Below are 55,918 nucleotides of genomic sequence, written 5' to 3' on the forward strand. Positions count from 1 at the left end.
AGGGAAAGGGCACCATGGAGACGTGAATGACCTCGGTGCTGAAGGCGACCGCCGAGTTGGTCTCGTTGGAGAAAAAACGAACGTTGATCTTGTCTTGCGGGCGTGCCGGTCGAGGGCCGCCGTTGGTCACCGGGGTGGTCACCAGAAGGCTGGTGCCTGCCAGATAGCCGACCAGGCGGGAGCGTTCACGGATATCTTCGGTATGGTGAAACTGCAGCTGGAGCGGCAGTCCAGGCATCAGTTTAAGGTCGTCCAGTGTCATTGTGATTCTTATCAAGACATAACCCATGCACCCTATCAGCGACGACAGGTGCAGACAAGCCTTGTGTTGGCTTGACCAGGCTGTGGTATGTTGGAGGCCGTTAAAGGGCTGCAGGTGGTGGTCCGTGAGTAGGTCAGAGGAGTCCTGTTGGCGATCATGGCGAAGCACAATGCTGGAGAAAAAAAGCGATCCGAACGCAGTGGAGAGGAGGCGCTGGCGATTGCCCGCGCTACCCAGAAACCGGGTCAGAGCAAGGAGCAGACGCGCTTGATTGCGCAGGGGATCCAGAAGGGGATCGAGCAGTACAAGCGGCAGCAGAAGGCCAAGGCAAGGGAGTTGGATAAGCGACTCAAGCAGGTGCGCCGCCGTGCTGATGTCGAACCGGTGGTGCCCGAGGCCAGGGTGCTGGCTGAGACACCGGTCCCCCGTAGCGCTCGCCTGCCCTGGGTGCTGCTGCTCCTGAGCTGGTGCGCCATGGGCGCGGCCCTCGGGTTGGGGCTGGTTTGAGACGATAATGGCGGGAGAGGGTATGGGTAAACGTCTTTTGATCACCGGCGCCGGACGTGGTATCGGCGCCGCCACCGCCCGCCTGGCCGCCACCCGGGGGTACAGGGTGATGGTCAATTACCACCGCGATCCGCGCTCCGCCGAGCAGTTGGTGCAGGCGATCCGGGCGGGCGGCGGCGAGGCGGTGGCCTGGCAGGCCGATGTCGCCGATGAGCGGTCGGTGGGTGCGATGTTCGCCGAGTTGGATCGTCATTGGGGTGGGCTGGACGCGCTGGTCAATAATGCCGGTATGCTGGAACAGCAATGCCGGCTTGGGCAGATCGACGGTGCCCGCCTGCAGCGGGTGTTTGCGACCAATGTGTTCGGTAGTTTCTTTTGTGCTCGCCAGGCGGTGCAGCGCATGTCCACCGCCCTGGGCGGTGATGGCGGAGCCATTGTTAACCTCTCCTCCATCGCCGCCAGCCTGGGAGCACCGGGGGAGTACCTGGATTACGCCGCCGCCAAGGGTGCGATCGACAGTTTCACCCGAGGCCTGGCCAAAGAGGTGGCGGCGGAGGGGATCCGGGTCAACGCCGTCCGTCCCGGGGTGATCGATACCGGGATTCATGCCAGTGGGGGTGAGCCGGGGCGGGTGGCACGGGTCGCCCCTTCGGTGCCCCTGCAGCGTGGCGGCACGGCCGAGGAGGTGGCGCAGGCCGTGCTCTGGCTGCTCAGTGATGAGGCCTCTTACTGCACCGGCGCGCTGCTGGATGTATCGGGTGGACGCTAAGCATTAAAGGAGAGTTATTGTATGTCCAGACTGTTTTCGATCTTCTATGACCGCATCATGCGCGAAACGGAGAAGGCTTGCCTGCGGGAGTGGCGGCAGGCGTTACTGGCGGATTGCCGCGGGCGCGTGCTGGAGATCGGCGCAGGAACCGGTGCCAGCCTGGAGTTTTATCCGCCACACCTCGATGAACTGCTGGTGTGTGAGCCGGATCCCGGTATGCGCGCTTTGCTGACGCAGCGGGTGGATAACGCGACCCTTCCTTTCACGGCATCGGTAGCGGATTTTGCCGGCGAGCGCCTGGAGGTGGGGGACGAGTCGATGGACGCAGTCGTCTCCAGCCTGGTGCTCTGTTCGGTGCAGCACCAGCGCGGTACCTTGCACGAGATCTACCGGGTGCTCAAACCGGGGGGGCAACTGTTTTTCCTGGAGCACGTTGCCGCAGAGGCGGGTAGCTCCCGGCACCGCTGGCAGCGCTGGATCGAGCCGGTCTGGAAACGGCTGGCGGGCAACTGTCACCTCACCCGTTGCACGGAGCAGGCGATGATCGAGGCCGGTTTTGAGATCGCCCAGGTGGAGCGTCAAAGCCTGCGCAAGGTGCCGGCGGTGGTACGTCCCTCCATCCGTGGAGTTGCCCGCAAACCCGCCTAGGGTGTCAGTCCGTAGGTGCGGATCAGTTGCTCTCGCCGCGCAGGATCAAAGTTGATGCGGCTGGCCTGTCCGCCGGCCCAGCGAACAAGGCGAGGATTCATCACCCGGAACCAGAGCGGGGGAAAATAGGCCAGTAGGAACATGCCGAAGTAGCCATTGGGCAGCTCGGGCAGGTTGCTGAAATGGCGCAGGGACTGGAAACGGCGGGCCGGGTAGGCGTGGTGGTCCGAATGGCGTTGCAGGTGGAACAGGGCCCAGTTGGAGAACAGGTGGTTGCTGTTCCAGGAGTGGTGCGGCTGGCAGCGCTCGTAACGACCGTTTTCCTGCTTCTGGCGCAGCAGCCCATAGTGCTCTACATAGTTGGCGGAGGTGAGCTGGAAGGCGCCCCACAGGGCGGTAATCGCCAGGAAGGGGATCATGATGGGGCCAAACAGCAGGATCAGGGTGGCGTACAGTGCCAGGGTGATCGCCAGCGGCTGCAGTATTTCGTTGCGGTAAGACCAGCGCGAGTAACCGCGTTTGGCCAGCCGTTCGCTCTCCAGTGCCCAGGCGCGGAACCAGCCCCCCGGCAGTTCGCGCAGGGCAAAGCGCCAGATGCTCTCACCCATGCGGGAGGATGCGGAGTCTTCGGGGGTGGCTACATTGCGATGGTGACCGAGGTTGTGCTCCAGGGTGAAGTGGCCGTAGCCCCCCAGAGAGAGCACCACTTTGGCCAGGTTTTTCTCGAGCCGGCTCGGCTTGTGGCCGATCTCATGGCCCAGATTGAGGCCGTAGCCGCACACGCCGCCGGTAGTGAGCGCCACGGCGATCAGCCCGTGCAGGGGGAGCTCATGGGTGCCCACGAACCAGGCCGCGGCGATAAAAAAGATCCACAGCAGCGGTACCAGGGCGTAGGTGATATAGCGGTAGTAGGGGTCCTTCTCCAGCAGCGGAACTACCTGCTCGGGTGGGTTGCTGGTGTCCTCTCCCAGCAGGGCGTCGAGCAGGGGGATGACCATGTAGTTGAAGGCAACCGGTATCCAGAGCACCCAGCTTTGACCACTGGCGAGGTAGAGTGCCGGGCCCAGCAGGGTAAGGCTGGGGACCAGCAGGGAGACAAACCAGCTGTATCGCTTGTGGTCCTGGTAGCGGGTGCCGTCTGCGGCGGTGAAGGTGGTGGCGAACATCAGGGGGTTACCTCCTCGTGGTCTGTCACCCAGTGTAGCAAGCCCGGTGGAGTTGCGTAGCGCAGCCGATTCGGCCGCGCAGGTAGACGCCGAACGGGCTACGCTGTAGGGCAGATCGTCAGAGGGTAACGCAGGAGTGGGTCTATGGGGGGGTGGCAGAAGGTGCACCTGTGGGTCGGTGCCATGGGGGTGCTGTTGTTTCTCGTTAGTGGTGCCTATATGAACAGCAATTTCCCCGACCTCTATGGGGGCAACATGATGGTGCGCATGATGTACCGGGCCAACCATGTCTACCTGCTGTTGGGCAGCCTGGTGAACCTGGGGCTGGCGATGGTAACCCTGGCTCCCCTTCTGGGTGCCTGGCGGTGGGTGCGCGGCGGGGCGTCGCTGCTGCTGGTGGTGGGAAACCTGTTGCTGTTGTTTGCCTTCTGGTGGGAGCCTGCGGCCCAGCGCATTGATCGACCGCTCACCTTCTGGGGGCTGATCCTGCTGATGGCCGGCACCGGCGCTTTGCTGCTGGCCTGGTTTAAGCGGGACGCCGAAACAGGCTGAGGCTACTGACCGGGCAGCAGGTGAGGAGGGATCAGCAGCCCCTGTTCGCGGTAGAAGCGGGCAGCCCCCGGATGCAGCGGCATGGGCAGTCCCTCGACCGCCTTGTCCAGTGCCATGTCGCGGGTGGCCGGATGGATACCGTGCAGGAAGCTCAGGTTCTCGTAGAGGGTGCGGGTAATCTCATAGACCGCCTGTTCGTCCACATCCGCCCGCACTGCCAGGAAGTTGGGCTGGGCGATGGTCTGCACCGGGCGCACCTGCCCGGGGTAGGTGTTAATCGGGATAACGTATCGGCTCCAGAGCTGGTACTGCTGGTTAACCCGCGCCAACTGCTGGTCGGTAAAATCCAGCAACCGTACCCGGTTACCGAGCCGGGTAAACACCTCATTCACGGCCGCTACGGGCACCCCCGCCGGCACGTTCATACCGTCGATCTCGCCGTTGATCAGCGCCTTGGCACTGGTACCGTAGCCCATCGAGAGCAGCTGTAGCCGGTCACTGTCGATGCCGTTGCTGCGCAGAATATGGTGGCCAGACCCTTCGGTTCCGGACTGCGCCTTGCCGAGGGAGAAGGGGCGCTGGTAGAGGTTATGGATATCCTCGATGCTGCCGCTGTGGGCCGCATCGGCGCGGATGATAAAGTGCTCGACGTTTTGCCACAGCATGCTCACCGAGCGCAGGTGGCTCTGGCGTTGCCCCAGGCCGCCATCGCCGTTCCAGGCCCAGGCGCCGTAGAGGCCCTGCAAGATAGCAAACTGGGCCTGGTTGCTGGCCAGTTGTTCGATATTTTCCGCCGACCCGGCGCTGCTCACCGCCCAGAGGCTGATCCCCTTTTGCGGTTGCAGGCGAATCTTGGTCAGGGTGGCAATAGCGACCCCCACCGGGTAGTAGGTACCGCCGGTGGAGGCCGTGGCCAGCTGGTAGGTGCGTTCCGGCTCGCCAGCGAGGCTGGCGAGGCTTCCCAGCAGTAGCGGTGCCAGCAGGGAGAGTCGGAGGAACCGCCGGCACGGGTGGATAAAGCGGCTGGCCGGACTCACGCTGACTCCTCGTTGCTGGGGAGGTAATCGGTGCGGTTAAGGGCGTATTTCTGCATCTTTTGGTTAAGGGTGCGGCGCGGCAGGTCCAGCTCACGCATCACCTCGGTAATATTGCCCTGGTGTTTGCGCAGGCTCTGTTGGATCAGGCTGCACTCGTACTGGTTCACCTTCTGCGCCAGGGATTGCTGGTAAGAGGCGGGCTGGGGCGGGTCGAAGGTGGAGGGCTTTTGCGCCAGCAGCTCATGGAGGCTGCGTTTTCCGAGCGCAAAGCGGGTGGCAATATTACGAAGTTCCCTCACGTTGCCAGGCCAGTGATGGCTCATCAGCAGCACCTGGTCATTCTCATCGAGTGTACGCTGCGGCAGGTTGTTGTCGCTGGCGGCGAGTTCACAAAAGTGGTTGAACAGCAGCGGAATATCCTCGCCCCGCTCCCGCAGCGGTGGGATATGGATCTCCGAGATATTCAGCCGGTAGTAGAGGTCCTGGCGGAAATCCTCCTGCTCCTGCAGGTTGACCTTACTCGCCGAGAGAATACGGTTATTGAGTTCTATGGTCTGGTTGGAGCCCAGCCGCTCAATGCGCTGCTCCTGAATGGCGCGCAGCACTTTGGTCTGCAGGTTGGACGGCATGCTCTCGATCTCATCGAAAAAGAGGGTGCCGCCGTTGGCGAACTCGAACTTGCCGATGCGTCGCCTGGCCGCGCCGCTGAAAGCCCCCGCCTCGTGGCCAAAGAGCTCCGACTCGAACAGGGGCTCAGGGATGGCGGCGCAGTTGAGGGCGACGAAGGGTGCGTTGGGGTGCTGGCCGTACTCGTGGATGCTCTGGGCCACCAGCTCCTTGCCGCTGCCGGTTTCGCCGTAGATCACGACGTGGGTGTTGAGGGCGGACACCTCGAGGATCTCCTGGTGCAGTTGGCGCATGGCCGGGCTCACCCCGAGCAGCTTGGCGCCAATACCACTTTGTTCGCGCAGGCGCTCACGCAGCTGCCGGTTCTGGGAGCGCAGGCGCAGCTGATCGAGGGCGCGCTCCAGGGTTTTCACCAGCCGCTGGGGATCAAAGGGTTTTTCGATAAAGTCGTAGGCCCCCGCCTGCACCGAGCGTACCGCCATATCCACATCGCCGTGGGCGGTAATCAGCACAATCGGTAGCTCCGGGCAGAGCGCAAGGGCGCGCTCCATCAGCTCCAGCCCGTCCATGTGGGGCATCTTGATGTCGCTCACCAGCACCCCCTCGAAGGGGGATTGCAGTCGTTGCAGGGCGAGCCGTGGGTCGGTGAAACACTCGGTCTCGAAGCCGGCCAGCTGCAGCCATTGTTCATTGGCGCGCAGCACCAGCTCTTCGTCATCAACCAGTATGATGGGTTTCGATGGATGCATCTTGTGTCCTGGCGTCATAAAGGGGCAGTTGGATACTGAAGGTAGCGCCGCCGTTGTCGTTGTTGCGGGCGTCGATCGAGCCGTCGAGGTCGCGGATGAAACCCGCCACGATCGAGAGCCCGAGCCCCAGCCCTTCACCGATTGACTTGGTGGTGAAAAAGGGCTCGAACAGGCGGTTGAGATGGCGGGCTTCAATGCCGCCTCCGTTGTCGTTAATGTGGATGGTCGCCTGCTGCCGCTGGCGGACAAATTCGCACAGTAGCTCAGGTTGGTCGCAGTGGGCCATCGACTCGAGGGCGTTCTTGATCAGGTTGGTCAGCACCAGTTGGATACGCCCCGAGTCAGCAGCGACCAGCAGGGGTTCCTCGGGGGCGCGTATGCTGAGTTTAACTCCACGCTGCTCGAAGCTCTGGCGAAACATCGGCAGTACCTGTTGCAGGGCGTTGACCAGGTTGACCGGGTTGCGCTCGGTTGGACGATTGTAGGCGTAGGTTTTGAGCTGCGTGGCGATGGTGCTGGTGCGCTCAGTCAGCTCCCGCAGCAGGCGCAGGTTGTCCTCCAGTCGGGCGCTGTCTCCCTGTTTGAGCAGCAGCTCGCTGGAGGCAAGGTAGGTACGCATTGCCGTCAGGGGCTGGTTGAACTCGTGGGCAATGGAGGTGGACATCTCCCCCAGGGCCGCCAGCTTGCTGGCCTGGATCAGCTCCTGCTGGGCCTCCTGCAGTTCGCGGGTGCGCTCCTCAACCCGCTGCTCGAGCAGCGCCTTGGCCCCCTGCAGCTGCTCCTCGGCCGCCTTACGGCGGCTGATGTCCACCAGGGTCACCAGGTAACTGGCGTCGGGCTGCAGGTCGATGGCGCTGATGGAGATGGCCAGGGGAACGCGGCTGCCATCCTCGCGGCTCACCCAGGTTTCGGTGGAGTGCAATGGCTGCTCGCGGACGGTAGCTGTGGGTGCCGTTTCTGGCCCTACCGCTACTGCCTGTTCCCAGCGTGGCTCAGGGATCAGCTGGTTAAAGTGGAGGGTTTGGCGAGAGCTCTCCCCCAGCCCGAGGATACGATGGCTCTGGGGGTTGAGGAAGCGGATCTCTCCCTCTGCGCTCAGCAGCATCAGGCCAACGTTGGTGTTGTTGATGATCGCCTGCTGGCGTTTACCGCTCTGCTCCAGCAGGTTACGGGCCTGGGCTCGGGAAGCGCGCTTGAGGCGGCGCTCGCGCACCAACGCGGCCACCAGCGCCAACAGCAGGATGCCGATGAGAGCGCTGGAGGCCACCCGGTTGGCAAAGCCGTAGACGGGCGTCAGGCTGGCCAGGTAGTGGATGGTCCAGTTGAGCTGGGGCAGGTGGAAGCTCTGGCGCAGGAACTCGGCCGAGCTGTCAGCGAGCTCCAGCTGGAAGCGGTCACTGCCGCCATCGAGCCGGCTTACCTTGGCGTGGAAGGGGCGCAGTTGTCGATCCCCATAGATGCGCTGGTTACGCAGCAACTGCAGGGTGGAGTCAAACAGGGGGTAGAGATAGCGGTAACGCCACTGGGGGCGCGAGGCCAGCACCACCACGCCATAGCCGTCACTGATCATCAGCTCGCTGTCGTTCTCCCCCCACTGCTCCTGCAGGGGGGTGAGATCAATACGCACCACGGCGGCACCGATCAGCTGCTCCCCGCTGCGAATTGGGTAGGCGAAGTAGTAGTCTGCCTGCTCCCCCTCGGTCGCAGCGGCATAGAAACTGCTGGCCTGGCCCTCCAGGGACTGCTGGAAATAGGGGCGATCACGATAGCTTTGCCCCACCAGACTGTCGCTGCTGCTCCAGTTGGAGCTGGCGACCACCTGCCCCTGGGCATCGAGCACGAAGATGGTGCTGGAGCCGGCCTGGCGGCTGTAGAGTTCGAGGGAGCGGTTGGCGCGGTTGCTGCGGGCGGAGGAGGGGGCGTGCAGCAGCTGCTGGACCTGTTCATTGTTGGCGGCCTCGAGCGCGATATAGCGGAACTGGCCGAGGGCGTTGTCGATGCTCTGGGCGTGCAGGGAAAGCTGCTTGGCGGTGCGCACTACCTCCCCCTGTAGCGCCCACTGCCAGCTCAGCTGCCAGGCGCTGGCAATCGCTGCGATGGCGAGTAGCAGCGGCAGCAGGAACAGTATCCAGCGGGTTCGGGGAAGGGGCAACGGGGGCTCCACGCAGAAGTGGTCAATGATTCTTGTGCCACTATAGAGGAGCCGGCGGGCGGGTAAAACCCGCAGAGGCCCAATTGCGTATTGAGGGCGGTCGGGGGAGCTGATAGGGTGCACGATAGTGCTAAATAAAATACGGAATGCACCCGGAATAACAGACGCAGGCGAGCCTATGACCTCTCTTTTCCGCCCTGTGGCAGCGACGGCGGCGCTGCTGGGCGCCGCACTCCTTCTCCCCGTCACGGGCATGGGCGCCGAATCCCCCATCATCCTCAGTACTCAGTGCCCGCCGGGATTCGAGCTTGACGGCGATAACCGTTGTCTGTTGAGAACCCTCTACCAGCAGTATGACTCCCCCCGTGGGGCCGGGGTGGGGGGCCTCAAGGTGGCGCTACCCGCCGTGCGCGATGGTTTCACACCCCAGCAGATCGACCTCGGGCGCTACCTCTTTTTTGATCCCATCCTCTCCGCCGATGCCAGCCTCTCCTGCGCCAGCTGCCACCACCCCGACAAGGGCTTTGCCGACGGCCGGGCCCGCTCCATCGGGGTCACGGGTGAGGCAGTGGGGCGCTCGGCGCCGGGGCTGTGGAATGTCGGCTTTATGAAACGACTGTTCTGGGATGCGCGTGCGTCGAGCCTGGAGGAGCAGGCCGAGGGGCCTCTCTACAGCCCCCAGGAGATGGGCAGCACCCCCGACGGGGTGTTGCGGAGACTGACTCAGGAGGGCGACTACCCGCGCCTGTTCAGCGAGGCCTTTGGTGGTGATGAGGGGGTCACGCTGGATCGTCTCTACCGGGCACTGGCGGCGTTTCAGTCTTCGCTGGTGTCGCTGAACAGCCGCTATGACCGCTACGCCCATGGCTACAAGGAGGCGCTGAACGCCCGCGAAATCGAGGGCATGAACGTGTTTCGCTCCTTCGTGGCCCGTTGCGCCGAGTGCCACACTCCGCCGCTATTCAGCAATCAGGAGATCGCCGTGATCGGCACCCCCGAACCCGAGGGGTTGTCCTTCGATGAGGGGGCGGCGGTGCCCACCGGTGACCCGAGCCTGGCCGGTGGCTTTAAGGTGCCCAGCCTGCGCAACATTGAGCTGACCGCCCCCTACATGCATTCGGGTCGCTTCGAGACCCTGTTTGAGGCCGCCGAGTTCTACACCAAGGGGCGAGGCCACGCGGTGCCCGAGGGGCGCGAACTCTACCTGCACTGGCACATCTGGGAGCCAGAGCTGAGCGACCGTGAGCTGGAGCGGCTGGTGGATTTTATGAAAGCCCTCACCGACGAGCGCTTTAAACCTGACGCACCGGATCGTCTGCCCTCGGGGTTGGCGCCGGTGCACAATAAAAATGAGCTTGCCCTGCAAGCGGGAGAGACCCCATGAAACGATCGACACGCTGGACCATCGCCGGTGTAGCGCTGGCTATTTTTGCCGCCGGCCACTTGGCCGGAAGAATGGCGCAGACGGCACCACCGATGGTGGTTCAGGTGGAGCGCTCTGCGGCTGCCACTACCGAGCTTAAGACGGTCGGTCAGCAGGTTGAGCGGCTACTGGCAGCTCGTCCCCAGGGCCAGGTGGTCGAGGTCCGCGAGGGGGCATCGATTCAGGAGGCGATCAACGCTGCCCAGCCCGGAGACCGGCTGATCATCTACCCCGGCACCTACCATGAGACGGTCTATATCGATAAGGACAGCATCACCCTCAGCGGGGTGATCGAGTCGGGACAGTGGCCCACCCTGGACGGTGAGGGGACCCGTAATGACGCCATTCTCTATTCCGGCAACGGCATCCTCATCGAAAACCTGAAGATAACCCGCTACAAGGGCAACGGCATCATGGGGCAGGCCGGCAACAACTTCGTGATCCGCAACAACTGGGTGATCGATACCGGCGTCTACGGCATCTTCCCCCAGTACGGGCGCAACGGTTTTATTGACCAGAACATCCTCACGGGTATCAAGGATGCGGCTATCTACGTGGGCATGTGTGACAACATCCATGTCTCCAGCAACGAGGTGTACGGCAACGTTGCCGGCATCGAGATCGAAAATAGCCGCCATGCGGTGGTGGAGGGCAACTACGCCCACGACAACACCGGCGGCATTCTTGCCTTTATCACCCCGGGGTTGCCGATCAAAACCACCAATGATGTGATCATTCGCGACAATTTCATCGTTAACAACAACATCCCTAACTTCGCCGAGCCGGGTTCCATCGTCGCCAATGTGCCCGCTGGCACCGGTATTATCATCATGGCGGCGGACGACGTTATGATTGAGGGGAACCTGATCACCGGCAACAAAAACGCCGGCATCATCATCAGCGATATGACCTTCGCCGAGAATCTGCCGAGCGATCCCGAGTCCGACCCCAATCCGGAGCGCATCCGTATCTACGACAACCTGATGCTGGATAACGGTGCCGAACCGATCGCCGAGGTGGTGGCCTTTGCGGCGACCCAGCTGGTGTTCGACAGCCGCGGCCCGGATATCCTCGATACCAAAGCCGATCCTGAGAGCTGCATTCACGATCGCCAGCGCTATCGCACGGCGGGGCTGTCGGATTACGGGGTGTGTGCGCCGGGGGGGACGGCGGAGGTGGTCTCCTACCTGCTGGATGAGCCGGTCGAGCCGCGCTCCATCACCATGGAGGACAAGGGCAAGCTGGCCTACTATGCCATCTGCGCTGGGTGCCACGCCTACGATATCCGCCTGATCGGCCCCAAGGTGACGGAGATACAGCGTTCCTACCAGAACAACCCTCAGGGTATAGTGGATTTCATCACCAGGCCGGTTAAACGTCGCCCCGATTATCCGGAGATGCCGCCCCAGGATTATCTCGATATGGAGGTGCGCCAGGCCGTAGCGCGTTACATGTTGCAGGTGAGCAAGTAAGTGTTGAGTCGGTAGTGGGCGGGTGGTGAGGCGGTAACCAGAGATCGCCCTCAGGGTGCTCCCCTGCCCCGGCGGACGGGGCAGGGGGGCACGTCAGAACACGCAGTGCTTGGTGTAGTCGGCTGCCTCGTTGGCGCTCCAGTCCCCCTTGGGCTTCTCCTTGAGCTCTTTACACCAGGCTTCGGACCCCACTTCCGGCGAGCAGGCGCTGATGAAAAAGACGCTGGAGAGCGTCAGTAGCAGTATCCCGATGGTTCGGTTCATAATGTACCTCTGTTTTTTTAGGAAGAGACCGGAGGTGTCGGCTCCGCACGGGCGTCAGCACACCTCCCCTTGTCGTCGGTGCTATCATAGCCGATCGGGTTTCGAGAACGCCATAACAGCAGGAAACGGACATGGTCAGCGGCAAACACAGAGGCGTCGAATCGCCAGCCCCGCTGGAGACGGTGGGCAGCAAGGAGAGGCTGTGCCCGGTGCTGGGGGGCGTCACCAGTGCGGCGACCGAGGATGCCTGGCTGGAGGTGATCGAGAAGATGGAGCAGGTCTACTCCCAGCTGATCAGCCATCAAGTGGAGCTGGAGCAGAAGAACGCCGAGCTCGAAAGCGCCTACCAGTTTATCAGCAGTGTGCAAACCGCGATGACCGACCTGCTGATTGTCTGCGACGAGCAGCTGCGTGTTTGCCAGGTTAACCGTGCGTTGATCTCTCTCACAGGGCTCAGCGAGGAGTCTCTGCTGGGGCGTGAGGTGGTCGAGTTGTTCTGCGATGAGTCCCGTAACGCCTTGCGCGATCTGCTGTCCAGGGCGCCGGTGGCACCGGTCTACGACTGCGAGCTCAATATCAAGGGGCGTTATGGTCGGGTGCCGTTGTCGATCAACTGCGCCCGTCGCACCGACAACCGGGAGCGGCTCGATGGTATGGTGCTGATCGGCCGCCACGTGGGCGAGCTCAGGCGCGCCTACGACGAGCTGAACCGCAGTCACGCCGAGCTCATGCTGGCCCAGCAGCAGCTGGTGAATTCCGAGAAGATGGCCTCCCTGGGGCGGCTGGTCGCCGGCGTAGCCCACGAGCTCAACAATCCCATCAGTTTTGTCTACGGCAACACCCACGCTCTGGCGGGTTACGGCAAGCGACTGCAGCAGTTTTTTGCCGCCCTCAGGGAGAATCCCCAGCCCGAGGAGATGGCACGTCTACGGGAGAGCCTCAGGATCGACCGCCTGGTGGCGGACCTGCCTAACCTGCTCGACGGCTCCATGGAGGGGGTGGAGCGGGTGCGAGATATTGTATCGGACCTGCGCCAGTTCTCTGCGGGCCAGGGGCAGGAGACAGCCCCCTTTGACCTGGTGCACGTGGTCGAGACCGCGATTCGCTGGGTGACCAGTGAGCGTGAGGGGGTGGCCAGGGTTAGCCTGGAGGCGCCACCCAGCCTGACCCTGGAGGGGCATGCGGGTCATATCCAGCAGTTGTTGATGAACCTGCTGCAAAACGCCCTGGATGCGGTGGAGTCCGTCGAGCAACCGAGTATTGAGGTGCTGCTGGAGCTGGAAGGGGAGCAGGCACTGTGCCGGGTGCGGGATAACGGCTCCGGCATCGCGGAGACGGACCTGCCCCACCTGTTTGAGCCGTTCTTTACCACCAAGGAGATCGGCAAGGGGACCGGACTGGGGCTGGCCCTGAGTTATAACTTTGCAGTGGAGCACGGCGGTGATCTGCAGGCGGAGAACCACCCCCAGGGGGGAGCAATCTTCACCCTGAAGCTGCCCCTGCCGGAGGCGAAGCGATGAAAACCTTTACCCTCTTGTGGTTGCAGGCCTGCGGTTGCGGTGGCTGCACCATGTCCCTGTTGTGTGCGGAGTCACCGCCCCTGTTTGATCAGCTGCGCTGGCAGGGGATTGAGCTGCTGTGGCACCCGGCCCTGAGCGAGGCCAGTGGTGCCTCGGTGCGCGACCTGCTGCAGCGCCTCGAAACGGGCGAGCAGCCACTGGATCTGCTCTGTGTGGAGGGGGCCATTGCCCGGGGGCCCCATGGTAGCGGCAACTTTAGCCGCTTGGCCGGCACCGACCGTTCGATGTTGAGCTGGGTCAAAGCCCTTGCGGGCCGTGCCCGTTATACCCTGGCGGTGGGCAGCTGCGCCGCCTACGGCGGGGTCAGTGCCAGCGGGGGGAACCCCTCCGATGTCAGTGGCCTGCAGTACGAGGGTGAACGCCTCGGTGGCGTGCTGGGGGCCGATTACCGCTCCGCAGGGGGGCTGCCGGTGATTAATATATCCGGCTGCCCGATCCATCCCCAGTGGGTGCTGGAGACGATGATGAGCCTGGTGCGGGGGGAGATGGTGCCGGAGGAGCTCGATGCCCTGGGGCGCCCCCGGCTCTTCAGCGACCACCTGGTGCACCACGGCTGCCCTCGCAACGAATACTACGAATACAAGGCCAGCGCCCAGCAACACTCCCAGCTGGGTTGCCTGATGGAGCATCTGGGGTGCATGGCGACCCAGGCCCATGGGGACTGCAATATTCGCCTGTGGAACGGCGAGGGCTCCTGCACCCGCGGTGGCTATGCCTGCATCAACTGTACGGCCCCTGAGTTCGAAGAGCCGGGCTACAGCTTTCTCAGTACCCCCAAGGTGGCGGGCATCCCGATCGGCCTGCCCACCGATATGCCCAAGGCCTGGTTCGTGGCGCTCTCCTCGCTGTCGAAGGCGGCCACCCCGGCGCGCCTCAGGGAAAACGCGGTGGCTGACCACAAGCTGGTGGCCCCCAAGATCTACACCAAAAAGAAGCGGTAGCAACTGTGAGTCAACGAATTATTGGTCCCTTTAGTCGGGTCGAGGGCAACCTGGAGCTGCGCTTACAGATAGAGGACAACCGGGTGCGGGAGGCGCGGGTGTCGTCGCAGATGTACCGCGGTTTCGAGCGGATGCTGGTGGGACGTAAACCCCAGGATGCGCTGGTGATCACCCCGCGGATCTGCGGCATCTGTTCGGTTTCGCAGTCGGTGGCGGCGGCGTCGGCACTGGCCATCCTCAGCGGGGCCACGCCGCCCCCCAACGGCGAACTGGCCACCAACCTGATCCACGGCTGCGAGAACCTGGCCGATCTGCTCACCCATTTCTACCTGTTTTTTATGCCCGACTTCGCCAACCCTGCCTACCGGGACGAGCCCTGGTACGGGGAGGCGGCCGGTCGTTTCCGCGCGCTCGAGGGGGAGGCCGCGGCGGAAGCCCTGCGCGCCCGTGCCGAGTTGCTGCACCTGATCGGCCTGCTGGCGGGCAAATGGCCCCATAGCCTGGCGATCCAGCCGGGCGGGACCACCCGCTCTGTCGATGCAGGGGAGCGCCTGCGCCTGCTCTCCATCCTGCGACGTTTCCGCGCCTTTCTGGAGAAGGTGACCTTCGGTGCCCCCCTCGAAGCGCTGGTTGAACTGGACAGTGCCGGGCAGCTGCAGCGCTGGTCCCAATCCCCGGCCGTGGCCGCCAGCGATATGGGGCGCTTTCTCGACCTATCCGAACGGCTCGGTCTGTCGGCACTGGGCAAAGGGGGTGGGCGCTTTATGAGCTACGGCGCCTATCCGCAGGCGGGGGCGCACCTGTTTTCCAGCGGCCTCTTCAGCGACGCGCTTAAGGTGCTGGATACCGAGGCCATCGCCGAGGATGTCAGTCACAGCTGGATGCGCCCCGCGCCGCCGTTGCACCCCCGCAACGGGGAGACCCAGCCCCTGGCTGACCGCGCCTCCGCCTACAGCTGGTGCAAGGCACCGCGGCTGGACGGACAGGTGGTGGAGGTGGGGGCGCTGGCGCGGCAGCTGGTGGATGGTAACCCGCTGGCGCTGGACCTGAATGCCACGGAGGGGGCCAATGTTCACAGCCGGGTGGTGATGCGTCTGTGGGAGATGGCGCGCCTGCTGCTGGCGATGGAAGACTGGGCCGACGCCCTGGTGCCCAACGAGCCCTTTTTCCGGGCCGGCCTCTCGGCGCCCCAGGAGGGTGAAGCGGTGGGTATGGTGGAGGCGGCGCGGGGCAGCCTGGGACACTGGATGCGTGTGCGCAACGGCCTCATCGACCACTACCAGATCATCGCCCCCACCAGCTGGAACTTCTCGCCACGGGATGCCAACGGGCAGCCCGGCGCCCTCGAGCAGGCCCTGCGCGATGCCCCGGTGCGGGCGCTGGATGGAGAAAATCCGGTGGCGGTGCAGCACATTGTGCGCTCCTTCGACCCCTGTATGGCCTGCACCGTCCATTGACCGGATCGCAGGGCATGTCAGCCGTCCTTCTGTATAGCGGGTTCCATTGGGGCGCCGACCGTTAGGGGTTCTTCCCCTCCCCCCATTCCTGTGCGCCTTCATGAATGAGCCACTCGCCCCGCCCGTCACTGGCGTTTAATTCCCCCTGTGCCTTTACTTGGGTGGTAGCGAAGTATCCATGCTTTGGTCTAAAAGTGGAAACTGACTTACTTGATCTCTTCGGCTGTCATTACAGGGTATGTTTATTAAATTATTGTTAATAAAAGGTATTTTGTTTTTATTTTCGCGTTCTTATAGGTGGCGTGCTTTTTGCTTTAGCTATTGATCCGGGTTGGATTTGATAACCAAGTTTTCATTTTTTTCCCAGGGGTTAAAACAATGACCGTAGGGTGCACCCGGCCTGGGGGTGGGTGAGTTCGCCGCACAGCGAGCCGGGGCACTGAAACGCGATGGGCTAGAGGAAGCGCACGATGACACACGACCGTGAAATAGAGGATTTGGCGAGCCGCTTGGGGGTGACTCGCCGGACATTCATGAAATTCTGTACCGGCATGGCGGCCACCCTGGGGCTTTCCGGTGGCGCAGCGATCCAGCTGGCCCACGCCGTTGCCCAGCAACGCCGGCCCTCGGTGATCTGGCTCTCTGGACAGGAGTGCACCGGCTGTACCGAGTCCTTGCTGCGCAGCACCCATCCGACCCTCGAAACCCTGATCCTGGACCAGATCTCGTTGGATTACAGCGAGGCGCTGAGCGCCGCCGCCGGCCACCAGGCCGAAGAGGCCAAGCACACGGCGATGAAGGAGAACTGGGGCAAGTATCTGCTGGTGGTGGAGGGTTCCATCCCCACTAAAGATGGCGGTATCTACTGCAAGATCGCCGGCAAGACCATGCTGGAGCACGTCAAGGAGGCGGCCGAGGGGGCTGCCGCCATCGTCGCGATCGGCTCCTGCGCCTCCTGGGGTGGCGTGCCCTCGGCCGGCCCCAATCCCACCGGTGCCACACCGGTGCATGAGATCCTGCCCGACAAGACCATCATCAATATTCCGGGCTGTCCCCCCAACCCCTACAACTTCCTCTCCACGGTGATGCAGTTCCTCACCTATGGCACCCTGCCGGAGCTGGACCAGCTCAACCGTCCCAAGTTTGCCTATGGTCGCCTGATCCACGAGAACTGCGAGCGCCGCGCCCACTTCGATGCGGGACGTTTTGCAACCGAGTTTGGGGATGATGGCCACCGCGCCGGCTGGTGCCTCTACAAGCTCGGGTGCAAGGGCCCCGAAACCTTCGCCAACTGTCCCTCCATCGAGTTCGGCGATGTGGGCGGTGGTGCCTGGCCCGTGGGCGTGGGAGCGCCCTGCTTCGGCTGTACCGAGAAGGGCGTCGGTTTTGAGAAGGCGCTGTACGACCTCGCCACCGTCACCACCCATACCCCGCCCGATATGCTGCCGCCGGTCGCTCCGGTGCAGGGTGAGGGTGCCAGTGCCGGTGCCGCTGCGCTGCTGGGCGCGGTAGCCGGTGCCGTAGTCGGTGCGACCGCCATGACGGTGCGTCAACTGGGGCGCAGCGAAGGGGCTGAATCCTCCTCTCACACTGACGACAACTAAGGCCGGGGGGATCTATGAAACGACGTGATTTTCTCAAGGCGGCGGGTACCGGGGCGCTGATCGCCACCAGTGCCGGAACCGCTTCGGCGCGGGACAACCTGCCGGTATCGGAGGAGGCCGTGGGCATGCTCTACGACGCCACCCTCTGTATCGGCTGTCGTGCCTGTGTGGTCAAGTGCAAAGAGATCAACGAGATGCCTCCCGAGCTGGTAGAGGGGGCCGAGCAGTGGGATATGGCAGAGGAGCTGTCGGCCGACACCCTCACCATCATCCAGGCCTACAATGGCGCCACCGGCGGTAACGCCGCCCGACTGGAGGATGGCACTTTCTCCTTCAGCAAGCGCCAGTGCATGCACTGTGTGGATGCCGGCTGTGTTTCCGTGTGTCCGGTCAAGGCGATGAAGAAGGACCCCAAAACCGGTATCGTCAGCCACGACCCCGACGCCTGCATTGGTTGTCGTTACTGTGTGATGGCCTGTCCCTACAACGTGCCCAAATACGAGTACGATGAGGCCTTCGGCCAGATCCAGAAGTGCCAGCTCTGCAACCAGAAGGGGGTGGAGCGGATCGATCAGGGCCAGATCACCGGCTGTACCGAGGTCTGCCCCACCGGCGCCAATATCTTTGGCACCCGCAAGGAGTTGCTGGCCGAGGCCAAGCGCCGACTGCAGCTGAAAAAGGGCGATACCTACCGCTACCAACTCAGCAGTATCGACTCCCCCCACACCTACGAGACTCAGGTCAAGGCGGACTACCAGCAGCACATCTTCGGTGAAAAGGAGGGAGGGGGTACCCAGGTGCTGGTGCTGGCGGGGACGCCGATCACCAACCTGGGCTTGCCGGAACTGCCGGAACGATCCTACGCGGCCAACTCCGAGACAGTACAGCACACCCTCTACGGCGGCATGATCGCACCGGCGGGCATCCTGGCGGGGCTGATCTACCTGGCTCGCCGCAACACCAAGGGAGGTGACCACGATGAGTAATCAGTATCAACGGCTGGATCACAAGATTGTTACCCTTCCGTTTGTGTTCCTGTGTCTGCTGATCGGCATCACGGCGCTGATTCTGGTCGAGCGCTTTGTGTTTGGCCTGGGAGCGGTGACCAATCTTAATGATGGTTACCCCTGGGGGGTCTGGGTCGTTTATGACGTCATCATCGGCACTGGCTTCGCCACCGGTGGCTGGGCGTTGGCGATGGTGGTCTATATCGCCAACAAGGGCAAATACCACCCGCTGGTCCGCCCTGCACTGCTGGCCAGCCTGTTCGGCTACAGCCTGGGTGCTTTCTCTGCCTTCGTCGATATGGGGCGTTACTGGCAGGCCTACAACATGTTCCTGCCCTGGCAAATGAACTTCAACTCGGTGATGCTGGAGGTGGGGCTCTGTGTGACCGCCTACACCATCATCCTGGTGTTGGAGTTTGCGCCGGCCTTCCTGGATCGCTTCAAGGCACCGCGCCTTAAGGAGCTGCTGGACCGCTGGCTATTCGTGATCCTGGGGCTGGGGGTCTTGCTGCCGGCCATGCACCAGTCCTCCCTCGGCTCCATGCTGATCGCCGCCGGCCACAAGGTGGATCCGCTCTGGCAGTCGGTCTCGCTGCAGCCTCTGTTTGCGCTGATCACCGCCATCGCCATGGGTTTCTCCATCGTCATCTTCGAGGCGTCGCTGGTGACCGCCGGTTATCGTCGCCCTTCGGAGACCCATCTGCTGAAGGGGCTGGGCAAGATCATCGTTTACCTGCTGGTGGGCTATTTCGTGCTGCGTTTTGGCGACCTGCTGCTGCGCGGAGAGCTGGGACGCGCCTTCGCCGGCGATTTGCGGGGCAATATGTTCCTTATTGAAACCCTGCTGTTCCTGACGCCGCTGGTGATCCTGCTGTCGCCCAAACGCCGCAGCAGTGGTGCGCAGCTGATGATCGCCGCGGTCAGCCTGCTGCTGGCCGGTGCCCTGTTCCGCGCCAACGCCTTCATGATCGCCTGGCACCCGGGGGGAGGCTACGTCTACTTCCCCTCCACCAAGGAGTTATTGCTGAGCATCGGCTTTATCGCCATCGAGCTGGCCGGCTACCTGGCCATCGTCAAATGGCTGCCGGTACTGCCCAAAGTAGAGCACGCCTGAGCCCGGCTCGGCACCAGAAAACATTGAATTGATCGCGGCGCCCCGGGGCGTCGCATCCCAAGAGACACAGGAGAGTAACCGTGGCTAAACGAGTTGTTGTAGATCCGGTAACACGTATTGAGGGTCACCTGCGCATCGACGTTGAGGTGGAAGGGGGCAAAGTCAGCAAGGCCTGGTCTTCCGGCCAGATGTGGCGCGGCATCGAGACCATTCTCAAGGGCCGCGACCCCCGCGATGCCTGGGCCTATACCCAGCGCATCTGTGGTGTCTGCACCACGGTTCACGCCCTCACCTCGGTGCGTGCGGTCGAGAACGCCCTGGGGCTGGAAGTGCCCAAGAACGCACAGTACATCCGTAACATCCTGCTGGCGGCCCACGCCATCCACGACCACATTGTGCACTTTTACCACCTCTCCGCCCTGGATTGGGTGGATATCGTCTCTGCCCTCAAGGCGGATCCGGTGCAGGCGGCCAAGCTGGCCGAAAGCCTCTCCTCCTGGAAGGGCAACAGCGTCCATGAGCTCAGGGCGGTGCAGGAAAAACTGAAGAGTTTTGTGGCCAGCGGCCAGCTGGGTATCTTTGCCAATGGTTATTGGGGTCACCCCTCCATGACCCTGCCCCCCGAGGTCAACCTGATCGCTGCAGCTCATTACCTGCAGGCGCTGGAGATCCAGCGCGAGGCCAACCGCATCGTCACCATCGTCGGCAGTAAAACCCCCCATGTGCAGAATCTCTGCGTGGGCGGGGTGACCAACTCCATCAACCTCGACAGCCAGGGTGTGTTCAATATGGAGCGCCTGATGTACATCCGTTCGCTGATCGACAAGATGGACGACTTCGTGCAGAACGCCTACCTGGTGGATGTCTCCATCGTGGGCGGTTTCTACGCCGACTGGACCGGCTACGGCGCCGGCGTCACCGATTACCTCTGTGTGCCGGAGATGGCGCTGGACAGCAAGGGCACCTCCTTCGCCCTGCCCGGTGGTTACATCACCGGCGGTGACCTTAGCACCTTCAAGCCGATCACCTCCTTCCAGGATGAGTTCTTTATCAAGGGGGTCAAGGAGAGCTCCAAGCACTCCTGGTACCACGGCGACGACGCCCTCCACCCCTGGGAAGGGGAGACCGAGCCCAACTACGACGACTTCAACGACGAGGGTCAGTACTCCTGGATCAAGTCCCCCACCTTCTACGACAAGCCGGCCCAGGTGGGTCCTCTGGCCAACGTGCTGTGCCTGGCCGCCTCCGGTCACGAGTCTACCCTCAAGCACCTCAACTTCGTGCTCGACACCGCCAGCAGTGTGGCCGGTGCCAAGGTGGGTGTGGGTGCGCTGCACTCCACCATCGGCCGTCACGCCGCCCGCGCGGTTCGCTGTGCGGTGTTGCAGGATGAGATCAAGCAGCAGTGGCAGAACCTGGTGGATAACATCGGCAGCGGTGACACCGATACCTTCAACCAGCCGGTCTTCCCCAAGGGAGAGATCCGTGGCGTTGGTTTCCACGAAGCCCCCCGCGGCGTGCTCTCCCACTGGGTGGTGATCAAGGATGGCAAGATCGATAACTACCAGGCGGTGGTGCCCAGCACCTGGAACGCCGGTCCGCGCAACCAAAACGATGTGCCCGGACCCTACGAGGCCTCCCTGCTGGGCAATCCGGTTGCCGATCCCGACAAGCCGCTGGAGGTGCTGCGCACCGTGCACAGCTTTGACCCCTGCATCGCCTGTGCGATCCACCTGGTCGATACCGAGAACGATTCCACTGTGACGGTTAAAGCGCTGTAAACAAGTGAGGTAACAAGATGACGATTTTGGTACTTGGGGTAGGTAATATCCTGCTCACCGACGAGGGAGTAGGCGTTCGTGTCGTCGAAGCACTGGAGAGTCGATATCAATTTTCGCCTGATGTCGATCTGGTGGATGGCGGCACGGCCGGTATGGAGTTGTTGGACACCATAGCCAGCCGCGATCACGTCATACTGATCGATGCGGTCCACACCGGCGATGCCCCCGGTACCCTTGTTACCCTGCGGGATGATGAGGTGCCGGCGCTGTTTCGGCAGAAGATATCGCCCCACCAGCTGGGGATCTCCGACCTGCTGGCGATCATGTCGCTGACCGGCGAGATGCCCAACCACTTTACCCTGTTCGGGGTGACCCCCATCTCCATGGAGACCGGCGTTACCCTGACCCCCGAGGTCAACGCCCTGCTGGAGCAGATGGTGCAGTTGTGCCTCGACGAGCTTGAGCGGCTCGGGGTCACGGCGACCCCGCTTCCCCAGTGCGCGGTGGGCTAAGCCGATGTGCCTCGGTGTGCCCTCAAAAATAGTCGCCATCAATGACCTGATGGCCACCGTCGAAGCCTATGGCCAGCGGCGGGATGTGAGCCTGATCCTGATGAACGAGCCGGTGTCCCTGGGCGACTACGTACTGATTCAGGTGGGTAATTTTGCGGTTGAAAAAATTGAGCCGGCGCGTGCCCGCGAGGCCCTTGAGTTTATGGCGGGCATCAATCTCGACCCCGAGCCGGTGGTCGCCAACGAACCAACCGGTTCTTCAGAGCGAGGCTGTATCTGATGAGTGATCAACATCCGGGGTTTTCCCTCAACCCCTCACCGGTGCTGGAAAAGGTTTTCAACGAGGTGCTGGAGCAGCGCATGCAGGATATGCCGCTGATCAACCGTCGGGTAGCGGTGGAGGCGGTGGGGTTCGAAGAGTGGGAGGGGCACTGGCTCGGCGTCCTGATTACCCCCTGGTTTATCAATCTGCTACTGCTGCGCAAGGACGGCTCCCCCTGGCCGCAGCTGGAGCTGGGCAAGGGTAACGAGATCAATATCGCCTTCCCCCAGGGGGTCTACCGCTTTAGCCCGCGGGAGGAGACGGGGGTTGGTCGCTACCTCTGCTGCTCGCTGATGTCACCCCTGCAGGAGATCAAGAGCCACGAGGAGGCGCGCGGCCTGGCACTGGATGTGATGCGGGTGATTCGTCAGCTGCCAGTGGTTCAACTCGACAGCCAGGACGCTGCACAGACCACCGCCTGCCGGGCCTGATCCGGAGGCCGCTGTGATCGAGGGTAAATTACGCATCCTGCTTCGCTGTCGCGAGGAGCGGGTGGGCTCGGTCGAAATCATCTCTACCCGTCCGCAGATATCGGGGCGCTTGCTGGAGGGGGATCGGGTTTCCCAGGCACTTTCCAAGGTGCCGGTGATCTACAGCCTGTGCCGGCAGGCGCAGTCGCTGGCGGCGACGCTGGCGCAGGGCGCCATCGAGGGGGGTGAACCGCCTCCGGGCCTCATCCAGCAAGCCCGGCTGGAGGCGCTGCAGGAGCACCTGTGGCGTTTCTTTATCGATCTGCCCGTTACCCTGGGCAAAGTACCTCTGCTTTCCCCTTTTGCCCCGATTCGACAGCAGATCTTGCAACAGATCAAGGCGCTGGATGCCGCTCCCCTTTACAATGCACCGCTTCCCTGGTGGCAGGCGCTTCGGGAGGCCGTCGAAGGCGGACTGCTGGAGTACCGGTTGGCCGACTGCTGTGGCCAGGGGCTGACCCATTGGCAGCAGTGGCTGGCCAGCAGCCGTGCTCCCCTTGGGGATATGCTACGGTGTCTAGGCGAGTGCTTGCCAACCGCGGAAGCCCCAATTCTTATGCAGCCGAGCCTTATGGGCCTGGACGCGGACGCTCTGCCCGAGCTGGTGACCCTGCTGGAGAGCCACGAGGGGTATGGCGCCCAGCCCTGGCTGGCGGGGGGACACCCCGAAGCCGGGGCGATCGTGCGTCACCGGGATCATCCTCTGGTGTCGGCCCTGCGAGGGCAGGGGGCCCTGGTGTTGGCGCGGTTGGTGGCGCGCCTGCTGGAGATCGACCGCCTGCTGGATCCTGCCCAGGCCCTGGCGATGGGCAGCTTTGCCCGTGGCGAGGATGGGGCGGCCGGTTGGGTGGAAACCGCCCGTGGAATCCTGCTCCATCGGCTTGAAATTCGTCAGGGACGGGTGCACCGTTATCAGGTGGTGGCCCCCACCGAATGGAACTTTCATCCCGAGGGGCCGCTGGTACAGGCGGTGCTGGCGTTGCCGGCGGCTAATCTCGAGCGTCTGCGCCAGCAGGTGCAGTTGATCGGCCTGTCGCTCGACCCCTGTGTCGGTTTTGAGGTAGAGGTGTGTAATGCATGAGATGTCGCTGGCCGAAGGGGTTGTTCAAATCCTGGAGGAGTACGCCGATAAGCAGGGCTTTGCGCGGGTCAAGACCGTGTGGCTGGAGATTGGCCGGCTCTCCAATGTGGAGGTGGACTCCATGCGCTTTTGCTTCGAGGCGGTCTGCCGGGGCACCCTCGCCGAGGGGGCGCAGCTGGAGGTGATTGAAACTCCCGGGCGAGGTTACTGCCTGGACTGTTTTCAGAGTGTTGAACATAACGCCCGTTTCGACCCCTGTCCGCTGTGCAGCGGCTACAAGGTGCAGGCCACCGAGGGAACTGAGATGCGGGTCAAAGAGCTGGAAGTGGAGTAGAGACGATGTGTACTACCTGTGGCTGCGCGAGCGGCGAAACCCGAGTGGAGGGTGCCGATCTGCACCCCCATCAAGAGTCCCATTCCCACGCGCACCATTCCCACGCGGGTCATCACCACCATGGGCCGGATGGTCACAGCCACTCCCATAGTCACTCCCACGCACGGATTGCCCCCAAGGCGCACCCGGTGGGTGGTGAGACCCCCTTTACTCCGGCCGATAATGGTCGCGATCTGCACTATGGCAAGGGTGCTGCCCACGCGCACGCCCCGGGCTTGAGCCAGTCGCGGATGGTGCAGATTGAGCAGGATATCCTCGGCAAGAATGATCGCTATGCGGCGATTAACCGCGCCCGCCTGCAGGGCCAGAGCCTGTTGTCGATCAACCTGGTTTCCAGCCCCGGCTCGGGCAAGACGACCCTGCTGACCCGCACCATTGAGGACCTGCGTGAGCGCTGTGCCATCGCGGTGATCGAGGGCGATCAGCAGACCGCCAACGACGCTGAGCGCATCCGGGCGACCGGAGCCAGTGCGGTGCAGATCAACACCGGCAAGGGCTGCCACCTCGATGCGCACATGGTGGGCCATGCCCTGGACAAGCTGGAGCTGGAGGCCCTCGACTTGCTGATGATTGAAAACGTCGGCAACCTGGTGTGTCCTGCCGCCTTCGACCTGGGAGAGGCCCACCGGGTGGCGATTCTCTCGGTCACCGAGGGTGAAGACAAACCGGTCAAATACCCCGATATGTTCAGTGGCGCGGAGCTGATGCTGCTCAACAAGGTGGACCTGCTGCCCCACCTCAACTTTGATGTGGAGGCTTGCATCGCCAGCGCTCGCAAGGTGAACCCGGCCATAGAGGTAATCCAGTGCTCCGCCACCAGCGGCGAGGGGATGAGCGCCTGGTACCAGTGGATCGCCGAGCGCCAGCAGGCGATGATCCAGCGCGAAATCGATGCCCTTGAGGCGCGGCTTGGCGGCCTCAAGCAGAAGCAGCAGAAGCTGTCACTCTGATGCCGGTACCCTTAGATCGGCCCCGGGTGCTGGTCGTCGATGACGAGCAGCGCTCCATCGAAACCATCGCCCGCATCCTCGATGACGAGTTCGAAGTGGTGACCGCCAGCAGCGCCGATGAGGGGGAGCGCCTGCTGGCGCAGGACCCCTGCCAGGTAATCCTCTGCGACCAGCGCATGCCGGGTCGGAGCGGGGTCGACTTTCTCGCCGGTGTGCGACAGCAGCACCCGCAAACCCTGCGCATCATCATCTCCGGCTACACCGACGCCGACAAGATCATCCAGGCGATCAATGAGAGCGGTATCTACCACTACATCACCAAGCCCTGGCACCCTGATGCCCTGATCCTGACCGTGCGCAATGCCGCGCGCCTCTACCAGCTGCAGCAGGAGAACCGCTTGTTGGCCCAGGAGATGCGCTTCTCCTCGGAGCAGTTCGACGATTACTTGCAGCGCCAGCGCAGCGAGCTGAAGCAGCAGTTTCATTTTGACCGCATCCTGCGGGGCGAACACAGCAGCATGAACGCCCTCTGCGACCAGGTGGCGCAACTGGCCCCCTTCGACATCTCTGTGCTGGTGCAGGGGGAATCGGGTACCGGCAAGGAGCTGCTGGCGCGGGCGATCCATTACAACAGCGCCCGCGCAGAGCAGCCCTTTGTGGTGGAAAACTGCGGTGCCATGCACGATGAGCTGCTTTCCAGCGAGCTGTTCGGGCACCGCAAGGGGGCCTTCACCGGCGCCGTCAACGACCACGTTGGCCTGTTTGAGCAAGCCAACGGTGGCACTATCTTTCTCGACGAGATCGGCGACATATCCCCCGCTTTCCAGGTCAAGCTGCTGAGGGTATTGCAGGAGAGGGAGATTCGTCCCCTGGGTGCAGCCCAGAGCCGCAAGGTGGATGTACGGGTGGTCGCCGCCACCAATCTCGACCTGCAGGAGGAGGTGAGGGTGGGTCGCTTCAGGGCCGATCTCTACTATCGCCTCGCCTCGGTGTCCCTGCAGGTGCCGCCGCTGCGCGACCGTGACGGGGATATCGTTCTGATTGCCAACAACCTGCTGCGGGAAGCTTCCCAGCGGTTTAACCGACCGGTACGGGGCTTCAGCGCCGAGGTGCTGCACTGCTTCAGCCGCTACCACTGGCCCGGTAACGTGCGTGAGCTGCAAAACGAGGTACAGCGCATGCTGGTGATGTCACAACAGGAGGTGATCGGAGCTGAGCTGCTGGCTCCCCATATCGTGCGCGAAGCGGAGCAGGCGAGTGAGGAGCAGGGAGAGAGCCTGCCAGAGACCGAGTCCCATGGGTTGCGCTCGCAGGTGGAGGCGCTGGAGGCGAAGCTGATTCGCCAGGCGCTCCGGCGTCATCAGGGCAACAAGAGCCAGGTGGCGGACGAGTTGGGGCTGTCGCGAGTTGGTCTGCGCAACAAGATGGACCGTTACGGTCTGGGTGAGGGCTGATCGTGTCCGGGGTGGCTCTGTCTCGCCAGCGGCTGCACCTGTCGGTGCTCGGGCTGGTGCAGGGGGTCGGTTTTCGCCCCTTTGTCTATGGCCTGGCTCAGCGCCTGGGGCTGGATGGCTGGGTGGCCAATGATGGTGAGGGTGTGCAGATTGAGCTGGAGGGTGAGCTCCCCAACCTGCAGCGTTTCCAGCAGCTATTGCATCAGGAGCTTCCCCCGCTGGCGCTGATCGATCGCTGCGAGGTGGTCGAGCGACCCCTGCAGCCGGAGCGCGGGTTTCGGATTGTCCAGAGCCGTGCCACCGAAGCCAATACCTCGGTGGCTGCCGATGCCGCGGTTTGCCCGGACTGCCTGAACGAGCTGTTTGATCCCGCCAACCGGCGTTACCGCTACCCCTTTATCAACTGCACCAACTGCGGGCCACGCTACACCATTACCCGGCGCCTGCCCTACGATCGCCCCTATACCTCTATGGCGGAGTTTCAACTCTGCGGTGGCTGCCAGCAGGAGTACGACAACCCGAGTGATCGTCGCTTTCACGCCCAACCCAATGCCTGCGCCCGGTGCGGCCCCGAACTGACGCTGGTGGACAGCGCAGGGGAAACGGTCGAGGGGGACCCCATTGAGAGCACGCTGCGGGCGTTGAGGCGGGGGGATATCCTGGCCATTAAGGGGATCGGCGGCTTTCACCTGGTCTGCGATGCCGACAATAGCGCGGCGGTCGAGCGGCTGCGAAAGCGTAAGGCGCGGGATGCCAAACCCTTTGCGGTGATGGTCGCCAACCGCGCATCGCTGGAGTCGCTGGTGGAGCTGGACGAGGCCAGTGCCCGGCGCCTTGAGTCCAGTGCCGCTCCCATCATGTTGTTGCCGCGGCGGCAGCGGGACAGTACCCGCCTGCTGGCGGAGGGGCTGGCGCCCGGGCTCGACAGCCTTGGGGTGATGCTGCCCTACTCACCGTTGCACCAGCTGATCTTCTTTGAGGCTGCAGGGCGCCCGACCGATGCCGGCTGGCGCTCCGAGCCCCAGTCCCTGCGACTGGTGATGACCAGTGCCAACCCGGCGGGTGAACCGCTGGTGATCGACAACGCGGAGGCGCTGGCGCAGCTGGCGGGGTTCGTGGATGGGCTGCTTCTGCACAACCGTGCGATCGACTGTCGCTGCGACGATTCAGTGGTGCAGGCCGGTACGCCACCGATGGTGGTGCGGCGGGGGCGCGGCCTGGCGCCGCAAATCCTTCCCCTTATCCCGGAGGGGCCCCCGTTGCTGGCGCTGGGGGGCTGGTTCAAAAACAGTATCTGCCTGGCCAAGCAGCAGCGCGCCTACGTGTCACCTCATATCGGCGACCTTAATAACGCCAACACCTGCCGTTTCCTGGAGCAGAGCGTCGAGCACATGCGCCGCCTGTTCGCGGTTACCCCCGAGGCGGTGGCCTGCGACCTGCACCCCGATTTTTTCAGCACTCGCCTGGCCCAGCAGCTGGCGGAACAGTGGCGGGTGCCGCTGGTGGCGGTGCAGCACCACCATGCCCATATCGCGGCGGTGATGTCCGAGCACCGCTTGTCCGGGCCTGTACTGGGGCTGGCACTGGACGGGATCGGGCTGGGGGAGGATGGCAGCGCCTGGGGGGGCGAGTTGCTGTTGCTGGAGGGGGCCGGTTACCAACGCCTGGGGCAGCTGCGATCCCTGCCTCTGCCCGGCGGGGATCGGGCTGCCCGAGAACCCTGGCGCATCGCTGCCGCCCTGCTCCATCTGCTGGGGCGCAACCAGGAGATCGAATCGCGGCTGCCCTACCCCGGCAGCCCGGTGGTGGCGCAGATGTTACGGCAGGGGCTCAACTGTCCCCCCACCAGCAGCGCCGGGCGCTGGTTTGACGGGGTGGCGGCCCTGCTGGGCGTCTGCGCCTACAACCAGTTTGAGGCCCGGGCGGCCATGAGCCTGGAGAGTCTGGCCGCTGGCCGCTGCGACTTCCAGGGGGCTCACCTGCCTGCGCTGGAGAACGGCCAGCTGGACCTGTTGCCGCTGGTATCGGCGCTGGTGGATGAAGCCGATCCGGTCCGGGGGGCGCAGCGCTTCCATGGCGCGCTGGTGATCGCCCTGGAGCAGTGGGTGATGGAGGCTGTGCAGGCAACAGGGCTAGAGCGGGTAGCACTGGGGGGCGGATGCTTTCTCAACCGGCTGCTGCGCGAAACCCTCTGCCAGCGCCTTCGGCAGAACGGGGTGAAGGTCTATCTGGGCGAGCAGTTGCCCTGTAACGACGCGGGGCTGAGCCTGGGGCAGGCCTGGGTGGCGCGTCAGCGGTTAGCACGTTAAACGGTAGTTAGAGAGGGTAGTGTTATGTGTCTGGCGATCCCGGTAAGGGTGGAAGCCCTTCAGGAAGACGAGATGGCGCTGGTGGATATCGGTGGCATCCGTAAGTCGGTGTCGATCGCGCTGGTGGAGGATGTGGCGGTGGGGGACTATGTGATCCTCCACGTCGGCTATGCCCTCAACAAGATCGATCCCGAGGAGGCCGAGCGCACCCTGGCGCTGTTTGCCGAGATGGGTGAGCTGGAGCAGATCGCCTCCGAGGCAGCGGCACAGCTATGAAGTACGTCGACGAGTTTCGCGATGGCCAGCTGGCGCAGGAGCTGGCGCAGAAGATTAAACGTGAGGTGCAGCCTGGTCGCCAGTACCACCTGATGGAGTTCTGCGGCGGCCATACCCACGCCATCTTTCGTTACGGCATCCCCGACCTGTTGCCTCCCGAGGTAAAGATGATCCATGGGCCCGGCTGCCCGGTCTGTGTTCTGCCCATCGTGCGCATCGACTCCGCTATCGAGCTGGCGATGGACCATGGGGTGATCCTCTGCACCTACGGCGACATGATGCGGGTGCCGGGGTCCCGCAAGATGAGCCTGCTCAAGGCCAAGGCCGAAGGGGCGGATGTACGCATGGTCTACTCCACCCTCGACGCCCTGGCGCTGGCACGCCAGAACCCGGAGCGGGAGGTAGTGTTCTTTGCGATCGGCTTTGAAACCACCACGCCGCCGACCGCGATGGCGATCCAGCAGGCCGAGAGGTTGGGGATCAAAAACTTCTCCGTATTTTGCAATCATGTACTGACCCCCTCGGCGATCAGCACCATCCTGGAGTCTCCCGAGGTGCGCGAGCTGGGCACCCTGCCCCTGGACGGATTTGTTGGCCCGGCCCACGTCAGCACCGTGATCGGCAGCCAGCCCTACGAGTACTTTGCCGAGGAATACCAGAGCCCGGTGGTGATCGCCGGTTTCGAGCCCCTCGATGTACTGCAGGCGATCCTGATGCTGGTGCGCCAGATCAACGAGGGGCGGGCCGAGGTGGAGAATGAGTTTACCCGCGCGGTGAGCCGCGATGGCAACCTCAAGGCCAAGCGAATTGTCGCCGACACCTTCGAGATGCGCCGTGAATTCGAGTGGCGGGGGCTGGGAATGGTGCCCTACAGCGGGTTGAAGATAAAGGCTCGCTTTGCCGCCTTTGATGCGGAGAAGCGCTTTACCCTGAAGCGTCGCAGTGCCCGCGAGAACAAGGCCTGCGAGTGCCCCGCCATTTTGCGTGGGGTGAAGACCCCGCGCGACTGCAAACTGTTTGGCACAGTCTGCACCCCGGAAAACCCGATCGGCAGCTGCATGGTCTCCTCCGAGGGGGCCTGCGCCGCCCATTACAGCTATGGCCGTTACCGCGATCACCTGGCGGCGGACACCCCATCGAACCTGATTCAAAAGAGCGAAGCATGACCGTTAACCTACGTGGCAACAGCCAACTCAATTTCGACACGGGCTGCGTGGAGATGATCCATGGCAGCGGGGGCAAGGCGATGGCGCAGCTGATCGAGGGGCTTTTCCTCAAGGCTTTCGATAACCCCTACCTGCGCCAGCAGAACGACCAGGCCGCCTTTAGCCTGCCGCCGGGGCGGGTGGTGATGGCGACCGACTCCCACGTGATCTCGCCGCTCTTCTTTCCGGGTGGCGATATCGGCTCATTGTCGGTGCACGGAACGATCAACGATGTGGCGATGGCGGGTGCCCGGCCGACCCACCTCTCCGCCGGATTTATTCTCGAGGAGGGATTTCCCCTGCGGGAGCTGAAGCGCATTGTGGAGTCGATGGCAGCGGCGGCTAAGGAGGCGGGAGTTCCCATCGTCACCGGCGATACCAAGGTGGTGGAGCGGGGTAAAGGGGACGGGGTCTTTATCAACACCACCGGCATCGGTGTGGTGCCCGAGGGGGTTGAACTGGGGGGCGACCGGGTGCGGGTGGGAGACCACATTATCCTCAGTGGACCCATCGGCGACCACGGCGTGGCCATTATGTCGTTGCGAGAAAACCTAACCTTTGAGACGGCCATCGAATCCGACAGCCAGCCCCTGCACGATCTGGTGGCGGACATGGTGAAGGTGGTGCCGGGCCTGCACTGCCTGCGGGACCCGACCCGGGGAGGCCTGGCCACCACCCTCAACGAGATCGCCCAGCAGGCCGGCGTCGGTATGCAGATCCAGGAGGCGAACCTGCCAGTGCGCCCGCAGGTGGCGGCCGCCTGCGAGTTCCTGGGGCTGGACCCACTCTACGTAGCCAATGAGGGCAAGCTGGTGGCCTTCTGCCCGGCGGATTGCAGCGAAGCACTGCTGGCGGCCATGCGCGCCCACCCCAGGGGGGGAGAGGCCTGTCGTATCGGCGAGGTGGTGGCGGACCCGCACCGGTTCGTGCAGATGCAGACCCGCTTCGGCGGCAACCGCATTGTTGACTGGCTCAACGGCGAGCAGCTGCCCCGTATCTGCTGAGGAGTTCCAATGCGTATCCTGATCCTGACCCACGCGTTCAACAGCCTGACCCAGCGCCTCTTTGTGGAGCTGCAAGAGGATGGCCATGAGCTGTCGGTCGAGTTTGATATCAATGACGCGGTGACCGCCGAGGCGATAGAGCGTTTTGCCCCCGAGCTGGTGCTGGCCCCCTTCCTGAAGCGGGCGATCCCGGAGTCGATCTGGCGACAACACCGCTGCCTGATTATCCATCCGGGCATTCGCGGTGACCGCGGCGCCACCTCCCTCGACTGGGCGATCACCCGCAACGAGGCGAACTGGGGGGTGACCTGCCTGCAGGCGGCAGCCGAGATGGATGCCGGCGATATCTGGGGCTGGGAAGAGTTTCCCATGCGCGAGGCGCGCAAGAGCAGCCTCTATCGCAACGAGGTGACCGAGGCCGCCGTGCGGGCGGTTCGCACCGCGCTCGAGAAGATTGACAACGGCGAGTCCCCGCAACCGTTGGACTACAGTGACCCGGCGATTCGAGGCCAGTGGCACGACCCGATTCGCCAAAGCGACCGCGCCATCGACTGGCAGCGCGACAGCAGCGAGCAGATTCTGCGCCGGATTCGCGCCGCCGACAGCCAGCCCGGTGTGCGCGATCAGATCGGTGGCCGCGACTGCTTTCTCTATAACGCCTGGCCTGAGGCGGAGCTGCGGGGTCAGCCCGGCGAGCTGATAGCCCAACGCGATGGCGCCCTTTGTCGAGCCACGGTGGACGGGGCGGTGTGGATCACCCACCTGGCCCTGGCGCAACCGGAGGCCGAGGAACCGGGATTCAAGCTACCCGCTGCGCGGGTGCTGGCTGAGGCCGTGGCCTCCGTGCCGGAGCAGCAGCTTGCCATCGAGACAGTGCCTGCTCATCCGACCTGGCAGGAGATCCAGTATCGGGAGGAGAGCGGGGTCGGCTACCTGCACTTTCACTTTTACAACGGCGCCGCCTCCAGCGAGCAGTGTCGCAGGCTGCTGGCCGCGTGGCGTTACGTCGAACAGCGCCCGGTGCGGGTGATCGTGTTGATGGGGGGCGAAGATTTCTGGTGCAACGGCATTCACCTCAACAGTATCGAGGCAGCTGCGAGTCCAGCGGATGAGTCCTGGGAAAACATCAACGCCATGGATGACCTCTGTGAGGCGATTATCCGCTGCCAGCACAAGCTCACCATCGCTGCGATGCGGGGCAATGCCGGTGCGGGTGGCGTGTTCCTGGCGCTGGCGGCAGACCAGATTTATCTGCGCCGCTCTGTGGTGATGAACCCTCACTATAAATCGATGGGCAACCTCTACGGCTCCGAATACTGGACCTACCTGCTACCGGCGCGGGTTGGCGAGGAGCAGTCCCTTCGCATCATGTCCAACCGCTTACCCCTGGGGGCGGCCCTGGCGCAGCGATTGGGACTGGTGGATGAGGTGTTTGGCGACTCGCAGGCCGAGTTTGAGCGCGAGTTGCGCCAGCGCGCTGAGGCGCTGGCCGGGGCCGCCGACTATGAGGTGAAGCTGGCGGCCAAGCAGCGCCGGCGCGCCGAGGATGAAGCGACCAAGCCCCTGGCCCAGTACCGGGCCGAGGAGCTGGAGCGGATGCAGCTTAACTTTTACGGTTTCGACCCCAGCTACCACGTGGCGCGCTATCACTTCGTGGAGAAACTGGCCAAATCCCGCACCCCGCCGTTCCTCGCACGTCACCGGCGCAAGAGCGCCTAGGCTAGTCCCGCGCGGAGGCCTCCGCGGTGGTAAAGCGGGGCTGAGGTTGGCTTTCAGGAACGGGGCCGGGTTCGGCATCGGTGGGGACCCAGACATCCTTGTCGATGCTGCGATCCAGGAACTCGAACTGGCGGCGGTCGAAATGGGGCACCTGGCCGCGCTCGATCTGCTGTTCGAAATCCTGGATTACCCTGAACACCACACCGGAGAGCAGCAGCAGCGCCACCAGGTTGATGATCGCCATCATCCCCATGCTCAGGTCGGCAAAGCTCCACACCGTTGGCAGGCTGGCAAGGGTGCCGTAAACCACCATCCCCAGCACCGCCAACCGGTAGAGCAGCAGCGTCCAGCCGCGATCAATGATAAACCGCAGGTTGCTCTCGCCGTAGTAGTAGTTGGCAATGATGGAGGTGAAGGCGAACAGCAGTATGGCAATGGCAATAAAGTCACCGCCCCAGCTTCCCACCAGCCCGTTGAGGGCGCTCTGGGTGAGGGCGATGCCCTGCAGGTTGTGACCGCTCTCCAGCTCGCCCGAGATCAGCACAATGGCCGCCGTGGCGGTACAGATTACCATGGTATCGACAAAGACACCGGCCATGCCGATGATGCCCTGGGTGACCGGGTGGGGCGGGTTGGGAGTTGCCGTCGCGGCGGCGTTGGGAGCGCTACCCATACCCGCCTCGTTGGAGAAGAGGCCCCGCTTTATCCCCTGCATGATCGCTTGGGAGACCAGGTATCCGGTTCCCCCGGCCGCAGCGCTGCCGATACCGAAGGCGCTCTCAAAGATCAGCTTCAACACGGCGGGCATCTGATCCAGGTGGGTGACCACAACAAACAGCGCCAGCGCCAGGTAGGCCAGCGCCATGAAGGGAACCACAATCTCCGCGAAGCGGGCGATGGTGCGGATGCCGCCGAATACGATCAGGGCCGTGGCGATGCACAGCAATGCACCCGTGACCCAGGGGGTGAGGCCGAAGGCATGATCCATGGCGGTGGCGATGGAGTTGGATTGTACCGAGTTGAAGGCGAGTCCGAAGGCGACGATCAGGCAGAGGGAGAAGAGTACCCCCAGCCAGCGTTGCCCCAGGGCTTTCTCAATGTAGTAGGAGGGACCTCCGCGGAAGGTGCCGTCGCCGTTATTGGTCTTGTAGAGCTGGGCCAGGGTGTTTTCCATCAGGCTCGAGGACATCCCCAGCAGGGCAATCATCCACATCCAGAAGATCGCGCCGGGCCCACCCAGGTAGAGGGCCATGGCCACCCCGGCCAGGTTGCCGGTCCCGACCCGAGCCGCCAGGCTGGTGCAAAAGGCCTGGAAGGAGCTGATACCTTCGCCGCCGGTGCCTCGGCTGTTGATCAGGGTACGGAAGGCAAACCCCAGGCGGCGAAACTGGATGGCCCGGGTGCGCAGGGTGAAATAGAGGCCGGCACCCAGTAACAGGTAGATCAGTATGCTGCCCCAGATAAGGTCATTGGCGGAGTCTATCATCAGTGCTCCTTGCGGTCGGTGAGGTTCAGGAGAGAGTTAAAGGGGTTATGCTAGCCTCCGTGAAGCAGTCGCATAATTCGTAAATTTACCTAATAGGGCGCGGCTAATAACCGGAGCCCTGTCTCACTCCGTCACCCAGGCGTGCTATATGTAGAGCGCAGGACTGTATTCACTTTATGCTTTGCCGCTATAATTGGGCCTACCTGCGTCAAAGCGGGGAATGATTCCGGTTTTCAATTCGAGAGTGCGTGCACGCGTGACTACCAAGCGCTACCAGGTCTTTATCAGTGGCTCCCACAGCGATCTGCAGGAGGAGCGCAAGGCGTTGCTCTATACCCTGCTGAGCATGGGGTGCATACCGGTAGGACCCGAGTATCTGCCGGGCTTTGGCGATGACACTCAGGATATCTGGCCCCTCGTGCGCCAGCAGATCGACGACAGCGACTACGTCATCATTCTCAACGCCGGGCGCTATGGCCCCCTGACCCGCAGTGGCGTCAGCTACATGCACCGCGAATACACCTACGCCAAGACCCTGCGTAAGCCGATCCTCTGCCTGCTGCACGACGGCAAGCATGAGCTGCCTCCCGAACGCAGTGAAACCTCCGCCGAGGGGAAAGCCCGCCTGCGGGTCTTTCGTGAGGAGCTCAGGGCCCACCCGGAAATAAAGTGGGGCACTGCCGAGGGGATGCAGCAGGCGGTCCGCCGCCACCTGCCTGTGTTTATCGAGGATAACCCCTCCCCGGGCTGGGTACGTCCCGAAAACGCCAGCTTCTCTCTGCGCCAGGAGAACCTGCAACTGCGCCAGCAGGTGGCTGAGTTAAACGACCTGCGCGACACCCTGGCGCCCATGAGCAGTACCAACCTGGAGCAGTCCCTTACCGAGCGGGCGGAGTTCTCCTTTGTCTGCAACCTCTACATCGAGGGCAACTGCAAACTGGCCACCCTCAAGGCCTCCATGAGTTGGAAGGATATCTTTACCGCCTTCGCCAACCCGCTCAAGCCCAGTGCCAGCGAAGACAAGATCAAGCAAAGCCTGTCGGCGTTTCTCTCCAACGCCTATCGGACTCTGGTCGCCCACCGCCATCCGGAGTCCCATGCGGTGAATGATTTCCAGTTCACCGAGCACTCCATGCGCATGATTCGCCTGCAGCTTCGGCGCCTGGGGTTGATCAAGAAAGATACCCATCAATCCGACAAGAACCGCGTGATCTGGGAGCTGACGGCTGCCGGTGAACGCGCCCGCGGCCGTTTTGCCGCGGCCTGACAGCAAGGCCCCTGTGCGCCTAAGGACGGGTTAACTCGACGATGTTTTGGATCGGAATTCTCACCGGTTTTGTGCTTACCTGGCTCTATATGTCCGGGGTGGTCAAGCACCTTGCGAATGCCCTCAGCGGTCGCCTCTGGCGCCCCAATCTTGACGCCAAGTCGATGAGCCAGGAGCAGTGGCTGCTCAACATCTCCGAGCACCCGCCCAGCAGCTGGAATCATCTGGGGTACTGGAAGGAGGCCATCCGTTACGAGCGGGCCTGTGTTGAGCTGGCGGGGTTGCTGGCCGATCGCGCCTGCCTGCGGGCCAGTGATCGGGTGGTGGATGTAAGTTTCGGTTGCTCCGACCAGCTGTTGATCTGGGTCGATTACTATCAGGTGCAATCGCTGCATGCCTTCAGCAAGGTGTACTGGCAGCAACAGCAGGCTCGCCGACGTTGTGAGCCCTTCAGCCAGGTGCAGATCCACAAAGGCGATCATATGGCGCTGGCGCAGCTGCCCGAGTCCTCCGTTGACAAGGTGCTGGCTCTCGATAACGCCTACTACTTCTCCGACAAACCGGGTTTTTTCCGTGAGTGCCGTCGTGTACTGGCGGACGAAGGGGTGCTGGCCCTCACCGATATGGTGGTGGTACGGCCCCATGGCAGTCGCTGGGAGCAGTTTGTGTGGGAAAGCCTGGCGCGCATGGCCGGTGTCCCGCTGGCCAATCTGATTACCCAGGAACAGTACCAGGCGCTGCTGGAGGCGCAGGGGTTCGAGCAGATCGCGATCAGCGACATCACCGATGATGTGTTCAGCGGTTTCCTTTACTGGCAACAGCAGCACTACATGAACCTGCGCACCTTCACCGGTCGCCAGCGCTGGTTCAAGATCCGCCTCACGGCGACCTTTATCCGCTGGTTCCTGGTGCGGGATCTGGTGCGTTACCTGCTGGTGACAGCCCGCTAACCCCTAGCTATCCTTGATGTCAGGGTTTCGGCCCCACTTCTTTATACCCGGCTGTCTCAAGCTTTGGGCTGTGCAGCAGATACAGTAAAAAAACGATCGCGTTGCAGCCGCCAGGGTGCACAAGCGATGAGCCCTGGAGGTTGCTGTTCCCATGATGCTATCGACGCTGTTAAACAGTTTGCGCAGCCGACTGCTGCTCCCCTTGATCATCGCAGTGGTTGCGGTGATCAGCTTGCAGGTAGTGATCACCCTGGTGCTGACCTCGGGCAGTGTCGATAGCCTGGTGGAGGAGGTGTCCGGTCGTATGGCGGCCGAGAATGGCAGCATTGCCGGGGAGCTCGATGCCAGCGGCCGGCAAGTGCAGCAATCGATTGCGGCCCTTTCGCAACGCTCCCGTGAGGCCCTGGCCTCTACACTGAAACAGCAGCTCGGTGCCGAGCAGGTCAAGGTGGCCAGCCAGTTGAGCGATAGCCTGGTCGCCGCCACCGACTCGATGGCGCAGCTGTTGGCGGCGGTGGCTCCGGCCGCCATCTGGGACCGGGATACCCCGCTTTTGACTGAATACGTTCGCGTAGCTCACCGCAACCCCAATGTAATCTTCGCCTTTTACCTCGATGCCGATGGCAACCCCCTGACCCGCCATCTGGAGCGCAGCGACCCCCGCGTCAAGGCGCTGCTCGAGCGGGGTGAAGGTCGTCGCTCCGGCGACAAGGTGCTTAATGCGGCGCGTGGTGACAGCTCAATCTATCTCAGCGAGGCAGAGATCAATCCGCGCGGTGCGGTCATCGGGCGCTTTATCATGGGGGTCTCCCGGGAAACAGAACTGCAGGCGGTAGCGGGTATGGAGGCCAGCTTTGCCGAGGTGATCAGCGAAAGCCAGAAGCAGGTGGATGAAGCCATCCAGAGTCAGTCGCGTACCACGCTGGATGCCCTGCGTACCTCACTGGGCGGGGTTAAAGCCCGCAATGAGGAGGCGCTTGCGGTGGTGCAGCGCAGTATCGATGCCTCCTCCTCACGGCTGATGGCCAGCCTGACCCTCACCATGTTGGTGATGGGGGGATTGATTGTACTGGTGCTGCTGGTGGCAATGGCGATACGGGTGCTCAGCAAGATCCAGATGCTGACTCGCGAGATTCACGAGCTGGCTTCGGGTGAGGGGGACCTGACCCGACGCATCGCGATCAGTAGCAACGAGGAGATCGGCGATATGGCCGCCGAGATCAACCGCTTTATCGAAAAGACCCAGGGTATTGTTCAGCAGGTCAATGCCGCTTCCGACCAGACCGCCACCCGCATCGATGACCTCTACCAGCAAAGCAACCGTATGCAGGACGCTATGGACCGCCAGAAGCAGGCGGTGGACCAGGTCAGTCATGCGCTCGATGAGATTGTCACCAGTATCCAGTACGAAACCGAAAGCGTGCAAAACGCACTGCACAGCGTTGACCAGGTGCGGGAGAACACCAACCATACGGTGGAGATCTCCACCCAGGTACGCGAGCTCTTTACCCTGCTGGTAAACAAGGTGCGCGAAGCTTCTGAGGTCGTCAATGCACTGGAGGGGCGTTCCAACCAGATCGGTGCGGTGCTGGATGTGATCAAGGGTATAGCCGAGCAGACCAACCTGCTGGCCCTTAATGCGGCCATCGAGGCGGCTCGGGCCGGAGAGAGTGGGCGCGGGTTTGCGGTGGTGGCCGACGAGGTACGCTCACTGGCCAGCAAAACCCAGCAGTCGACAGCCGATATCCAGAGTAATATAGAGTCCCTGCAGTCCGGTGCCAAGGGGGCGGTGAGCGTGATCGATGCCGCCTGCAGCCATGCCGAGGAGGGGATCGAGGCAATAACACGCGCCGACCAACTGCAACAGAATGTGCAGGAGTCGGTGCAGGTGCTCTACGACATGATCAATAACATCGCCTCCATGGCCGAGGAGCAGTCCCATGTATCCATCGACCTCAAGGGCAGCGTCGAGACCATCAACGGCGAGTCCGAGCGCTCCCTGCAGTCGGTCAACGAGGTGGCTGAAACCGGGCGCGAGCTGGCGCAGTTGTCGGCCACCCTCAAGGGAGCGGTTTCCCAGTTTCGTGTATAGTGGATCGCCCGCTTTTTTGAGGAATGACCCATGACGGCGATGATTGACCTGCGAAGTGACACCGTGACCCAACCCACCGCTGCCATGCGGGCCGATATGGCCAGGGCTGAGGTGGGGGACGATGTGTTTGCCGAGGACCCCAGCGTCAACCGTTTGCAGGAGCTGGCCGCCGAACTCAGTGGCCAGCCCTCGGCCCTCTTTCTGCCGACCGGTACCCAGAGCAACCTGGTAGGGCTGCTGGCCCACTGCGAGCGCGGGGATGAGTACATCTGCGGGCAGCAGGCCCATACCTACAAATACGAAGGGGGCGGTGCCGCGGTGTTGGGCAGTATCCAGCCGCAACCGCTCGAGTTTGAAGCCGACGGTAGCCTCGACCTTAGGCGGGTGGCCGCCGCCATCAAGGCCGACGACTTCCACTTTGCCCGCACCCGCCTGTTGGCGCTGGAGAATACCCACGCCGGCAAGGTGCTCCCCCTGGAGTACCTCGGCCGTGCACGGGCCTTTTGCGACCAGCACCAGCTGGGGTTCCACCTCGATGGCGCCCGGGTCTGTAACGCCGCCGTCAAGCTGGGGGTGGAGTTGAGCGCCATTACCGCGCCCTTTGATACGGTCTCGATCTGCCTCTCGAAGGGGCTGGGAGCGCCGGTGGGGTCGGTGCTGTGCGGCAACCGCGAGCTGATCGATAAAGCGCGCCGCTGGCGCAAGGTGGTGGGGGGCGGCATGCGCCAGGCCGGTATCCTCGCCGCCGCCGGTATTCACGCCCTCCAACATCATGTCGAGCGCCTGGCCCAGGACCACGACAACGCCCTGCAGCTGGCCAACGGCCTGGCGGAAATCGACGAACTTCGGGTCGATGTGGAGGCGGTGCAGACCAACATGCTCTATGTCGATATGGACCCCGCGCTGTTCCCGCCGCTGCGTCAGGCGATGGCCGAGCAGGGGATTCGCCTCGATTCACGCCTGCCGATGCGCATGGTTACCCACCTCGATATCTCCCGCGAGGGGGTGGAGCGGGTGGTGGCCGCCTTCAAGCAGTATTTCGCTGATCGCCGCTGAGTTAAATTTGAGCAGTCCTCGTTGCTCCCCCGCCCATCGGGGGGCGGGAAAGTTATCCACAGGTGTTGCACAGGCGGGTTCAGGTTTTCTGTGGGTGAACCCGCAAGGGACCACTCCGCCTCGGCGCAGGGGATTGGCCACTGCGGGGCGTGCAGCTGATCATCCCAAAGCCAGCGCTGCCGGACACTGGCTCCCAACAGCGCACAGTCCTCCGCTGTCCAGCCAGTCGCTGTCGCGCTCGCTTGAGTACCCGCCTCCTTGCGGGGCTCGTTTGGGGGGTATCCCCGCCATTGCCAGCAGCAGGACTCCGAAAGTAAGGCGATCGTTTATGTTTGCTATTAATGCTAATGGGAATGATTTTCGCCATAATTCCTCCATGATCACGATCAAAAGTAAATGCGGCTGAAATGACCGGCACGCGGATGACAACCCCGGCACGGCTGGTTAGGCTTTAGCTGTTTGTGAGGCGGCCGGTTGCGCCCTGTATCTGCAGTAAGACGGCTCGCCGGAACAGGCCGGGCAGTGGCAATAGGGAGATCGAAGATGGTGCGCACAGTCGCAAGGCTCGGGTGGCTGGTATCGGTGCTGGTACTGCTGGCGGCCTGCACCCTGAAGCCGGTCTACAACAATCTCTACTGGCTGGTACCCTGGTATGTTGAGGACTACGTGACCCTCCGGGAGGGGCAGGGCGATCAGCTGCGGGACCGCGTGAAAGCCCTGATCCAGGTCCATCGTGAAGAGCAGGTGCCGCACTACATTGATTTTCTGCGCTCACTGGAGCCCTACGCTGAAGGGGTAGAAGAGGCCCGGTTATGGGAAGGCTACCAAAGGCTGGAGGCGCTCTGGTTAGCGCTTAAATGGCTTCTGCTACCGGACATCGAAGCCTTTCTTCTGTCTCTGGATTCGGCGCAGCAGCAGGAGTTGTTCGAGAAGCTGGCCGAGGCCAATGAGGAGCAGCGCCAGCAGCTGATCGAGCAGAAGCGGGACAGAAGCCAGCGCTATCGTGAGCGCGCCGAATCCTTGATGGAGGACTGGCTGGGCTCGATCAACGATGGCCAGTGGGTGCTTCTGGAGTCCTACCTTAAAGAGGTGGGATCCGGTGACGAGGGGTGGCTGGAAAATCGCGAGCGCTGGCAGCAAGCCCTGGCGGAAGCGCTCCGTTCACCCCAGCCCAGGGCGCGGGTGCGAGAGCTTGTCATTCACAACCGACGGCTGTGGAGTCCCGACTACCGGGCGGCGGTGGAGCGGCGGCGACAGCTGACGGTGGAGTTGATCAGCCGTATCAGCTATACCCTGGATGCGCGCCAGAAGGCCCACTTCAAAAAGAGCCTTCAGGAGATGATCAATAACTTCCAGTCTCTCTAGTGGATAAGCGTTCTCTCTGGAATACCCTTGTTGGCTGGAGTACTCTTGCGCCATTCAACAGAGGAGCGATCTATGCCGACTTACGACTACCAGTGTGAGGTTAACCAGCGAGTGGTGGAGGTGCGCCACGGTATGGGAGAGCAGCTTTCCACCTGGCAGGAGCTCTGTGAGTGCGCGGGTATTGAGGTGGGGGATACTCCGGCCGACGCCCCGGTCCATAAGCTTGCCAACGGAGGCCAGGTGGTTCAGAGCGCAAGTCTGGGGAGCGGACCGGCCTGTGGCGCCGGTGGTGGGGGATGCGGCGGTTGTCCCATGGCCTCCTGAATTTCCCCGCTTTACCTCCCCCATCTCAGGGATCAGTGGGTCATGGTGGCGGCCGGTAGTTGTCCCGGAGACTGGGATAGTACCGGCAGCAGCAATTCGCGTAAGGCACCATCGCTGAACTCAAGAACCAGCATGACCTGATCGCCTTCGTTCAGCGGCGAAGTCACCCCCATCAGCATCACATGATAGCCGCCCGGCTTCAGCTCGAGGGTGCTCTGTGCGGCCAGCTTTATTCCCTCGGCCTGCTGCTCCATCTTCATCATGCCCATCTCCATTTTGCTCTGGTGAAGCTGGGTCATGCTGGCGGTTGAGGTGCGAGCGGCCACCAGGGTGAGGGGGGTATCGGAGCGATTGGTAATGGTCATATAGGCGGCGCTGTTGGTGGCACCTGGAGGGGTGACACGCACCCAGCCTTCACTGATGATCAGCTCTTCGCTGGCCGATACCGTTGCGCTAAGGCTGAGCCCGCACAGCAGGGTGAGTATAAAACGATGGAGTCTCATGGGTTTTCCTTGTTTGTAATGGTTATCGGGTTAACAAGCGAATCTGCTGGCTGAGCTCTCCTGCAGGAGTCTCACGGGGTAGCACCTTTACCAGCAGGCCCTGCGGATTGATAAGAAAGAAGTTGGCGCTGTGAGAGACCCAGTAGAGGCTGGGATCGTTGCTGTAACGGGTCTTTTCAAAGATAACGCCGTAGCTCCTCGCGACCGCGGAGATCTGCTCCAAACTGCCGTGCAGTGGCAGCAGGCTGGGATGGAAGAAGGCGGCGTAGTCCGCCATACGCTGCAAACTGTCGCGCTCGGGGTCGAGGGTGATGAACAGGGGCTGCACCTGCTCCTGTTCGGCAGGGCTGAGCTGCTTGAGGGCACTGCCCAGTACACCCAGGTCGACCGGACAGACATCCGGGCAGGAGGTGTAACCGAAATAGAGAACAACCCCCTGGCCGCTCAGTTGCGCAAGGCTGAGGGGGCCCTGTGCACTATTGAGGGTAAAAGCCGGCGCTGTGGGCTGCTCGGTCGCAGTGCTGAGCTGCTGGTAGCGGTGGTACTGGAAACCGGCGGCGGAGGCCACCAGCGCGACCATGAGGGGGATCAATATCCGGTAGAAGCGGGTCAAGGGGTGGTCTCCAGTGTAAAGGTCACCTGATAGACTCCCTCCCGGGTGTGGAGGCGAATCTCGGCGAGCCAGTTCATCGAGGTGTCGATGGTGCAGTAGCTGATACGAGTGGTCGTCTGGTAATGGCGGCTGTCAATGGCCTCCAGGAGGACCGGTTGCAGCCCCATGTACATCTCCTTGCCAATGAATTGCACGCTGGCCGACTGTACCTCCGGCGGAACCCGCAGGTTGATCTTAAGCGGCGTTGAGTGGGGCAATGTAGTGGGGGAGAGACTGAACGCTACCTCCCCCAATCCCTCCAGTGTTGTGAGGCAGGGGGCCTTGAGGGGACAGTCGAGGGTCGTGGCCGCCAACAGTTCTGTGGGTGGCTGGCGCTGCAGCCAGGTCGGGAGCAGGACAATACCCAACAGAAGCAGGCCGAGACACACTACCTGGATACCGGGATTGCGCACGCGGCTGGACTCCTTGTCAAATTGGCTGGCTGGATTATAAAGTGGAGATCGCGCGCAGCATAGGAGCAGGGGTGTGTCAGAATGTCACATCCGCCCAGCATGTTTTTCGATACTCACTGCCATCTCGATTTTCCCCAGTTTGACGCCCGGCGTGACGCCGTGCTGGAGTCTTGTGCGCGTGCGGGTATTGGGCGAATCCTGATCCCCGGTGTCACGGCCAAGGGGTGGGCGCGCTTGATACAGCTGTGTCGGCAAAGGGGGAAGGCTGTTGATTTGAAAGCTGCCCTTGGGCTTCATCCAATGTTTATGGAACAGCATAGGGAAACCGATTTGGAGCAGCTGCGGCAGCTTTTGGAGAAAAGGACTCCCGAGGTGGTGGCGGTGGGTGAGATCGGCCTCGACTACCTGCTGCCACCTGCGAGCTGGCCAGAGCAGCAACAGTTGCTACGAAGGCAACTGAAGCTGGCGGCGACGGCATCACTACCGGTTGTGTTGCATGTGCGTAAGGCTCACGACCAGGTGCTGAAGATCCTGCGCGAACTTAACTTCACCCGTGGAGGGGTGGTCCATGCCTTTTCTGGCAGCGAACAGCAGGCGTTACGCTATAGGGAGCGGGGCTTTTTGTTGGGGGTGGGAGGGGCGATCAGCTGGCCCCGAGCCACTCGGCTGCGTGGACTGATGTCTCAACTACCTCTGGAAGCGTTGGTTCTGGAAACCGATGCGCCGGATATGAAACCCTCCTTTGCAGAAGGGCAGTGGAATTCTCCTGTCCATCTCCCGGGGATAGCCGGATGCCTGGCCGAGTTGAAAAATGTGAGTGTTGAACAAATCGCTGAGCAAACCCTACGCAATATGCTCAGCCTGCTCTATGCTGATGAGTGAAGAGCGTGGATGTGTCGTGGAGTTGATTGTAATCAGCTTTGGGTGTTCGGAAATGGTACAAATGGCACCCATTGTTAGTATCTTAAATGTGAGTCTTGAGGATGTTTGTAGCGCCCGTACCGACTCGCGCCAAACACGATAAATCCTCGAAAGAAAATGTATTTGCCCATAGGGTTTCGTTTCCAGTAAGCGTTGGGCGGGTGCAATAGCTGATAGGAATAAGCGAGGGCTACAACGATGTCACTAGAGGCGATCACCAGAAAGATCCCACAGCAGCAGCGTGGTTTTGAGAAGCAGCGGCTGATTCTCACGGTGTGTGAGGAGATTATCCTTGAGGAGGATGTTAATTCGCTCAAGATGAATAATGTTGCTCAGCGCGCGGGCATCTCAATCGGCTCTCTGTACCAGTATTTTCCCACCAAGAGCGCCATCGTCGCGGCGCTGGCTGAGGAGGTGCTGGGGGCCTATCGGGAGGTGGTGCAGAAGCTGCTGGATGCGGTAACCACCAAAAAGGAGTTTGCCCAGGCGATACAGGCCATTATTGCCAAGAGCGTCACCTACCAAAAAAAGAACCCCCTGCTGGTGGAGGTAGCGCTGGGCGCCAGTGCAGACCGTTTGACACGCCATCTGGTGGCCGAGGATAGCAAGCGGGGCGCCGCCGCCCTGGCTGAGGTGGCGAAGCGCGTGAAGATCAAGGGCGATGACAAGACACTGGCGCGCCAGAGCCGGCTGTTTGAGCGGCTCATAGCTGATGCGGTGAGGATCTCCGCCTCTGAGCGAGGAAAGGCCGCCAAGGATACGCTAGAGGAGTGTGCGACCCTGATCCTGAAAGAGTGGGGTTTGAACCGTTACGCCTGACGCCTGGGCCGCTCACTGCCGACAGGGTTGTCGATGGCGGGGAGCGGCGGGTCTGGTTCAATCGAAGGAAGATGGCTGGGGTGGCAGGATTCGAACCTACGCATGCTGGGATCAAAACCCAGTGCCTTACCGCTTGGCGACACCCCAGTGAAAACTCGTTACGGGAGACAAAGTCTCCCGTAACTTTGTATGGTAGCTACGACTAGATTCGAACTAGTGACCCCAACATTATGAGTGTTGTGCTCTAACCAACTGAGCTACGTAGCCGTCGAAGTGGCGCGTATTTTGTTGATTTAGGCCCTCTTTGTCAACCCTGATACGCGCTTATTTGACCCTCTTTTTCACAAAGGATTTCGTCAGCACGAAATCCTTTGTGGGCCAGGCCGAGCGGAGTCCCGCCGTTAGACATTGAAACGGAAGTGAATCACGTCGCCGTCCGCTACCACGTACTCCTTGCCCTCCAGACGCCACTTACCGGCTTCCTTGGCGCCCTGCTCGCCCTTGCAGGCGACGAAGTCGTCGTAAGCGGTCACCTCGGCGCGGATAAAGCCTTTTTCAAAGTCGGTATGGATGACCCCGGCGGCCTGGGGGGCGGTGGCCCCCACCTTGATGGTCCAGGCCCGCACCTCTTTAACCCCGGCGGTGAAGTAGGTTTGCAGCCCCAGCAGCGCGTAGCCAGCGCGGATAACGCGATCCAGCCCGGCCTCCTCCATACCCATCTCCTGCAGGAACTCGGCCTTCTCCTCCTCCTCCAGCTCGGAGATCTCCGCCTCCAGCTTGTTGCAGATGGGGACCACGACGGCGCCCTCCTGCTCGGCGATGGCGCGAACGGCGTCGAGGTGGGGGTTATTCTCAAAGCCCTCTTCGTCAACGTTGGCGATGTACATGGTGGGTTTGGTGGTCAGCAGGTGAAAGCCCTTGATCTCCTTACGCTCATCATCGGTCAGTGCCAGGGAGCGGACAGGAAGGCCCTGGTCGAGGTGAGGCTGCAGCTTTTCCAGCAGTGCTTTCTGGCGTACGGCTTCCTTGTCACCGCTCTTGGCGACGCGGCTGACGCGCTGCAGCTGCTTATCGACCGATTCCAGGTCTGCCAGTGCCAGTTCGGTATTGATCACCTCGATATCGGAAACGGGGTTGATCTGATTGGCCACATGGATCACGTTCTCATCTTCGAAGCAGCGCACCACGTGGGCGATGGCATCGGTTTCACGGATGTTAGCCAGGAACTGGTTACCCAGCCCCTCACCCTTGGAGGCACCGGCGACCAGCCCGGCGATATCCACAAACTCCATGGTGGTGGGGACAACGCGCTGCGGTTTGACAATCTCGGCGAGCTTATCCTGGCGCGGGTCAGGCATGGCCACCACGCCCGCGTTGGGCTCAATGGTGCAGAAGGGGAAGTTTTCGGCGCCAATGCCCGCCTTGGTGAGCGCATTGAACAGGGTGGACTTGCCCACGTTTGGCAGGCCGACGATACCGCATTTAAAACCCATAGTGTTGATCCTGTCCTGACTAGCCTTGATAGCTGTGCAATGTTTGGACGCCCTTGTTCCAGGCGCCATTAAGTAGGTCGGGTAAAACCCGAATGGCCTCATCGATTGCGTTATCGAGCTTTTGCTGCTCGCTCTGGGAGGCCTTGCTGAGCACATGGCCGGTCACCAGACTGCTGTGTCCGGGGTGGCCGATACCCAGGCGCAGACGCATAAACTGGTTGCCGCCCATGCGGCTGATAATATCACGCAGACCGTTATGGCCGCCGTGTCCCCCGCCCACTTTGAGGCGTGCCAGGCCGGCCTCGATATCGAGCTCGTCGTGGGCTACCAAAATGGCTTCAAGGGGGATTTTATAGAAATTGGCAATCGCCACCACGGCCTGGCCGCTGCGGTTCATAAAGGTGGTGGGATTGATCAGGCGCAGTTCGTGGCCCTGGAGCTGGATCCGGGCGCAGTCGCCAAAAAACTTGCGTTCGGGTTGCAGGCTGGCACCGCAGGCGCGGGCCAGCTGCTCGACAAAGAGAGCACCGGCGTTATGACGGGTTCGTTCATATTCCGGGCCTGGATTCCCCAGGCCCACAATAAGCTGAATACTGTCAGGAGCGTTTGCTGCCACGCCGGTGCATAGGGCTCCGGGGACTTACTCCTCGGAGGCACCCTCTTCATCGCTTTCGCTGGCAGCTTCTTCTTTACCGCCACGGGTGGCCTGTACAGAAGCGACGGCGAGGTCGTGGTCCAGACCCAGCTGAACCAGGGCAACACCCTTGGGCAGCTTGATATCGCTCAGGTGGACGATGTCGCCCAGATCCAGCGCGCCCATGTCCACTTCGATGAACTCAGGCAGGTCAGCTGGCAGGCAGCGGATCTCAACCTCGATGAGGTTGTGGGTGACGGCACCACCGCCCAGCTTAACGCCCTTGCAGCTCTCTTCGTTGAGGAAGTGCAGGGGAACGTGGGTGGTCAGCTCGTGGTCAGCGGATACGCGCAGGAAGTCAGCGTGGAGTACCACCGCCTTGGCGGGGTGACGCTGAAGATCCTTGAGGATCACCTTCTCCTTGGCGCCATCGACGTTCAGGGTCAGGATGTGAGAGTAGAACGCCTCGTTCTCCAGGGCCTTGACCATATCCTTGTGGGGAATGCTGATCTGGGTAGGGGCCTTGTCAGCACCGTAGATGATGGCGGGCATCAGGTTGGCGTTACGACGCAGGCGGCGGCTCGCACCTTTCCCCAGGTCAGCACGCGCTTGGGCGTTCAGTTCGAATTGGTTAGACATAAGTGTCTCCTAAAAGTTATGACGTCGGGCTTTGCGACCAAGCTCCGGCGTGGGTCTTCTCGACTGCAGGGTGCAAAATCGAGGGCGCGCATCATAGCCTATTTTTCGCCACATGGCCCGAAAAAAATGCAATGAGCACAAAAAACAAACGGCCCGCCACCTCGGTAGCGGGCCGGTTGGGTATGGTCAGCAAGCGCTTAGCGGAAGATCGCGCTCAGCGACTCCTCGTTGCTGATGCGGCGAACGGATTCACCGATCAGGGGCGACATATCGAGCTGGCGGATGCGCTCACAGGCTTCCCCGGCGGCGGTCAGCGGGATAGTGTTGGTCACCACCAGCTTATCGAGCACCGAGTTATTGAGGTTTTCGATGGCTCGGCCGGAGAGCACCGGGTGGGTGCAGTAGGCATAGACGGCGGAAGCACCGCGATCCTTGAGGGCGGTAGCGGCCTGGCACAGGGTGCCGGCGGTATCCACCATATCGTCGACCAGGATACAGGTCCGGTCGGAAACGTCGCCGATCAGGTGCATCACCTCCGCCTTGTTGGCTTCGGGGCGACGCTTGTCGATGATCGCGAGATCGGTGTCGAGTTTCTTGGCCAGGGCTCGGGCACGTACCACGCCGCCGATGTCCGGAGAGACGATCATCATGTTGTCGTAACCCTGGCGGGCGATGTCGTCGAGCAGGATCGGGGAGCCGTAGATGTTATCCACCGGAATGTTAAAGAAGCCCTGGATCTGGTCGGCGTGCAGGTCGACGGTCAAAACCCGGTCGATGCCCACGCTCTTGATCATATCGGCCACCACCTTGGCGCTGATGGCGACCCGGGTGGAGCGTGGACGACGGTCCTGGCGGGCGTAGCCAAAGTAGGGAATCACGGCGGTAACGCGCTGGGCTGAAGAGCGGCGCAGCGCGTCGGCCATCACAATCAGTTCCATCAGGTTGTCGTTGGTGGGCGCGCAGGTGGACTGGACGATAAATACATCCTTGCCGCGAACGTTGTCCCGGATCTCTACCGCTACTTCGCCATCGCTGAAGCGTCCTACTTTGGCGTCTCCCAAGGGGATATGCAGATGTTCAGTGACGCGTTTAACCAGCTCCGGGTTGGAGTTCCCGGCGAAGACCATCATTTTGGACACGGTGATTACCTTTGGGGTGCGGTGGGAAGTAATAGTTTGCTACCAGGTGAGGAGTCTCTATCGGATGTATCTAACATAGTAGCAGGCCGGTGGAGATCTGAAATGGCTGGGGTGGCAGGATTCGAACCTACGCATGCTGGGATCAAAACCCAGTGCCTTACCGCTTGGCGACACCCCAGTAGTCGTTGAAATGCGACGGCGCGAATTTTAAAGGGTTTCGGTTTGTATTTGCAAGTGCTGGTGGAGTGGTGAGCGGTTGTGACCCCGGCAGACGAACCCCTCCATCCCCTCTGGCCGTTGCTCAAGCGCCCGTTGAGCCTCCTCCTCGCTCTCAAAGGGGCAGAAGAGGCTGGCACCGGTGCCGGACATGGCGCCACGCCCAAGGCCCTTAAGCCAGCTGAGGCCCCGTTCAATCTCGGGGTAGAGGCGGCGGACCAGGGCTTCACAGTCGTTACCGCAACGCCCCTCGGCGTAGTCCTGCCACTGCACAGGGGGGCTGTTGCGGGTCAGGTCCGGGTGGCCAAACACGGCGGCGGTTGCGACCTCGCAGCCCGGCAGCAGTAGCAGGTACCAGGGGGTGGGTGGGCTGGCGGGCTGGAGCTTTTCGCCGACCCCCTCGGCCCAGGCGGCGAAGCCGCGCACAAACACCGGTACGTCGGCTCCCAGCTGCAGTGCCAGGGCGGCCAGCTCGGGGAGGGGCAGCTCGGTATCCCACAGCCGGTTGAGGGCGATCAGTGTGGTGGCGGCGTCGGAGCTACCGCCCCCCAGTCCGCCCCCCATGGGCAGACGTTTCTGTAGCTGGATCACGGCGCCCTGGCGGGTTCCGGTGGCCTGTTGAAGAAGCCGGGCGGCGCGCACGATCAGGTTCTGCTCGGCTGGAACGCCGGGTAGCTCCGGGCTCAGCAGGATGCGGGAGTCTTTGGGGGTGGTCCTGAAACTCAGGCGGTCCCCCAGGTCAAGAAACTGGAACAGGGTCTGCAGCTCGTGGTAGCCGTCCGCGCGGCGACCGGTGATGTGCAGGAAAAGGTTGATCTTGGCCGGTGCGGGCAGGTGGTTCAGTTCTCGGGACATGGTTAACTGCCGGGATTCCAGTCGTTAATGATAAAGGTGAGTCGGGCTGCGGGTCCCTCGGCCACCAGTCGCCCGGGCAGCTGCCAGTTGCCAACCTGTTGGTAACGGCTGAAGTGCAGGGACCAGTCACCCTGTTGAAGGCTTTCCAGCAATCCCTGGCCGTTGAGTGTGTGCGCGCTGCTGCCGGGGGCGGGAATCCCCCGGATCCAGTAGTAGAGGTTGGATACCGGCAGTTCCCATCCCAGCTCCTCCAGCAACAGCTCCTCGGCGGAGCCGGAGTATCGGGTTTCGTCGTCGGCGGTGCTGAGGGCAAGGCCCTCGGGAGAGCCCTGCAGCAGGGCCAGGGTCTGGCCGATCACCGAAGCGATGCGGATACGGTAGTGGACGCTGTGCTGCTCCCAGTTAAGGTGAACCGACGCGCTTTTGGGTTGGGTGCGGATCCCCAATTTCCCGGACAACTGCCACTGGGTCAGGGCGTGCATACGCAACTGGTGCGATCGCCAATGTTGCTCCCGCAGGGCGTCGGGCACGACCTGGGGAGGCGGCGGCAGGGTGCTGCAGGCGCTGAGCAGGAGCAGTAATAGAAGGGGGAGCAGGCGCATGGGGTCAGCTGGGGTTCAGGCGTTCCATGACCGCTTTGAGCAGCTCGCTGTCGGGGTATTGCTGCAGCGCTTTTTGCCACAACTCAAGGGCTTGCTGGCGGCGCTCCATCACCCATAACACCTCCACCAGGTGGGCGGCGATCTCATGATCGGGCATCAGGGCGTAGGCCTGCTCGAGCAGTTTGAGCGCGCTTTCGTAGTGGCCAAGGCGAAACTCCACCCAACCCATGCTGTCGATTACGGCGGGGTCGTTGGGGTTGAGGGCCATGGCTTTGCGCACCAGCTCGGCCGCCTCCTGGTAGCGATCGGTGCGATCGGCCAGGGTGTAGCCCAGGGCGTTGAGGGCGATGGCGTGCTCGGGGTCGATCTCGAGAATGGTTCGCAGGTCGCGCTCCAGCTTCTCGAGGTCGGAATTTTTATCGGCCAGCATGGCGCGGGCATAGAGCAGTCGGGTGTTACGTGGGTAGAGCTCCAATGCTTCGCTGAGGGTGGTGTCGGCGGCATCGTACTCGCGCTGCTCAATCAGGACCTCCGACTCGAGCATAAACAGCGGGATACGAAACTGCGGGTACTGGTCCCGCGCCTGGCGCAGGTACAGCTGTGCCTCGGACCAGCGTTCGCGGTCGGCCAAAAGCTTGCTGAGCTGGCTGTAGGCGGGCAGAAACTCTTCACCGCCGCCAACCTGGAGGTAGTGGTCGCGCGCCTCCTGCCACTGGTCGCGATTTTCCGCCAGCCGACCCAGGTAATAGTGTGCGCTGTCCTCCTGCTCGCCTTGCTGCAGAAGCAGGTTCAGGTAGCGCTCCGCCTCCTCCAGCTGGTTGCCCTCCAGTGCGGTGAGGGCGATCGAGAGGGTCAGGTCGCTGTCGTTGGGAGAGCGCTCATGCAAGCGCTTGAACTGGGACAGGGCGTCTTCGGGTTGACCCAGCTCCAGTAGTACCCGCCCGTAGAGCAGTCGCAGGCGTTGATCCTGGGGGCTGTCGGCGAGCGCCTTTTTCAGGTTGTCCGCCGCCTCCTGGTTGCGGCCGATGCGATGCAGCAGGCGGTTTTTGTGCAGCCGTCCCTGACGGTTGTGGGGGTCGGCACGGAGCAGTTGTTGCAGCTGTTCAAGGGCCTCATCGTACTGCTGGTCATGCTCAAGCAGCAGCGCCCGAGCCAGCATCAGTTGGACGTGGTCGGGATGGTCGCGCAGCGTCTCCTCGATCATCGCCTGCATAGCCTGGCGTTGGGGTGGAGGAAGAGTTTCGGCGCGGGCGGCCAGCAGGTCGAAGTGGGTGTCGCCCCCGAGGTCGAGAACGCGCTGCATCAGGTTGGCCGATTCGGTCAGGTCGCCGGCGTTGGCCAGTTCAAGGGCATAGGTCTCCAGTGCCTGACGGTTATCGGGGTCGGTTTCGGCCCAGATCCGGGCGGCTTCGAGGGCGGCCTGGCGCGCACCTATATAGTGGGCAATACGCAGGGCGCGCTCGGCGATTCCGGGGTCGCGGGTATGGTTAGCCTGCTCCAGGTAGTTGCCAAGGCTGATGTCGAGCCGCTCCCGGTGGCCGGCGAACTCGGCGACCAGCAAGGCGTAGAGCGTCTCCTTCTCGAAGGGAATAGTCGGCGCCTGCTGGCGGGTGATGGGGTGAATGTCATGATACCCTCGCGGCGCCGCCTCAGGGGAAGGGGGGGTGGTTGTACAGCCTGTCAGCAGCAGGGTTGCTAGGATGCCGGGAATCGCCTTTCGTGGGCCTGGTGTCATGTTGGAGAGGGGTGCCTGAGTCATTCACGGAAGTTGTGCCCACATGATGACACAAGCGATAGCCTAAACCCATAGCCGACAGGTCGCGGGCTGTGACGCAGCCAGTGAATTATCGGGTGGTTGTTGAAGTTAGCGGCTATCCGTAGGAAAATTCCCCCCTTTTCTCCCATGGCCTTTTGTAATGAAGCGTCGCTTCAGCCGGGGCAGGTAATAAGCGGGAAGGTATGGGTTTTCTAGCGATAGGCATTAATCACAAGACGGCATCCATCGAGGTCAGGGAGCGGGTCTCCTTTGCGCCCGAGCAGATGGTTGAGGCTCTGGGGCAAGCACGGCAGCTGGCACCGGTGTCGGAGGTTGCGATCCTCTCAACCTGCAATCGCACTGAACTCTATTGCAGCACTCGCGAAAATGACCATCAGGCGGTCATCCAGTGGTTGGCCAACTATCACAGCCTGAATGCTGAAGAGCTGGAGCGCTGCAGCTACGTTCATCGCGATTCTGAGGCCGTGCGGCACATGATGCGGGTGGCCAGCGGGCTCGACTCCATGGTGCTGGGGGAGCCGCAGATCCTCGGGCAGCTGAAATCCAGTTTTGCCGTTGCCCGCGAAGCCAACAGCATTGGTGCCGAACTGGGGCGTCTGTTCCAGACTACCTTTTCCATGGCCAAGCGGGTGCGTACCCACACTACCATCGGTGAGAACCCGGTGTCGGTCGCTTATGCTGCGGTAAGCCTGGGCAAGCAGATCTTTGCCGATATGTCCCGCAGCAACGCCTTGCTGGTGGGGGCGGGGGAAACCATCGAGCTGGTTGCCCGCCACCTGCGCGAAGCGGGGGTGCAACGTATCGTAGTCGCCAACCGGACCCTGGAGCGGGCCAAACGCCTGGCCCAGGAGTTTGATGCCCACGCCATCCTGTTGTCGGATATTCCCGAGCACCTGGTGGACTCCGATATCGTCATCGCCTCCACCGCCAGCCAGCTGCCGATCCTCGGAAAGGGGGCGGTTGAACGGGCCCTGAAACGGCGTAAACACCGGCCGATCTTCATGGTCGATATCGCGGTACCCCGGGATATCGAACCCGAAGTGGGTGAGCTGTCGGATGTCTACCTCTATACGGTGGACGATCTGCGCGAGGTGGTGGAGGAGAACCAGAAAACCCGCCAGAAGGCTGCCGAGTCCGCCGAGCAGATGGTGCAGGAGGGAGTGCAGGAGTTTGAAATCCGCCAGCGTGAGCTCGATGGTGTCGAGGTGCTCAAGGCCTATCGCCAGCAGGCCGAACAGATCAAACAGAGCGAGTTGGAAAAGGCGCTCAAACAGCTTGAGAGGGGCGAGTCGGCCGAAGCGGTGTTGACACAGTTGGCGCGTTCGCTGACCAACAAGATGGTCCACGCACCCAGCATCCAGATCAAGAAAGCCAGCGCCGAAGGGCGCAAGGAGCTGGTGGAATGGACCCAACAGCTGTTCCAGTTAGACCCCCAGGACTAATCCCCGATGAAAGCATCCATAGCCAGCAAGCTTGAAGGCTTGCGTGACCGTTACGAAGAGTTGGCCGCTCTCATGTCTGACCCTGAGGTGATTACCAATCAGGAGAAATTCCGCAACTTCTCGAAGGAGTACGCCGAGCTTGAGCCGGTAGTGGAGTGTTTCGCCCGCTTTACCCAGGCCGCCGAAGACCTTGAGGAGGCCCAGCTACTGCTGGATGATGGCGACGATGAGATGCGGGAGATGGCCCAGGAGGAGATCGCCAGCAGCAAGGCGCGTTGTGCCGAGCTGGAGGTCGAATTGCAAAAGCTGCTGTTGCCCAGGGACCCCAACGACACCCACAATACCTTCCTCGAAATCCGTGCCGGTACCGGTGGCGATGAGGCGGCGATCTTTGCTGGCGACCTGTTCCGCATGTACTCCCGCTATGCCGAGCGCCGCCGCTGGAAGGTGGAGGTGATCAGCGCCAACGAGGGTGAGCACGGAGGCTACCGTGAAATCATCAGTCGCATCGTTGGCAGTGATGTCTACGGTCGCCTCAAATTTGAGTCCGGTGCCCACCGGGTACAGCGGGTTCCGGAAACCGAGTCCCAGGGGCGCATCCACACCTCGGCCTGTACGGTTGCGGTGATGCCTGAGCCGGAAGAGGCCGATGCCATCGAGATCAACAAGAACGACCTGCGTATTGACACCTTCCGCGCCTCCGGTGCCGGTGGACAGCACGTCAACAAAACCGATTCGGCGATCCGCCTGACCCACTTGCCCACTGGCATCGTGGTGGAGTGCCAGGATGAACGCTCGCAGCACAAGAACCGCGCCAAGGCGATGGCGCTGCTGGCGGCCCGCATCAACAGCGCCGCCGATGAGGTAGCGCGCAAGGAGGTGGCGGACCAGCGCCGCAGCCTGGTGGGCAGTGGCGATCGCTCCGAGCGGATTCGCACCTACAACTACCCCCAGGGGCGGGTCACTGACCACCGCATTAACCTGACCCTGTATAAACTTCCGGAGATCATGGAGGGGGATGTTGACCCGGTGATCGAAGCCCTGCTGCAGGAGCACCAGATGGACCTGCTGGCGACCCTCTCCGAGTGATGCAATGAAGCGCACGATTGCCCAGTGGCTAGAGACGGATCACGGCCTGGGGGCGGTCAGCGATACCCCCCGCCTCGATCTTGAGCTGCTGCTGTGCCGGGTGCTCGGAAAAGAACGCAGTTACCTCTTTACCTGGCCCGATGCGGCCCTGGATGCGGCCCAGCAGGCCGCCCTGGAAGGTCTGCTGCAGCGGCGCCTGGCGGGCGAGCCGATCGCCTATATTACCGGCCAACAGGGGTTCTGGTCGCTGGATCTTGAGGTTAACTCCAGCACCCTGATCCCCCGTCCTGAAACCGAACTGCTGGTGGAGGTGGCGCTCTCCCTGCTGGCGGATCGAGCCGGGTCCCCCTGCCGGGTGGCCGACCTGGGTTCGGGGAGTGGCGCCATCGCCCTGGCCCTGGCCTGCGAGCGCCCGGCCTGGAGTCTGGTCGGGGTCGACCGGGTGGCCGAGGCGGTGGCACTGGCCAACAACAATGCCGAGCGCCTGCGGCTGCCCAATGCCTGCTTTGTGCAGGGGAACTGGTGTTCCGGCCTGGCGCTGCCCGCCTTCGACCTGGTCGTCAGTAATCCACCCTATATCGATGCCGCTGACCCCCATCTGGGGCAAGGGGATGTCCGCTTTGAGCCCCGCTCAGCGCTGGTGGCCGGGCAGCAGGGGTTGGCGGATATCCGCACCATCAGTGAGCAGGCCAGGGATTATCTCAGCCCCGGCGGCTGGCTGCTGTTTGAACACGGCTTCGAGCAGGGAGCCGCGGTGAGGGAGCTGATGCAGTCCCTCGGCTATGCTGAGGTGGCCACCCGCCAGGACCTGGCGGGCCTGGATCGGGTGACACTGGGGCGCTGGATGGAGAGGGGAGAAGCGGGAAAATGATGAACGACGAGCAGTTGCTGCGTTACAGCCGGCAGATCATGATGCCGGAGGTCGAGATCGCCGGCCAGGAGCGCCTGCTCGCGAGCCGCGTCCTGGTGATCGGGCTGGGGGGCTTGGGTTGCCCGGTGGCGATCTACCTGGCCGCCGCGGGGGTGGGGGAGCTGGTGCTGGTCGATGATGATCGGGTAGAGCTGACCAACCTGCAGCGCCAGATTGCCCATTTTGAAACCGATATCGGCCGTTCCAAAGTGGAGTCGGCCGCGGCCACCCTGGCCCAGGTCAACTCCGGGGTGCGGGTGACCACCCGCCATGAGCGCCTCGATGAGGGCGCTTTGGCTGAGGCGGTGGCCGGGGTCGACCTGGTGGTGGACGCCACCGATAATTTTGCAACCCGCTTTGCCATCAACCGGGCCTGTGTCGCCCATCAAAAGCCGCTGGTATCCGGGGCGGCCATCGGCCTGTCGGGGCAGATCTCGGTATTTGATGTTCGCCATCAGGACTCCCC

Annotated in this window: 54 protein-coding genes and 3 tRNA genes (2 of these 57 cut by a window edge); 37 read left to right on the forward strand and 20 right to left on the reverse strand. The window is 62.5% G+C overall.

Features of this window, described 5'->3' with window-relative positions:
* A protein-coding gene (locus D0544_RS00525) for a flagellar brake protein (protein ID WP_164880774.1) crosses the window boundary here: on the reverse strand, window positions 1-262 show its beginning. Its footprint begins 374 nt before the window's first position; the window shows 262 of its 636 coding nt (coding positions 1-262); the start codon lies at window positions 260-262; its stop codon lies off the left edge, out of view.
* Between the two features lie 156 nt (window positions 263-418).
* Here D0544_RS00525 and D0544_RS00530 point away from each other — a divergent pair, with 156 nt between their 5' ends.
* The 3 genes from D0544_RS00530 to D0544_RS00540 are packed head-to-tail and all read left to right on the forward strand — an operon-like array spanning window position 419 to window position 2,186.
* Complete coding sequence (locus tag D0544_RS00530; RefSeq protein WP_125013808.1) at window positions 419-769, forward strand: DUF2956 domain-containing protein; 351 nt, start codon at window positions 419-421, stop codon at window positions 767-769.
* Between the two features lie 22 nt (window positions 770-791).
* Window positions 792-1,538: an SDR family oxidoreductase gene (locus D0544_RS00535; protein ID WP_125013810.1), complete on the forward strand. Its 747-nt coding sequence runs from the start codon at window positions 792-794 to the stop codon at window positions 1,536-1,538.
* Between the two features lie 21 nt (window positions 1,539-1,559).
* Window positions 1,560-2,186: a class I SAM-dependent methyltransferase gene (locus D0544_RS00540; protein WP_125013812.1), complete on the forward strand. Its 627-nt coding sequence runs from the start codon at window positions 1,560-1,562 to the stop codon at window positions 2,184-2,186.
* Here D0544_RS00540 and D0544_RS00545 read toward each other — a convergent pair.
* Complete coding sequence (locus D0544_RS00545; protein WP_125013814.1) at window positions 2,183-3,352, reverse strand: alkane 1-monooxygenase; 1,170 nt, start codon at window positions 3,350-3,352, stop codon at window positions 2,183-2,185. The genes D0544_RS00540 and D0544_RS00545 overlap by 4 nt on opposite strands.
* A 144-nt stretch (window positions 3,353-3,496) precedes the next feature.
* On the opposite strand from D0544_RS00545, the gene D0544_RS00550 reads away from it, so the two are divergent.
* A complete protein-coding gene (locus D0544_RS00550; RefSeq protein ID WP_125013816.1) occupies window positions 3,497-3,904 on the forward strand; it encodes a hypothetical protein in 408 nt (135 codons plus the stop codon).
* A 2-nt stretch (window positions 3,905-3,906) separates the two neighbouring features.
* Here D0544_RS00550 and D0544_RS00555 read toward each other — a convergent pair whose 3' ends face one another.
* The 3 genes from D0544_RS00555 to D0544_RS00565 are packed head-to-tail and all read right to left on the reverse strand — an operon-like array spanning window position 3,907 to window position 8,469.
* Window positions 3,907-4,941: a TAXI family TRAP transporter solute-binding subunit gene (locus D0544_RS00555; protein WP_243647214.1), complete on the reverse strand. Its 1,035-nt coding sequence runs from the start codon at window positions 4,939-4,941 to the stop codon at window positions 3,907-3,909.
* Window positions 4,938-6,317: a sigma-54-dependent transcriptional regulator gene (locus tag D0544_RS00560; RefSeq protein WP_125013818.1), complete on the reverse strand. Its 1,380-nt coding sequence runs from the start codon at window positions 6,315-6,317 to the stop codon at window positions 4,938-4,940. Before D0544_RS00560 ends, D0544_RS00555 begins: the two co-directional genes overlap by 4 nt.
* Window positions 6,286-8,469 (reverse strand): sensor histidine kinase, encoded by a 2,184-nt coding sequence (locus D0544_RS00565; protein WP_164880775.1) that lies wholly within the window; start codon window positions 8,467-8,469, stop codon window positions 6,286-6,288. The genes D0544_RS00560 and D0544_RS00565 overlap by 32 nt, the downstream gene beginning before the upstream one ends.
* 178 nt (window positions 8,470-8,647) lie before the next feature.
* On the opposite strand from D0544_RS00565, the gene D0544_RS00570 reads away from it, so the two are divergent.
* Both D0544_RS00570 and D0544_RS00575 read left to right on the forward strand, forming a co-directional pair.
* Window positions 8,648-9,853, forward strand: coding sequence for a cytochrome-c peroxidase (locus D0544_RS00570; RefSeq protein WP_125013821.1), 1,206 nt, complete (start codon window positions 8,648-8,650; stop codon window positions 9,851-9,853).
* The gene (locus tag D0544_RS00575) at window positions 9,850-11,364 is read left to right on the forward strand and encodes a parallel beta-helix domain-containing protein (protein WP_243647215.1); all 1,515 of its coding nucleotides are present in this window, start codon (window positions 9,850-9,852) and stop codon (window positions 11,362-11,364) included. Before D0544_RS00570 ends, D0544_RS00575 begins: the two co-directional genes overlap by 4 nt.
* Window positions 11,365-11,457: 93 nt before the next feature.
* Here D0544_RS00575 and D0544_RS00580 read toward each other — a convergent pair whose 3' ends face one another.
* Window positions 11,458-11,628 (reverse strand): DUF3012 domain-containing protein, encoded by a 171-nt coding sequence (locus D0544_RS00580; protein ID WP_125013823.1) that lies wholly within the window; start codon window positions 11,626-11,628, stop codon window positions 11,458-11,460.
* A gap of 131 nt (window positions 11,629-11,759) precedes the next feature.
* Here D0544_RS00580 and D0544_RS00585 point away from each other — a divergent pair, with 131 nt between their 5' ends.
* The 19 genes from D0544_RS00585 (at window position 11,760) to D0544_RS00675 (ending at window position 32,808) form a co-directional block, all read left to right on the forward strand.
* Complete coding sequence (locus D0544_RS00585) at window positions 11,760-13,148, forward strand: sensor histidine kinase (RefSeq protein WP_125013825.1); 1,389 nt, start codon at window positions 11,760-11,762, stop codon at window positions 13,146-13,148.
* The gene (locus D0544_RS00590; protein ID WP_125013827.1) at window positions 13,145-14,149 is read left to right on the forward strand and encodes an NADH-quinone oxidoreductase subunit B family protein; all 1,005 of its coding nucleotides are present in this window, start codon (window positions 13,145-13,147) and stop codon (window positions 14,147-14,149) included. Before D0544_RS00585 ends, D0544_RS00590 begins: the two co-directional genes overlap by 4 nt.
* A 5-nt stretch (window positions 14,150-14,154) precedes the next feature.
* Window positions 14,155-15,606, forward strand: a complete 1,452-nt coding sequence (locus tag D0544_RS00595; RefSeq protein ID WP_125013829.1) for a nickel-dependent hydrogenase large subunit — start codon at window positions 14,155-14,157, stop codon at window positions 15,604-15,606.
* Window positions 15,607-16,076: 470 nt separating this feature from the next.
* A complete protein-coding gene (locus D0544_RS00600) occupies window positions 16,077-17,210 on the forward strand; it encodes a hydrogenase small subunit (RefSeq protein ID WP_125013831.1) in 1,134 nt (377 codons plus the stop codon).
* A gap of 14 nt (window positions 17,211-17,224) precedes the next feature.
* Complete coding sequence (hybA, locus tag D0544_RS00605; RefSeq protein WP_125013833.1) at window positions 17,225-18,196, forward strand: hydrogenase 2 operon protein HybA; 972 nt, start codon at window positions 17,225-17,227, stop codon at window positions 18,194-18,196.
* Complete coding sequence (gene hybB, locus D0544_RS00610) at window positions 18,189-19,331, forward strand: Ni/Fe-hydrogenase cytochrome b subunit (RefSeq protein WP_125013835.1); 1,143 nt, start codon at window positions 18,189-18,191, stop codon at window positions 19,329-19,331. Before hybA ends, hybB begins: the two co-directional genes overlap by 8 nt.
* Before the next feature lie 80 nt (window positions 19,332-19,411).
* Window positions 19,412-21,112, forward strand: coding sequence for a nickel-dependent hydrogenase large subunit (locus D0544_RS00615; protein WP_125013837.1), 1,701 nt, complete (start codon window positions 19,412-19,414; stop codon window positions 21,110-21,112).
* A 17-nt stretch (window positions 21,113-21,129) separates the two neighbouring features.
* Complete coding sequence (locus D0544_RS00620; RefSeq protein ID WP_125013839.1) at window positions 21,130-21,624, forward strand: HyaD/HybD family hydrogenase maturation endopeptidase; 495 nt, start codon at window positions 21,130-21,132, stop codon at window positions 21,622-21,624.
* A gap of 16 nt (window positions 21,625-21,640) precedes the next feature.
* Entirely contained in the window at window positions 21,641-21,904 is a 264-nt protein-coding gene (locus D0544_RS00625; protein WP_207905732.1) for a HypC/HybG/HupF family hydrogenase formation chaperone, read from the forward strand.
* Window positions 21,904-22,377 (forward strand): [NiFe]-hydrogenase assembly chaperone HybE, encoded by a 474-nt coding sequence (gene hybE, locus D0544_RS00630; RefSeq protein WP_125013843.1) that lies wholly within the window; start codon window positions 21,904-21,906, stop codon window positions 22,375-22,377. Before D0544_RS00625 ends, hybE begins: the two co-directional genes overlap by 1 nt.
* 13 nt (window positions 22,378-22,390) lie before the next feature.
* Window positions 22,391-23,497 (forward strand): nickel-dependent hydrogenase large subunit, encoded by a 1,107-nt coding sequence (locus tag D0544_RS00635; protein ID WP_125013845.1) that lies wholly within the window; start codon window positions 22,391-22,393, stop codon window positions 23,495-23,497.
* A complete protein-coding gene (gene hypA / locus D0544_RS00640) occupies window positions 23,490-23,831 on the forward strand; it encodes a hydrogenase maturation nickel metallochaperone HypA (protein WP_207905733.1) in 342 nt (113 codons plus the stop codon). Before D0544_RS00635 ends, hypA begins: the two co-directional genes overlap by 8 nt.
* A 5-nt stretch (window positions 23,832-23,836) precedes the next feature.
* Window positions 23,837-24,841: a hydrogenase nickel incorporation protein HypB gene (gene hypB / locus D0544_RS00645; protein ID WP_125013847.1), complete on the forward strand. Its 1,005-nt coding sequence runs from the start codon at window positions 23,837-23,839 to the stop codon at window positions 24,839-24,841.
* On the forward strand, window positions 24,841-26,295 hold the full coding sequence (locus D0544_RS00650) for a sigma-54-dependent transcriptional regulator (protein WP_125013849.1): 1,455 nt from the start codon (window positions 24,841-24,843) through the stop codon (window positions 26,293-26,295). The genes hypB and D0544_RS00650 overlap by 1 nt, the downstream gene beginning before the upstream one ends.
* A gap of 2 nt (window positions 26,296-26,297) precedes the next feature.
* Window positions 26,298-28,604, forward strand: a complete 2,307-nt coding sequence (gene hypF / locus D0544_RS00655) for a carbamoyltransferase HypF (protein ID WP_207905734.1) — start codon at window positions 26,298-26,300, stop codon at window positions 28,602-28,604.
* Between the two features lie 24 nt (window positions 28,605-28,628).
* Complete coding sequence (locus tag D0544_RS00660; RefSeq protein ID WP_125013851.1) at window positions 28,629-28,880, forward strand: HypC/HybG/HupF family hydrogenase formation chaperone; 252 nt, start codon at window positions 28,629-28,631, stop codon at window positions 28,878-28,880.
* Window positions 28,877-30,046: a hydrogenase formation protein HypD gene (gene hypD / locus D0544_RS00665; RefSeq protein WP_125013853.1), complete on the forward strand. Its 1,170-nt coding sequence runs from the start codon at window positions 28,877-28,879 to the stop codon at window positions 30,044-30,046. Before D0544_RS00660 ends, hypD begins: the two co-directional genes overlap by 4 nt.
* Window positions 30,043-31,089 (forward strand): hydrogenase expression/formation protein HypE, encoded by a 1,047-nt coding sequence (gene hypE / locus D0544_RS00670; RefSeq protein ID WP_125013855.1) that lies wholly within the window; start codon window positions 30,043-30,045, stop codon window positions 31,087-31,089. The genes hypD and hypE overlap by 4 nt, the downstream gene beginning before the upstream one ends.
* 9 nt (window positions 31,090-31,098) lie before the next feature.
* Window positions 31,099-32,808 carry a hydrogenase maturation protein gene (locus tag D0544_RS00675; protein ID WP_125013857.1) on the forward strand — a complete coding sequence of 570 codons (1,710 nt, stop codon included), beginning with the start codon at window positions 31,099-31,101 and terminating at the stop codon, window positions 32,806-32,808.
* Between the two features lies 1 nt (window position 32,809).
* Here the strand turns inward: D0544_RS00675 and D0544_RS00680 are convergent, their stop codons facing one another.
* A complete protein-coding gene (locus D0544_RS00680) occupies window positions 32,810-34,294 on the reverse strand; it encodes an alanine/glycine:cation symporter family protein (RefSeq protein WP_125013859.1) in 1,485 nt (494 codons plus the stop codon).
* A gap of 256 nt (window positions 34,295-34,550) precedes the next feature.
* On the opposite strand from D0544_RS00680, the gene D0544_RS00685 reads away from it, so the two are divergent.
* The 6 genes from D0544_RS00685 to D0544_RS00710 all read left to right on the forward strand — a co-directional run bounded on the left by D0544_RS00685 (window position 34,551) and on the right by D0544_RS00710 (window position 41,348).
* A complete protein-coding gene (locus tag D0544_RS00685) occupies window positions 34,551-35,561 on the forward strand; it encodes a DUF4062 domain-containing protein (protein WP_164880776.1) in 1,011 nt (336 codons plus the stop codon).
* A gap of 41 nt (window positions 35,562-35,602) precedes the next feature.
* Window positions 35,603-36,511 (forward strand): class I SAM-dependent methyltransferase, encoded by a 909-nt coding sequence (locus D0544_RS00690; protein WP_125013863.1) that lies wholly within the window; start codon window positions 35,603-35,605, stop codon window positions 36,509-36,511.
* A 151-nt stretch (window positions 36,512-36,662) separates the two neighbouring features.
* Window positions 36,663-38,603 carry a methyl-accepting chemotaxis protein gene (locus D0544_RS00695; RefSeq protein ID WP_125013865.1) on the forward strand — a complete coding sequence of 647 codons (1,941 nt, stop codon included), beginning with the start codon at window positions 36,663-36,665 and terminating at the stop codon, window positions 38,601-38,603.
* 30 nt (window positions 38,604-38,633) lie between these two features.
* Window positions 38,634-39,659, forward strand: coding sequence for a low-specificity L-threonine aldolase (ltaE, locus tag D0544_RS00700; RefSeq protein WP_125013867.1), 1,026 nt, complete (start codon window positions 38,634-38,636; stop codon window positions 39,657-39,659).
* 543 nt (window positions 39,660-40,202) lie between these two features.
* Window positions 40,203-41,024: a DUF6279 family lipoprotein gene (locus D0544_RS00705; protein WP_125013869.1), complete on the forward strand. Its 822-nt coding sequence runs from the start codon at window positions 40,203-40,205 to the stop codon at window positions 41,022-41,024.
* Between the two features lie 72 nt (window positions 41,025-41,096).
* Window positions 41,097-41,348, forward strand: a complete 252-nt coding sequence (locus D0544_RS00710; protein ID WP_125013871.1) for a zinc ribbon domain-containing protein — start codon at window positions 41,097-41,099, stop codon at window positions 41,346-41,348.
* 32 nt (window positions 41,349-41,380) lie between these two features.
* Here the strand turns inward: D0544_RS00710 and D0544_RS00715 are convergent, their stop codons facing one another.
* Genes D0544_RS00715 through D0544_RS00725 form a run of 3 tightly spaced genes read right to left on the reverse strand, consistent with a single transcriptional unit; the run spans window position 41,381 to window position 42,916 of the window.
* Window positions 41,381-41,851, reverse strand: a complete 471-nt coding sequence (locus tag D0544_RS00715) for a copper chaperone PCu(A)C (RefSeq protein ID WP_125013873.1) — start codon at window positions 41,849-41,851, stop codon at window positions 41,381-41,383.
* Window positions 41,852-41,873: 22 nt separating this feature from the next.
* The gene (locus D0544_RS00720; protein ID WP_125013875.1) at window positions 41,874-42,464 is read right to left on the reverse strand and encodes an SCO family protein; all 591 of its coding nucleotides are present in this window, start codon (window positions 42,462-42,464) and stop codon (window positions 41,874-41,876) included.
* Entirely contained in the window at window positions 42,461-42,916 is a 456-nt protein-coding gene (locus tag D0544_RS00725) for a hypothetical protein (protein WP_125013877.1), read from the reverse strand. The genes D0544_RS00720 and D0544_RS00725 overlap by 4 nt, the downstream gene beginning before the upstream one ends.
* A 99-nt stretch (window positions 42,917-43,015) precedes the next feature.
* Here D0544_RS00725 and D0544_RS00730 point away from each other — a divergent pair, with 99 nt between their 5' ends.
* Both D0544_RS00730 and D0544_RS00735 read left to right on the forward strand, forming a co-directional pair.
* Window positions 43,016-43,798, forward strand: coding sequence for a TatD family hydrolase (locus D0544_RS00730; RefSeq protein WP_243647284.1), 783 nt, complete (start codon window positions 43,016-43,018; stop codon window positions 43,796-43,798).
* Window positions 43,799-44,035: 237 nt separating this feature from the next.
* On the forward strand, window positions 44,036-44,656 hold the full coding sequence (locus D0544_RS00735) for a TetR/AcrR family transcriptional regulator (protein ID WP_125013881.1): 621 nt from the start codon (window positions 44,036-44,038) through the stop codon (window positions 44,654-44,656).
* Between the two features lie 72 nt (window positions 44,657-44,728).
* Here D0544_RS00735 and D0544_RS00740 read toward each other — a convergent pair.
* The 10 genes from D0544_RS00740 to D0544_RS00785 all read right to left on the reverse strand — a co-directional run bounded on the left by D0544_RS00740 (window position 44,729) and on the right by D0544_RS00785 (window position 51,969).
* Window positions 44,729-44,803 (reverse strand) — tRNA-Gln (locus D0544_RS00740).
* A 43-nt stretch (window positions 44,804-44,846) separates the two neighbouring features.
* Window positions 44,847-44,923, reverse strand: a tRNA-Met gene (locus D0544_RS00745).
* Between the two features lie 134 nt (window positions 44,924-45,057).
* On the reverse strand, window positions 45,058-46,149 hold the full coding sequence (gene ychF, locus D0544_RS00750; RefSeq protein ID WP_125013883.1) for a redox-regulated ATPase YchF: 1,092 nt from the start codon (window positions 46,147-46,149) through the stop codon (window positions 45,058-45,060).
* A 19-nt stretch (window positions 46,150-46,168) separates the two neighbouring features.
* Window positions 46,169-46,765, reverse strand: a complete 597-nt coding sequence (pth, locus tag D0544_RS00755; protein ID WP_125013885.1) for an aminoacyl-tRNA hydrolase — start codon at window positions 46,763-46,765, stop codon at window positions 46,169-46,171.
* 24 nt (window positions 46,766-46,789) lie between these two features.
* Window positions 46,790-47,422: a 50S ribosomal protein L25/general stress protein Ctc gene (locus D0544_RS00760; RefSeq protein WP_125013887.1), complete on the reverse strand. Its 633-nt coding sequence runs from the start codon at window positions 47,420-47,422 to the stop codon at window positions 46,790-46,792.
* A 197-nt stretch (window positions 47,423-47,619) separates the two neighbouring features.
* Window positions 47,620-48,561, reverse strand: coding sequence for a ribose-phosphate pyrophosphokinase (locus D0544_RS00765; RefSeq protein WP_125013889.1), 942 nt, complete (start codon window positions 48,559-48,561; stop codon window positions 47,620-47,622).
* A 103-nt stretch (window positions 48,562-48,664) separates the two neighbouring features.
* A tRNA-Gln gene (locus D0544_RS00770) sits at window positions 48,665-48,739 on the reverse strand.
* Window positions 48,740-48,768: 29 nt separating this feature from the next.
* A complete protein-coding gene (gene ispE / locus D0544_RS00775) occupies window positions 48,769-49,632 on the reverse strand; it encodes a 4-(cytidine 5'-diphospho)-2-C-methyl-D-erythritol kinase (protein ID WP_125013891.1) in 864 nt (287 codons plus the stop codon).
* Between the two features lie 2 nt (window positions 49,633-49,634).
* Window positions 49,635-50,234: a lipoprotein insertase outer membrane protein LolB gene (gene lolB / locus D0544_RS00780; protein ID WP_125013893.1), complete on the reverse strand. Its 600-nt coding sequence runs from the start codon at window positions 50,232-50,234 to the stop codon at window positions 49,635-49,637.
* Between the two features lie 4 nt (window positions 50,235-50,238).
* Complete coding sequence (locus D0544_RS00785) at window positions 50,239-51,969, reverse strand: tetratricopeptide repeat protein (RefSeq protein WP_164880777.1); 1,731 nt, start codon at window positions 51,967-51,969, stop codon at window positions 50,239-50,241.
* A 224-nt stretch (window positions 51,970-52,193) separates the two neighbouring features.
* Here D0544_RS00785 and hemA point away from each other — a divergent pair, with 224 nt between their 5' ends.
* The 4 genes in view from hemA to D0544_RS00805 are tightly spaced (at most 6 nt apart) and all read left to right on the forward strand, a layout consistent with a single transcriptional unit that may run on beyond the window.
* Entirely contained in the window at window positions 52,194-53,453 is a 1,260-nt protein-coding gene (hemA, locus tag D0544_RS00790) for a glutamyl-tRNA reductase (RefSeq protein WP_125013896.1), read from the forward strand.
* Window positions 53,454-53,459: 6 nt separating this feature from the next.
* The gene (gene prfA / locus D0544_RS00795; protein WP_125013898.1) at window positions 53,460-54,542 is read left to right on the forward strand and encodes a peptide chain release factor 1; all 1,083 of its coding nucleotides are present in this window, start codon (window positions 53,460-53,462) and stop codon (window positions 54,540-54,542) included.
* A gap of 4 nt (window positions 54,543-54,546) precedes the next feature.
* Window positions 54,547-55,413: a peptide chain release factor N(5)-glutamine methyltransferase gene (gene prmC / locus D0544_RS00800; protein ID WP_125013900.1), complete on the forward strand. Its 867-nt coding sequence runs from the start codon at window positions 54,547-54,549 to the stop codon at window positions 55,411-55,413.
* Window positions 55,410-55,918, forward strand: partial view of a HesA/MoeB/ThiF family protein gene (locus tag D0544_RS00805; protein WP_125013902.1) — the 5' portion only. 241 nt of this gene lie beyond the right edge of the window; only the first 509 of its 750 coding nucleotides appear in the window; it begins with the start codon at window positions 55,410-55,412; the stop codon falls past the right edge of the window. The genes prmC and D0544_RS00805 overlap by 4 nt, the downstream gene beginning before the upstream one ends.

Origin of the sequence: Aestuariirhabdus litorea, assembly GCF_003864255.1 — a bacterium.
Lineage (GTDB): Bacteria > Pseudomonadota > Gammaproteobacteria > Pseudomonadales > Aestuariirhabdaceae > Aestuariirhabdus > Aestuariirhabdus litorea.

What these genes read in the sequence shown, in the direction of transcription:
- D0544_RS00530 (WP_125013808.1), top strand. Translation starts at nt 419, where the DNA reads ATGGCGAAGCACAATGCTGGAGAAAAAAAGCGATCCGAACGCAGTGGA.
- ispE (WP_125013891.1), bottom strand. Translation starts at nt 49,632, where the DNA reads ATGTCCCGAGAACTGAACCACCTGCCCGCACCGGCCAAGATCAACCTT.
- D0544_RS00540 (WP_125013812.1), top strand. Translation starts at nt 1,560, where the DNA reads ATGTCCAGACTGTTTTCGATCTTCTATGACCGCATCATGCGCGAAACG.
- D0544_RS00590 (WP_125013827.1), top strand. Translation starts at nt 13,145, where the DNA reads ATGAAAACCTTTACCCTCTTGTGGTTGCAGGCCTGCGGTTGCGGTGGC.
- hemA (WP_125013896.1), top strand. Translation starts at nt 52,194, where the DNA reads ATGGGTTTTCTAGCGATAGGCATTAATCACAAGACGGCATCCATCGAG.
- D0544_RS00735 (WP_125013881.1), top strand. Translation starts at nt 44,036, where the DNA reads ATGTCACTAGAGGCGATCACCAGAAAGATCCCACAGCAGCAGCGTGGT.
- hypD (WP_125013853.1), top strand. Translation starts at nt 28,877, where the DNA reads ATGAAGTACGTCGACGAGTTTCGCGATGGCCAGCTGGCGCAGGAGCTG.
- D0544_RS00580 (WP_125013823.1), bottom strand. Translation starts at nt 11,628, where the DNA reads ATGAACCGAACCATCGGGATACTGCTACTGACGCTCTCCAGCGTCTTT.
- D0544_RS00660 (WP_125013851.1), top strand. Translation starts at nt 28,629, where the DNA reads ATGTGTCTGGCGATCCCGGTAAGGGTGGAAGCCCTTCAGGAAGACGAG.
- D0544_RS00690 (WP_125013863.1), top strand. Translation starts at nt 35,603, where the DNA reads ATGTTTTGGATCGGAATTCTCACCGGTTTTGTGCTTACCTGGCTCTAT.
- prmC (WP_125013900.1), top strand. Translation starts at nt 54,547, where the DNA reads ATGAAGCGCACGATTGCCCAGTGGCTAGAGACGGATCACGGCCTGGGG.
- D0544_RS00575 (WP_243647215.1), top strand. Translation starts at nt 9,850, where the DNA reads ATGAAACGATCGACACGCTGGACCATCGCCGGTGTAGCGCTGGCTATT.
- D0544_RS00730 (WP_243647284.1), top strand. Translation starts at nt 43,016, where the DNA reads ATGTTTTTCGATACTCACTGCCATCTCGATTTTCCCCAGTTTGACGCC.
- hybE (WP_125013843.1), top strand. Translation starts at nt 21,904, where the DNA reads ATGAGTGATCAACATCCGGGGTTTTCCCTCAACCCCTCACCGGTGCTG.
- hypB (WP_125013847.1), top strand. Translation starts at nt 23,837, where the DNA reads ATGTGTACTACCTGTGGCTGCGCGAGCGGCGAAACCCGAGTGGAGGGT.
- D0544_RS00785 (WP_164880777.1), bottom strand. Translation starts at nt 51,969, where the DNA reads ATGACACCAGGCCCACGAAAGGCGATTCCCGGCATCCTAGCAACCCTG.
- D0544_RS00545 (WP_125013814.1), bottom strand. Translation starts at nt 3,352, where the DNA reads ATGTTCGCCACCACCTTCACCGCCGCAGACGGCACCCGCTACCAGGAC.
- D0544_RS00560 (WP_125013818.1), bottom strand. Translation starts at nt 6,317, where the DNA reads ATGCATCCATCGAAACCCATCATACTGGTTGATGACGAAGAGCTGGTG.
- D0544_RS00710 (WP_125013871.1), top strand. Translation starts at nt 41,097, where the DNA reads ATGCCGACTTACGACTACCAGTGTGAGGTTAACCAGCGAGTGGTGGAG.
- prfA (WP_125013898.1), top strand. Translation starts at nt 53,460, where the DNA reads ATGAAAGCATCCATAGCCAGCAAGCTTGAAGGCTTGCGTGACCGTTAC.
- D0544_RS00535 (WP_125013810.1), top strand. Translation starts at nt 792, where the DNA reads ATGGGTAAACGTCTTTTGATCACCGGCGCCGGACGTGGTATCGGCGCC.
- D0544_RS00585 (WP_125013825.1), top strand. Translation starts at nt 11,760, where the DNA reads ATGGTCAGCGGCAAACACAGAGGCGTCGAATCGCCAGCCCCGCTGGAG.
- D0544_RS00705 (WP_125013869.1), top strand. Translation starts at nt 40,203, where the DNA reads ATGGTGCGCACAGTCGCAAGGCTCGGGTGGCTGGTATCGGTGCTGGTA.
- D0544_RS00600 (WP_125013831.1), top strand. Translation starts at nt 16,077, where the DNA reads ATGACACACGACCGTGAAATAGAGGATTTGGCGAGCCGCTTGGGGGTG.
- D0544_RS00550 (WP_125013816.1), top strand. Translation starts at nt 3,497, where the DNA reads ATGGGGGGGTGGCAGAAGGTGCACCTGTGGGTCGGTGCCATGGGGGTG.
- lolB (WP_125013893.1), bottom strand. Translation starts at nt 50,234, where the DNA reads ATGCGCCTGCTCCCCCTTCTATTACTGCTCCTGCTCAGCGCCTGCAGC.
- D0544_RS00715 (WP_125013873.1), bottom strand. Translation starts at nt 41,851, where the DNA reads ATGAGACTCCATCGTTTTATACTCACCCTGCTGTGCGGGCTCAGCCTT.
- D0544_RS00680 (WP_125013859.1), bottom strand. Translation starts at nt 34,294, where the DNA reads ATGATAGACTCCGCCAATGACCTTATCTGGGGCAGCATACTGATCTAC.
- ltaE (WP_125013867.1), top strand. Translation starts at nt 38,634, where the DNA reads ATGACGGCGATGATTGACCTGCGAAGTGACACCGTGACCCAACCCACC.
- hypE (WP_125013855.1), top strand. Translation starts at nt 30,043, where the DNA reads ATGACCGTTAACCTACGTGGCAACAGCCAACTCAATTTCGACACGGGC.
- D0544_RS00760 (WP_125013887.1), bottom strand. Translation starts at nt 47,422, where the DNA reads ATGTCTAACCAATTCGAACTGAACGCCCAAGCGCGTGCTGACCTGGGG.
- D0544_RS00695 (WP_125013865.1), top strand. Translation starts at nt 36,663, where the DNA reads ATGATGCTATCGACGCTGTTAAACAGTTTGCGCAGCCGACTGCTGCTC.
- D0544_RS00675 (WP_125013857.1), top strand. Translation starts at nt 31,099, where the DNA reads ATGCGTATCCTGATCCTGACCCACGCGTTCAACAGCCTGACCCAGCGC.
- hypA (WP_207905733.1), top strand. Translation starts at nt 23,490, where the DNA reads ATGCATGAGATGTCGCTGGCCGAAGGGGTTGTTCAAATCCTGGAGGAG.
- hybB (WP_125013835.1), top strand. Translation starts at nt 18,189, where the DNA reads ATGAGTAATCAGTATCAACGGCTGGATCACAAGATTGTTACCCTTCCG.
- D0544_RS00650 (WP_125013849.1), top strand. Translation starts at nt 24,841, where the DNA reads ATGCCGGTACCCTTAGATCGGCCCCGGGTGCTGGTCGTCGATGACGAG.
- ychF (WP_125013883.1), bottom strand. Translation starts at nt 46,149, where the DNA reads ATGGGTTTTAAATGCGGTATCGTCGGCCTGCCAAACGTGGGCAAGTCC.
- hybA (WP_125013833.1), top strand. Translation starts at nt 17,225, where the DNA reads ATGAAACGACGTGATTTTCTCAAGGCGGCGGGTACCGGGGCGCTGATC.
- D0544_RS00570 (WP_125013821.1), top strand. Translation starts at nt 8,648, where the DNA reads ATGACCTCTCTTTTCCGCCCTGTGGCAGCGACGGCGGCGCTGCTGGGC.
- D0544_RS00620 (WP_125013839.1), top strand. Translation starts at nt 21,130, where the DNA reads ATGACGATTTTGGTACTTGGGGTAGGTAATATCCTGCTCACCGACGAG.